We start from the raw sequence: 49,194 nt of genomic DNA, 5'->3' as shown, positions 1-49,194 counted from the left end.
CTAATATCACATTTGTCAACTGGATTGGTAGATATACAATTCTATTATCCGTCAAAATTGGCTTGACAGACCACTAGAGCCTTATCGCTGTAGTAGTTCCAAGTTTCTTGGAGATCTAGAGCGATTCGTTCTCGCAATTCCCAAGGTAGCAGGACTTCTACCTCTGCACCCAAAGCCCGTAAGCGCCGGATTACGTGATAATCGTTAACCCGGTATTGAGCTTGGTAGTAGCCATCATCGGGAGAGCGATGCTGAAGAATGTCTAGCAGAGTATTTTTGTGTTTGGGGTTGGGCGTATGTTGTTTGATTAAACGGGTGGCTTGGTGATAGTCAATCGGTGCAAAGGTGTGATGTAGAAACGTGCCTCGGATATAGTGTTGGTGAAAATTTTGGTTGAACCGCAGTACCATCAATGCCGATGGTTTATAGAAGTCAAATCCCCAGGCTTGTTTCAGCTTTGTGTGAACCGTTGTGGGTGTTGGCAGTTGGTTATTCTCATATTGCTCCTGCAACAACTGGGGGACGCGGGGATCTGTCCAGTTTAATGGCATCAGCCGCTCAGAACAAATTCGGTCAAGGCGATAATTGTGCCAGTTGATTTCGCTGTTGGGAGTGCTGCCATAGGCACATAAATATTTTGCCCGTTCCATATAATAGATGCAAACAGGATAGATAACGCATTCTTTGATTAAACCCAAATGAGCGCTGTGATAGGTCATGAGTAGGGGGGAAATTTTTCCAGATTCCCAAATTTCCTGCAATTGTCCCTGAAGTTGATCGACCTCATCTTGCTTTTGGGTAGACTTATGGACTAAGTAATCAACGTACAAAAAAACACGATGAGTATCTTTTTGGGGATAGGGATAGATTTGCTCGGTTAACAACGGGATAGCGGGGTCGAGAAAACTAATCATCTCTAAGGTTTCCACCAAATAAACCTGCTCTTGAGGCGTCAGGTTGCTGTCAGAGATTCGGTTTTCTGGTTGCTGAGAAATGGGCAAGACTGGGACACGGCGGTAGTTCTTGCTTCTCCCGGTTGAGTAAGGGACTCGTTGCAGCCAGTTGAGATCAACCAGTAAGTTTAAGTCACTCTGAAGGGATTTGCGAACTTGAGCAAATAGCCGTTCTTGGAGTAAGTTTTCCAGGTCATAATCAGAAATTGAGAGGTGTTGTTTTAAGGATTCTTGCCATTCATCAATGGCTATATTCAGTTCTTTGAGCCATTCCCTGGTGGTTTTTGTGCAGGCGCAGTTGGGTTCATGGTGCTGGAGAATATCGTTTTGTTTCTCATCCTGGTGCGTTGGGCTGAAGAAGGCTTGACGCCAATCGGCGTAGGTAAAGCCGTCGGGTAAAGCTGCGTATCCCTGATCCCCATACAGCCAGCGCAGCCAAACCCATAATCTCACCGCCCGGGTGAGATGGTGATTTTGTGGCAAAAGTCCCTTGGCTAACTGTTGCAGGAGTTGAGGTTGGGGGGGATGGCGAAAGAATAGATCAGACATTCGTTTTGGTTTTGTCGAGTGTGGCTTATAGCCTACCAAGTATCGGAAGGGGGTGCTTCCAAAGGGGTGGCATAATTTTTGGTACAGAAGCGATCGCGCCCTAGACTCTTTCCCCTCTCCATCCCATTGTTCAAGTCTAGAGATAAGTTGGATTAGAGTGTTAAGGAGAATGGCACTGAAAAGCGTGCATTTTGGGATCGCCGAAACCCTTGATATACAGTAGGGTGGGCACTGCCCACCAGCCTGCCAGTCAGTACCATTCGTGTTAAGGAAGAGCGATCGCCTATCTCACCCCAGCAGCAACTTCATACACAGGTTAACCACTATGAACACATCTGAGTTGGATAAGTACAAAGTCGATCATCTGTTTTTGCTCATTGGGGAAAATCCCTTGCCTAATTATGTAGCCGCCAGACTCTTGTTAAACAAGGGAGGTACGCCCTATTTGGTTTATTCAAAGGGTACAAAAGATCCAGCGGAGCGTTTACAAACAATATTGAGTAACGAGCCAATTGGCTTAAAGACAGCTCAACTTGTGCCACTGAATGATTACGAATCCGATGCTTTTCAGATTAAAAAGGCGATTTGTCCAAGACTAGAAGCTATCAAAGTGGGAAACATTGGATTGAATTACACGGGTGGTACGAAGGCGATGGCTGTACACGCTTACAGAGCCGTTTTCAGCAAAGAGCGTCCCGACACTGTTTTTAGCTATCTTGATCCACGCAAGCTAGAGATGTGCATAGACAGGGAAGATGGCGATCGCATCCGCCTCAAAGTTAAACCAGAATGTCTGGAAGTAAAACTTGCTAAAGTTTTTCAAATACATGGATGGATGTGGCAAGAGAAATCAGAGCCTATTTACCAGCCGGAGTTACCTGATGCTGCACGAGCCTTTGCTGAGTTTCATACAGATGAGCAGTTAATAAAACTATGGCGTACTTGGTGTAACCAAGTTTTGCGAGAATCAGCTAGAAAGCCCAAAGATAAAAATAAATGGTTAAGCGAAAGCAAGCTCCTAGAATTGCCTGATTTTAGGTTAGAAATAAAAGTAGAAAATAAAACTTTTGAACTCCAAAAACATCAGGCTATTAATCAAGCATTAGCTCAGTTAGGTGTAGCAGCTGAAAAAATATCCCTTCAGACTGTTAAAGACCAAGGCTTGAAAAGCTTGGAATCTACTTGCAAATGGCTGGATGGTGAATGGCTGGAGCATTATGTTTTACAGCAAGTGCAAAATATTCCTAAAGAGCTATCTATTGACGATAGTGCTACTTCATTTTGGATTCGGAATCCAATCTATCCGAAAAATACTAAATTCCAGTTTGATGTTGCTTTTATGCGTGGCTATCAATTATTTGCCCTTTCTTGTACAACTATAGAGCGTAAATTCGATTGTAAATCAAAACTTTTTGAAGCTTATATCAGAGCGCGACAACTCGGTGGGGATGAAGCACGAGTTGCTTTAGTCTGTTGCGCTAGCGAAAAAGATGTTAATGCCCTGGAGACAGAAATCGTAAATGTTTTAAATCCTTCTCCGGAAGGTGGAAAAAGAGACTACAAGCTAGCTGTATTCGGGCGTGATGATTTACTTAATCTTTCAGACAGAATTGCTGAATGGATTTGTAATAATGAGCGAGATGCGAGATGAGAAACTTCACTGTCACCGTACTAGACACAACAGGAATTCAACCCTACATTTTCGGCAGTAACCGCCTACGCGAAAATATTGGTGCATCTTACCTAGTTTCTCAGGCAACTGATAGCTGGGCGAGAGAGGCTTTAACTAAGCTGAAAAACCAGATAAAGCAAGAAGTTTATGCCTTCAATCCTGAACAACATCAACCAGAGGCAAAACCGCACATCGAACATGATGAACTAGCTGCTGAGTTAGTTTATGCAGGTGGTGGTAATACAGTATTGCTATTTTCAGACAAGCAGTATGCTGTGCAATTTACTCAGATTTTGAGTAAGCGAATCTTAACAGAAGCATCTGGTATCAATCTAGTAGCTGTCCATAAAGAGATTGATTGGGATAATCAATCTCTTTATCAGGTAGTTCAGGATTTGATGAAAAATGACTTGGATACCAAAAAACGAAGCAGGATACCCTCTGCACCGTTGCTAGGTTTAGGTGTAACAGCAACTTGCAGATCGACTCAGTTAGTTGCTGTAGGGATGAGCGAGAAATTTGAGGATGACGAACCTTATCTTATTTCAAGAGAAATCCAGAAAAAACTGGATGCGGTTCGTTTGGCAAATCGTAAACTTAGAGAAAAATTACTCAACACAACTTCCGAAAATTATGAATTCCCTCTAAGAACTGATTATATGGGTCGTTCAGCAGGAGATTCCAGCTATGTTGCGGTGATTCATGCTGATGGTAATGGCATGGGTAAACGATTTCAAGAGTTTGGCAAGGATAAATCCAATCGAGACTACATTATTGCGATGCGTCAACTGTCCCACAGCGTTAATCAGGCTGGTATTACAGCACTCAAAAATGCGGTAGAGATCCTGGTTAAATCTATTGAGGTAGATGAAAATGGAAAGAGAAAGGTCAAGGGTCAGTTTGAAATCAAAGATAATTACTTACCATTCCGCCCTCTTGTTTATGGCGGTGATGATGTGACCTTCGTTTGTGATGGACGCTTAGGGCTTGAACTGGCGACTATCTACCTTGAAGAACTGGAGAAACAGCCAGTTGCAGACGGTCAACCTATCAAAGCCTGTGCTGGAATTTGTGTGGTTAAAACTCACTACCCTTTTGCACGAGCTTATCAACTTAGCGAAGACTTGTGTCGTCAATCTAAATGCTTCGTTAAAGAGGAACGTAAAAAAAGTGTCAAAGACGATTTCTCTGCTTTAGATTGGCATTTAGCAGCAAGTGGCTTAAGCGGATCGATTTCGGAAATTCGCCAGCGAGAGTATCAAGTATCAGCAGGTAGTTTAGCAATGCGACCTGTAAGTTTGAGAAAAGAACAAGATAGCGATTGGCGGACTTGGAAAGGTTTCACAAAAGTTGTCAAACACTTTAACGATGATGAGGAATGGAAAGGTCGAAAAAATAAGGTAATTGCCTTACGGGAAGTGCTGCGTCAAGGTATTAAAGCAACTCAAGAGTTTCTGAGAAATTACAGGCTAGAACAACTGCCAAGTTTTCCAGAATCTACTGGTCGTGGTGGTAACTTAGCTAAAGATGGTTGGTTAGATGACTTTTGTGGTTACTTTGATGCTATTGAAGCAATGGAGTTTTATATCTCATTACGGGAAGAATCAGATGCCGATTTGCCGACTGAAATACAAACTGAAAATCAAACTGTTGAGTGATACCACTTTTGGACGAGGGGATGGTGTGGCGGGTTTAATCGACCAAGAAGTAGAGCATGATATTTATGGGTTTCCCTACTTACGAGGACGCACTCTTAAAGGATTACTGAGTGAAGAATGCGATAACTTAATCGCTGTACTTTCTCATCATAGACTGGAATGGGGTGAGGTTGCTTGTAACTTGTTCGGTACACTTGGTAGCACTCTGGGAACAATGGCAGCAGTTCATGTGGGAGATGCTTGTTTACCCGATGACTTGCGTCAAGCCGTTGCCTTCCAGATTCAGGATGAAACGTTAACAAAAATAGAGGTACTTGATTCACTGACAACTATCCGGCGTCAGACGGCAATAGACCCACAATTGGGTACATCTGATGAGGGAAGTTTACGTTCCTACCGTGTTGTGTTACGTGACCTTTGTTTCACGGCTAACTTAATTTTTGAGAAAACTCCAAATGATGAAATGCTATCACTTTTAGCTGTTGGCGCTATGGCACTTCGACGCTTGGGTAGTGGACGTAATCGAGGTCGAGGTCATGTTCAATGTAGGTTACACGATTCAGAAGGGAATGACATTACCCATCAATATTTGAACCATTTTGGAAAAGAGATTAAGGAGAAAGTTGCATGAAAGCAGTTACTTGTACATTAGAAACTCAGCAACCGATTCTTGCTACTTCATTTCAAGGTGATCCAAACAGTGATGTGTCATATCCTTATATTCCTGGCAGCATGATTCGTGGTGCAATTATTGGGCGTTACATGAAGCAGCATCACTTGTCAGAACTTGACTTAACCAATGATGAAGTGAAGCGACTTTTCTTTGATGCCAAAAGTACTCGCTACTTAAATGCGTATATTTTGAGTCAAAAAAATCAACGAACTCTTCCTATACCTTTGTCTTGGTTCAAGGATAAGGATGCAGAATTTACTGATAATTTACCTATAACTGTATATGATTTCAGTATTGAAAAAGGAGAAGACCCCGAAACTCCAAAAGCTGTTGGTGAATACTTCTGGGCAAAGGAAGGAGGAATTGTTAAGTTATACAAAGATAGGCGACGGATTAATATTCATAATTTTCGCAATCGCAAAAAAGGAAGATCGACAGATAATCAAGGTGAACTCTTCCGCTACGATGCTTTAGATGCAGGACAAACCTTTCAATCTATTATTTTGTGTGAAGATGATGATGTAGAAACAATTCAGAATTTATTAGCCGAACCAAACATCTGGTTAGGAGGTTCTCAAAGTGCTGGATACGGATATACTAAAATTATTGAAACAAAACCATCTACTGGTAATTGGAACGAAATAGAAATTTCACCAGAAGGCAGAGAAAATGATGAAAATTTAAGCGTTACCCTTCTCAGCGATACGTTGTTAAGAAATAAACAAGGTCAACCTGTAGCCAATCCAAGTTTGATTAAACAAGCGATTGAGGATGTTTTAAATATAACCTTGCCTCAACCTAAACCAGGAGGTATTTTCACTAGCAGTACTCTAATCGGTGGCTTTAACCGCAAATGGGGATTGCCTTTACCTCAAGTTCCAGCCTTAACAGCAGGCAGTGTGGTTGTTTTTGAAATTGAAGATATTGAGATTACTTCAGAACAAATTCAGCGACTTGAAGCTGGCGGAATTGGAGAAAGAAGAGAAGATGGTTTTGGGCGAATTGCTGTAAATTGGCTAAAGGATGAATATATTCAAGTAAAATTAGCAAAGCCATCTAGTACCTCCAGCTTACCGCCGTTAGGAAGCGAAGAATCGCGGCTTTTGGCTGAACAAATGGCTCAAAGACTGTTGGAACAAAAGCTAGAACAATACCTTCAAAAACAGGTTGGATATTTAAGTTTAGATGAAGGCATGAGTAACAGCCAGTTGTCAAGATTACAATCTGTTGCACGACAAGCACTTCCCCAAGGAGATTGTAATTTAGTTATCTCGCTGCTGAATAACTTACCCTCTAATGCCAGAAATCAGTTTGAGCGCATAAAATTAGGAAAAAAATCGTTCAGAGAACAGCTAGACGAGTGGTTAGAGAATCCGACAAATTGGATTAATAGTATAGAAGTTACAGTTGCTGATGTAGATCGCAAATTTGATGACGATCGCGCCCGACAAGATAAGCTAGCTGAAAAGTACACGCTACGCCTAATTATGGCAGTGGCGAAGAAGGCAACTAAGGAGAAAAACTAATGAGTCTTGAACGCCTGAACCGCCACCAACGCCCTATTGCTAAACGCATCATTGTACGAGGCAGATTAATTTTAGATACTCCGACTTGTCTAGGAAGTGGTGATGCAGATAGTCCAACTGATTTAGCATTACTCAGAGATAGTATTAGTGACCATGCTCTTTTAACAGGTTCATCTATTGCAGGTGCTTTGCGAAATTACTTGCGCGAGTATGAACAGGGTTACGGCAAAGAAGAAAAAAAGACTGATCGCGCTACTTCCCTATTTGGTGGAACCCGTCGTAATACTTCCCTATTTGGTGGAACCCGTCGTAATGATGATGGTGAACAAAGTCCATTAATTGTGAATGATGCCATCAGTAGCAAGATACCGACTGTGGAATTGAGAGATGGAGTAGAAATTGAAGGAACAACGGGTACAGCCAAAAAAGGTCAGAAATACGACTTAGAACTATTAGCCGCCGGAACTGAATTTTCTCTATGTTTTGAATTACTGATAGAGCAGAAACAAGACCCCAGAGAACAGCAAAATTATGAAGATAGGCTAGTCAAATCACTAGCATTAGCTTTACGAGGCTTAGAGCTTGGTGAAATTAGCATTGGCATGAAAAAGCGACGGGGCTTTGGTCGCTGTAAAGTGAAAACGTGGCAAGTCTGGGAATTTGACCTCACTCAAAATGAGAAAAGATCAAAATGGCTACTATTTGAGCATTGGTGTACAGAATTATCACCAGAACACGAAACTTATTCATCAATTGCTACTGCTCTTGGGCTGTCTTTGGATGAAGAGGAAGACAAACGAGATCGCTTCTTCCTCGAAGCTACGTTTAAACTCGCCAGTCCCTTACTGATTCGCTCAGGTCAAGACTCCACGGGTTGTGCGCCTGATGTGGTGCATTTGCGATCGCATCGAGACGGTGAACTCAAACCTGTGCTATCTGGAACCAGTCTAGCAGGTGTTTTGCGCCATCGTGCTGAACGTATTGTTAATACCTTGAACCAGTCTGAAAAAATGGCACAAAAAATTGTCAATGATGTATTTGGCTTTGTCGATGAAAACAGTAAACAGGCAAAAGCCAGCCGCCTGGTAGTACATGAAAGCGTTATCGAAAATACGGCTGACTTGGTGCAAAACCGCATCGCCATTGACCGTTTTACGGGTGGTGCTTACCACGGTGCATTGTTCAGTGAACAGCCGATATTTGGTAGTGATGAAACGCGCTTAACTTTGGAACTAGAGTTGCGTCAGCCAAGGAAGGCTGAAATAGGTTTACTACTCCTATTGCTCAAAGACTTGTGGACAAGTGATTTGCCTGTTGGCGGAGAAAGTAGTATCGGACGGGGACGGTTGCAGGGAATCGAAGCAACAATGAAGCGACAAATACCAGGAAAAGCCACACAAACCTGGAAAATCTCTCAAGATGGAGAACATCTACAAGTTAGTGATGCCAACACTTTAGAAGCATTTGTGAGTAATTTTGTGGGGAGGTGATAGAATGATCGAAGTGTTATGTAAAAAGCTTCCTATTGATGGGATTGTAGATGATGGAACGCTTAGATATTGGTTAAAAGAACAAGCGAGAACATGGAAACTAAATTATCTGCTAGCTCATGCTGAGGACGGTATAATTTGGGGTCGTTTTGATGCCGATCAATTAACGACGGCTGAACAGGTATTTCACCAGCCTGAGTTTAAAGTAGATTTTCCAACGCTACGGCTACTCACCCTTCAGCAATGCCGTATCTTCGGTGAACATGGGGAAGTGTTACTTTGGCGGAGTGGTGAAAAATTGCGATCGCGTCTAGTCCAAGATAATTCAGAGGTAGACAAAATCTCAGAAAGACAGATTCTCTGGGGAACTCATGGGGAAAAGCGAGATAACTTTACCTTACTTAGGCATGGTTCCCAAGGATTCAGACATGCCGTACCATTTAGTGAGATAGAATTAGGCGATCGCAATCAATTGATTAACCCAGTGCGTCTAATTGTACATCACTACATTACCTATGATGATGATGGATTAGCTCGTATCTCTTTAAGTCGTCTTGTTGATTTAACTACGGAAAAGAAATCAATCAATGCTTCCAAAACATCTCAAAGAAGTACCAGAAGATCGTAAGGCGATCGCACCGTACAATTTTGTCGAATTACCTGAAAACGTGCTAGAAGCACAACCTCTACCTGACAATGACAGATATTGGCAAAATCGGCATACTGGTCAAATTAAATGCACACTTACCACTGAATCACATCTGTATATTCGGTGTGGTTTAACTCCAACTGACTTCGCCAATTTTGGGAATAAAAATAATGAAGATTTGACTCCAGAGCAGCGCCATAAACGTGCAGGTTTCTTCACCAACCCCGCTAATCAGAGTCCTACTCTGCCTGGTAGTAGTTTAAGGGGGTTGTTGCGGACTTTAGTAGAAATTGTTAGCTTTGGTAAGCTTGAGCAGGTATCTGAGCAACAACGATTTTTTTTTCGTGCGGTTGCTGCTGACAAAAATGAACCGTTAAAAAAAGAATATGAAAATTATCTAGATAAGGGAAGAAAGGTTAAAGCTGGTTATCTTACCAAGGAAGCTAGTGGTTGGTGTATTCGTCCGGCACTTCCTATTGAGGATAAACCGTTCGTTTGGGTTCAAGAAAAAGACTTGTGCGGCAAAATTCCTGAACTCATCCCCATGAAATCTTCAAACTACCGCCCACAATATAAATACAACATCAGTTTTGGTAATCTGTATCCTAAAAATGGTCGTCGGTTTGCTAAAGATGTCAGCAGTGACTGTGAGGCTTACAAATACAGGGGTGTATTAGTCACGAGTGGCAATATGTTGGAAGCTAGTGACAATCCAGATCACCTCCAGCGCAACAATCACTGCCTAATTCGAGAACCTGAAACCAATGCCGAACTCCTCAAGATTAGCGATGATGCCATAGAGCATTACTGCCATGCCTTAACCACCTTTCAGAAAGGAAAATCACCCTATGAGAACAATCCATTTGATGAAAACTTGGGAGTTTTAGCACAGGATCGTGCTATTTTTTACTGTCAGCCACAGCAAGGAAAAATCGTAACTTTATTTGGTCAAAGTCCCAATTTTCGTATTCCCTACTCTTCTAAGGGTGATGGACGTGCGGCTTCAGCCGTTGATTTTGTTCCTGATTATTTACACAACGCTGAAATCTTAGATATGGCTGAAGCAATATTTGGCTATGTTAGAAATGAAAAACAGGATAAAAATCAAGCGTGTGCTGGACGTATCTTTATTGGTGATGCCATCTGTGAAAGAACAGCAGGTGATGATATCTGGTTAAAAAATGACCCAATTACGCCTAAGATTTTAGCCCGTCCCAAACTGACTACATTTCAGCACTATTTGGTTCAAACTGATCCTCAAGCAAGAAAGCGCGAATTAAAGCACTACGCCAATAAGCCAGAAAAGGAAACGGTTATCCGAGGACATAAGCTCTACTGGCACAAAGGACGTTCGCCTTCAATTGTTCTTAATGATTCTGAAGCTTCAGAAAGCCAAACTACTCAGATAAAGCCGATTAAAGCTGGAGTATCTTTTACATTTACTATCGATTTTGAGAATCTTAGTGATGTGGAGCTTGGTGCAATCCTTTGGGTACTGAATATTGCACAGAAGGAAGAGTATCGCCTCTCAATTGGCATGGGTAAACCACTGGGAATGGGAGCCGTCAAGATTACTCATCAGCTACATCTGAGTGATCGCAAAAAACGATACAAAAAGCTATTTCAAGATAATAACTGGCATATCGGAGAAAGATCTGATGCGGCTGATACACACGATAGATGTGTGAAAGCGTTTGAAAAGTATGTTCTCAATCATATCAGTGAGGCAGATCAGCCGAACACAGGTAAAGCCACAACTTTAGAAGAATTACCCCGTATCAAGATGCTTCTGGCAATGCTCAGTTGGTCTGGTGTTTCCAGCAATGAAGCACGATATATGGAAATTGAGCGTGATCAAGAGCCAAGGATTGGAACTGATAAAAATGAGTACAAAGAGCGTCCCGTTCTACCGACTCCTTTACAAGTAATAGGATGGGAAGATAACCGAAAGATGAGCAATCCTAATCCATCTCCCCAGCCAAAAGCAAAGGTAAGTAAGCCTGTGCTTAACAAATCTAAGCCGCCCACTCGTCGAAACAAGGAGGGTGGACGAGAGGATAAGGGAAGTGGCAATCCAGCTTTTGCCAGACCTCCGAAACCACCAAAGCGTCGGTGATAAGTAAAGGTAGCAAATGTAGCGACGATTTATACCCAGTTGCAGTCAAAGAGGTAATCTGTCATAGTTCGCTCAAGCCACTGTAGCGAAGCATCTGGCGAGATTCTGACGCTCGTTCCGACGCTCGTTCCTCGCTAACGCTATAGCTGCGCTTCACGCTTCGCTCTTCCTAGACACCTTAGAACGCAACTGGGTATCACATAAATATTTTGGCATCAACAGCAGTCTACTCTATCAACGTTCTCAGGAGGTTAAGATGGCTTTTAGTAGTTATAAAGATATCAGTGCAGTTCTTCAAGAATTTCAGATTACTTACATTGAAGCTAATTTCATGGGTGAACTTGAGTTTGCCATATCTGACTATTTCCGAGACGATTTACAAACTGTCCTCCAAGATGGCGTTCCTAATGCTTCAGAATTCTCAATTTGCGAGAATCTAATTTATCCGGTTCTGAAAGAGGTCTGGAAATGCTATCGAAGTAAGTTTGTTTTATGGGGTCATCATTCACTGATATACGATGAAAACCTATCGGGATTTCCTGAGTATATTTTGGCGAAACGTTCTCCTTTGGGAAAAATTGTGTTTGATAAGCCTTATTTTTTATTGGTTGAAGCCAAACAAGATAAGTTTACTGAAGGGTGGGGTCAGTGTCTTGCTGAAATGGTGGCGGCGCAAAAGCTGAATGATGAATTAGGCTTTACGGTTTTTGGCATTGTCTCTAATGGAAAGTACTGGGAATTTGGTAAGTTAGAAAATATGTCATTTACTCAAAATATTAATCGCTATCTACTTCAGGATTTGGATCAACTATTTGCGGCTGTTAACTATGTTTTCAAGGAATGTGAACTGCAACTAAATGCCAACGTAACTGTTTGATTTCAACCTCTATCCTGTAGGTTGGGTTGGCGCATGTTACTAGGGCGGAATCTAGGGCTGAAGCCCTTACTACAAGCCGAATCTATTCTATCAATTAAAATTGGGGGATTAATTTTACGGTTAAATCGGGCGCACGCTCCGTGCGCCCCTACAGCTGTGCTTCCCTTGTTTCTTTTGTCTCTCGTTTCTCCTATGACTCTCGCTGAATACTTTCAAATTCTCACTGGATTCCCCCCACGCCAATTCCAAGAAGATGCGATCGCACGCCTCCTCAACCGCCAAAATGTCCTCCTTCCCGCCCCCACGGGATCAGGGAAAACCGAAACCGCGATCGCACCGTTCCGATTCGCCCAAATCCTCTAGGGCGATTTCCCTAATAAGCTGATTTACGTCATCCCTACGGTGCATCATCCCACTCTGGGGTTAAACGCCGATAGTCATAATCTCTTGCTCCTGGATGACAACTGATACACCCAGCCGCCGTCAACGTCGGAGGTAAATCAACACGGGGATGAAGTGCTTTAAAATACCGCGATTCAGTTACACGATAGGGCGTTTGCTCATCTTCCCCTAAAGGACGAGAAAAGGTGCGTAAATAATTCCAGACAATAAAGATAAACGGGCGCGGAATCTGCTCTAACTTTTGCCCATAATGCTGTTCGGGTTCTAATAACAGAGTTTGCCAGGTTTGCGTTGGCAGGATTTCGGGGGGTAAGGCAACATGACAACTGCCACAGTTTTCTAGGTACAGTTTTAACCCCGTCTGATAGCGCTCTGGAATGGGGTCAATGGTGTTAATTGCCACCAGTGTTTCTGAATTCGGGGGTTTAGGTGGTTCTGCTGCCTTTAAAACCCCTGCCATACCGCCACCGATGAGGATACTCCAAACCAGTACCAGCCCAAATAAAATGACTTGCGATCGCAGATTATATTTTGTCATTCGTCATTCGTCATTTGTCATTTGTTATTGCTCACCTTCCAAAAATGTATCAGGGTCAATTCCGGATTCCCGCAGTCGCCGAAGCAATGATTCTAACTTAGATTCTGCCTCCTCAGCTCGCTGTCGCTCTTGTTCTGCCTCAGTCAGAATCCAGTTTCCTTCAGCATCATACCAACGTAACCACAACCGTTCAATGCCTTGGAACTCACCCTGCCATAATCCCAAACCTAGCCCTAACTCCTTCATCCATACTCGCGATTCGGGTAACTCTAATTCTTGGTAACACGCCCCCTCTAGTTTAAAGACGCGGAGCTGATTAGTATAACGGCTAAAAACGATATAGTAAGGAATCCGTAAAATCTGTTCATAAACCTGCCATTTTCGCGGCGGTTTGTCCTTAGATTGAGTCTGAGTAGACTGAGACTCAATCGCTTGTCCATTAACCTCCAGCGAACTTGGCTCATCTGGCAACCTGTCCGCTTCTAATTCCCCTAAATCTTCTTTTTCTGTCCCAGGAGACAGTAACTCCACCACGACAAACGGATTGACACCCTCTTGCCAAACGACGTAAGACAGGCGCATATCGACTTGATCATACAATCGGGGTACACCCACCACACCAAACCAATCAGGTCGTTTGTACCACAGAGCATGACGTACATCATAGTAAAGGTTCATGTCACTGGCACAAAACACCTCCGCCGCCGGATAATAGGGCGGACAGAACGTTAGGCTCAACAATTGTGCCTGCCAATCATGGAACTCATCAGGCAAACCAGGTTCCTCCGGATTTTCACTAGGCAAATCATACATCGTCGGCAAGGTTTCCCTCGGCGATTTGGGTGGATCACTTTGAGGAACAGGGTATTTCATCGGAAACATAGGTTTAGAAAATTACGTCATAAGCGATGGTGCAGGCTCCCTCGTGATTTATCCGAGGGATGAAACCGAGCAAGTCGTAAAGACAGCGGGATTTATCCCGCAATAACATTCTTAAGTGATATAATATAACCATAAGTAGAGATACAGTTAGGTCTTGACCTAGCCAAGGTCAGTAGGGCGTTTTTGACTGCGCCATCCAGGGTTTTTCTCTGGAACTCTAAGAAGACGAGCAAAACGAAGGGACGCGGCTTTAGTTCGTCCCGTAGTATCCTCTTAGAATCCCCCGCGTTTTAACCGGGGGAGAAGTCAATGACTATCTATTAACTTTGTAGAGACGTTCCGACAGAACGTCTCTACCCATATCCTCTTAAGGAATTGCCACCGAACGCAATAACTGTTCAACAATCGGCTTTGCCTGTCGCCCCCCTACTGCCATAAGACGATGGGACAGAACATGAGGTGCCAACATCTTCACATCATCAGGAATCGCATAATTTCGCCCCTCCAAAAATGCAAAAGCTTGTGCCGCCCGTTGTAATGCCAAAGTCCCCCGTGGACTAACTCCCAACACCACGTCTTCCGCTTCACGAGATGCCCGTACCAAGTTGAGAATGTACTGCTGTAACTCCAGTTCAACTTGCACCTGCTGACAAAGACGCTGTAACTCCAAAACGTCCTCGGTTGAAATACAGGGTTTAAGATCCGAAAGCACCATCCCCCCCTGATGCAGTTGCAGCATTTGCAGTTCTTCCTCCGGCGTCGGATAACCCAAGGATAAGGATAGGGTAAACCGATCCATTTGCGCCTCTGGCAAGGGAAACGTGCCATGATACTCAATCGGATTTTGAGTGGCAATCACAAAAAAGGGTTGGGGAACGTTGCGAGATACCCCATCCACAGTCACTTGCCGTTCTTCCATCACCTCCAGTAAGGCTGACTGCGTGCGCGGGGTTGCCCGGTTAATTTCATCTGTCAGTAGAATATTGGTAAAAACTGGACCTGCGAGAAATTCAAATTCACGGCTACTGGGATTCCAGATATTCGTCCCAGTTATATCCGCAGGTAAAAGGTCAGGGGTACATTGAATTCGCTGGAATCGCCCATCAATAGAACGTGCTAAGGATTTTGCCAGCAGAGTTTTACCGACTCCAGGCACATCCTCTAACAAAACGTGACCGCCACAGAGCAAAGCAACCAAGACTAAACGAATGGTATCAGCTTTACCCACAATTGTCCGAGCCAGATTTTCTTTAAGTTGCTCAATCCGTTCTCTCATTACCGCTCCCCCATTCCCTATTGCTGGGTTTCAAAAAAAGTTATCGTCGCCGCACAGTCAGCCTGAATTTGCTTCCTGAGGTCATCTAGGGAGGCAAACGTTTGTTCAGGTCGCAAAAACTGCTCTAGGCTCACTGTTATGGTCTGTCCGTATAAATCACCAGACCAATTTAGCAGGTGAATCTCAACTGTCAAGCAGGTTCCTTTGACGGTAGGACGTTCTCCAATATTCATCACCCCCCATTGGTCAGGGAATGAGGTACTACTGACGCGCACACAGTAAACCCCGTTGCGGGGTAAAAACTTGTCGGGGAACCATTCCAGATTGGCGGTGGGAAATCCCAGGGTTCTGCCTAGTTGCTGCCCTTTGACAACTTGACCCTTAATGCTGTAAGGACGACCCAATAAGCGATTAGCTTTGAGGATATCTCCTGCCTCAAGGGATTGGCGAATTAAGGAACTGCTGATCCGTTCACCTTGACAGGTTTGGATGGTAACAATACTAACCTGAACCCCATAAGTGGCTGCGATCGCCTGCAAGTCCTTCGCTGTTCCAGTCCGGCGATATCCGAAGCGAAAGTCTTCTCCGACGCTGACATGGGTGGCTCGCAATTGCTCAATTAAAATCTTGTCCACGAATTTTTCTGGACTTAATGCCGCCAATTCACGGTCAAATGGCAGCAGCACCAGTTGTTCAATGCCCAAGCGCTTTAACTGGTCTACTTTTTCAGGTTTTGGAGTCAATAGCTTCCACGGTTGACCGGAAAAAAATTCACGGGGATGGGGATAAAAGGTTGCCAAAGTCGGATAAATATGCTCTCCTTCCCGATCAACCCTCTCCTGGGGATTTATCGGTTCAGACTCATGGGGTAAAAGGCTAGAGTACTGCAAAATAGGCTGAATAACCTGTTGATGCCCTCGGTGAATGCCGTCAAAGTTTCCTAGGGCAACAGCAGTTGGTGTTAAAGCAGTGGCAAGAGAAGAAGTAACCCACACGCTTTACATTTTTACACATTCAATGAGTCGTGGCTAGATCTTGACTAATTCTTTAGGTTCAAGTTAGATTAAATACCCGACGTCGTATTCAAGAAGTCGGGTATCTGGTAGGAGAGATAAGGTAGGAAATGTTATTAAACAGAAGCTTTTGCCTCTTGTTGCAGGGGTACTGGCTCGGAAATAGCCGACTCCACCAGAGAAATGGATAAACCTTCACGAGCCATGACGGTATTGCGAAAGTGTTGAATGGCTTCTTCGCCAATTCGATCCAAGAAATCATCGTTGTGTAAGGGATCGTGGTGAAAAATGACCAAAGTTTTCACGTTAGCGGCTTTGGCTAACTTGATGCCTTCTTGCCAAGTCGAATGTCCCCAACCCACTTTGCTGGTTGCCGGAGAATAATATTCGGTATCCGTGTAGGTGGCGTCGTAAATCAGCACATCCGCATTCTGAATCAGTTTTAAGATATTTTGATCTAAACCACTACCTCGGTGTTCGGTATCGGTAATGTAGGCGGCTGCATGTCCCCGCCAATTCACCCGATATCCCACAGCTTCACCGGGATGGTTGAGCAGGGTATTTTCGACGGTAATCTCTCCAAGCTCAACGGTTTCGCCAACCTCCAGGTCATAGAACTGCAAATCAGCTTGCATGACTTGTAAAGGGACGGGAAAATTGGGGTGGAGCATTTGGTCAGTGAGGCGTTGCTTAATCGTGGAACCATTTGGTGCGATGGCTCCATAGATACAGAAACGATTGCTTTTGATAAACGCGGGAACAAAGAACGGAAAACCTTGAATGTGATCCCAGTGGGAGTGGGTAAAAAACAGATGAGCCTCTACTGGCAGTTGTGACAACATGGACTGTCCCAACACCCGCAAGCCCGTACCCCCATCAAAAATTAACCGTTCCCTACCCACTCGCATTTCCACACAAGGGGTATTCCCGCCATAGCGAACTGTTTCTGGACCCGGACAGGCAATACTTCCTCTAACGCCCCAAAAGTGAATTGTGAATCCGTTGTGCTGACTAGACATAATTTTTCCTTGCAGGCTTTTTCAGGCAGTCTGTATGTAACGTTTGATCAGGTTGATGAGGAGTCTTTTTCATCCAATTCCCACAGTCTTAACATCTCCACCGACCTGGAGTAATCATCAACCCATCCTTGAGCGGTAGGCAACCCCAAAAAACTCCCTTAGGGATTTAAATAGAATAGTCATGGTGGTTTAGGAGTTTTTTGTTCAAGCTGGTTTGAACCAGTTATTTTGATTGTGGATGGATGAGCTTAGGGGCGTCAAGTAACATTCAACGCCTGCGGAATTGACCGCCAGGGAATTTATTCGCACTCGCGATAAATCCTTGCCTGACGTTTTCGAGTTGCTCACACCGCTCATCATTCGAGGCTGGCAAAGCAGTAATGGTTTTTTTTGAGGTAGTTGCACAAAGCGATCCAGTTACTTCTAGGGTTAAGGGGTCTAGCTACTACATCTGATGCTAGTTCCTCACAGATTAGCATCAGCTTGGAGACGCTTTACCTCTGGTTATACCTACTGTTTTCCACAGCCTAACAAGTTTGGCTAAACTCTGTCTGGCATTTGCGGCAACACCAATATGTGATTTTGATCACTTTTTAGCTCACGTTGAGCGTTGAATGAATTATTTAAGATTGATTGGTATGGGTCGGTCATCCCCAAAGGTCTACAGGGGCAAGATAAAAATAGCTTACCTTATCCATCAATTGTAACGGGTGAATCGGTGGGGCGGGTGAGCGTGGGGTTTCCGGCGAAGAAAGCTAAAATTCAAGAAATGTTGCTGACGTTGAGAAAAGATCATGGAACCCAAGGTCGAAATCTATACTTGGAGCCGCTGCCCTTTCTGTATAAGGGCTAAAGCACTGCTCAAGGAAAAGGGTGTTAACTTTGACGAATATTGTATCGATGGCGATGAACGGGCACGAGAGCAGATGGCACAACGGGCAAATGGACGCCGTTCTCTGCCACAAATTTTTATCAATGACCAGCATATTGGTGGTTGCGACGACCTTTATGAGTTAGAAATGCAAGGTGAACTAGATACCTTACTGCAAAATGGAGCAGGGGCGAGTCATTGATTGATAGGGGAGATGGGGAAGAAGTGTTCCAGAGGTAGCATACTACGTCTGGAATACTCAGGGTAGGTTTGGAATAAAAGTGATCATCACCAGCAAGACGAAAGTGGCTAAACCCGCCCCCATAAACCATGCCATACGCGAAGCGAAGGGTCAAAACTCTCGCACTTCCCCAATCAACAAGATGTTACGATTAGCCGCAACTTAACAACTGAGGTAGGATTCCCCGCGTGAAATTTGCGTTTATCATTGACCCGCTCTCAAAGCTCAATCCCAGTCATGATACGAGTGTGGCACTCATGGAAGCTGCCCAAGCCTTGGGTCATGAAGTTTGGGTTACTCAGGCTCAAAAGCTAACGGTTGTCAATAATCAAGCTTGGGCAAATCTAGAGAAGGTGCAGCTAACCCCAGCCGAACTCGTTGAGGGGCGTTGGGTAGTCAGCGAACGCTGGTACGCGATCTCGGATACTGTCTCCTTTCCTTTGGAGGAGATGGATGCCGTGTTTATGCGGACTGACCCCCCCGTAACCATTCCCTACCTCTATGCGACGTACATTCTTGACTACATCAACCCCAAAAAGACTCAGCTCATTAATACACCGACGGGTTTGCGACGGGCAAACGAGAAAATGTACGCTCTGCAATTTAAAGAGGTGATTCCTGAAACCATTGTTAGTCAGGATAAGTTGACCATCCAGAAATTCGTCGCCAAAAAAGGAGCAGCCGTGCTTAAACCCTTAGGTGGTAAAGCAGGGGAAGGGATTCTGTTTCTAGAAGCAGGCGATCGCAACTTTAATTCCCTAGTCGAAATTAGCACCAAATGGGGGCATGAACCCGTCATGGTGCAAACCTATCTTCCGGCTGCCAAAGAGGGAGATAAGCGGATCATCCTCCTCAATGGTGACCCCCTTGGGGCAGTCAATCGCATTCCCACGGGTAGCGAATTTCGTGGCAACATGGCGGTTGGGGGTCGAGTGGCGGCGACAGAAATTACACCCCAAGAGCAAAAAATTTGCGCTTTACTCAAGCCAAAGTTACAACAAGATGGCTTGTATTTTGTAGGGATTGATGTGATTGGTGGCTATCTCACCGAGGTCAACGTTACCAGTCCCACAGGTATCCGCGAGATTGACCAACTTAATGGCACTTGCTTAGGCAAAGACGTGATTGCCTGGGTTGAACAAAGAAAACTAACTCATGAATGATGAGGTATAAGCTATGCCTCGAAATTGCCTCTCGCCTGTTCCCTGTTGCCTGTCTAATGACAAATAACGAATGACGAATGACGAATAACAAATGACAAATCAAATTGGAGTTGCTGTAATCGGGACTGGATTTGGACAGAAAATTCATATCCCAGGTTTTCAAATTTACCCCCGCACACAGGTGGTAGCGGTTTACAATCCTAACCTGGATAAAGCCAGGGCGGTGGCTGAATCTCACAACATTCCCCAAGGGTGCGATCGCGTAGAGGATATACTCGCGATGCCAGAGGTTCAAGCCGTGAGCATTTCGACCCCACCCTTTCTCCACTACCAAATGGCGCAGCAGGTGTTGCAAGCCAGAAAACATCTGTTATTGGAAAAACCGATGACCCTCTGTGCCACCGAGACGCGAGATCTCTATCACCTTGCCAATAAGCAAGGGGTTGTGGCGATGCCAGATTTTGAATTTCGCTTTGTTCCAGCATGGCAACTCTTGGCAGAATACTTAGAATCTGGCTATGTTGGTCAAAAGCGTCTGATTAAAATTGACTGGTTAGTCTCCAGTCGAGCCGACGCGCAGCGGGTTTGGAACTGGTACGCCCAAAAAGAGAAGGGCGGAGGTGCATTAGGCGCTGTGGGTTCTCACGCTTTTGATTACATTAATTGGCTTTTTGGCTCGGTGCGTCGGTTGTGCGCCTTCAGGAGTACGGCAATTCCAGAACGCCCTGATCCGAGTGAAGGGGGGAAGCTGAAACCTGTGGACGCCGATGATACTTGTCTGCTGATGCTGGAATTAGCCGATGGTACACCCTGCCAACTTTGCCTCAGTTCTGTTACCTATAATGGACGGGGGCATTTTGTCGAAGTCTATGGCGATCGCGGGACGTTGATTTTGGGCAGTTCTAATCAAAACGATTATGTCCATGGATTTCATCTTTGGGCAGCACCGGCTGGTGAATCGCTGACACAAGTGGACATTCCCAAACGACTAGCATTTCCCCAAGTTTACCCTGATGGACGTTTAGCGCCCTTCATTCGGGTTGTGGATCAGTGGGTACAAAGCATTGATACAGGTGAACCCATGATTCCTTCGCTGCGAGAAGGAGTCTATTCGCAATTATTAATGGATTTAACCCATCAATCTGATCAACATAGAAATTGGGTAGATGTACCTAGTTTATCCAGTTTTTTAGCTTAATACAAAAAGGCAAAGATCTCAGTTGCAACGGGACGCGAGCTTTTAGCCCGTTCGTGTGACGAGGCAAGCGAGCCGTAGGCTAGGAGCGTCAGCGTTCTCAAAGAATAGAGTAGACTTCTTTAATTGAGACCTTAAATAGTGTGACATTCATTTTAGGGGCGGGTACGAGCCACTCACAGAAGATTTTCACCGATAACTGCTCAACACAACCCGCCCTTGGCTATAATGGAGAATATTTTGTCGCTTTTGTTACATTATTTCAGAAATTTATGTTTTCAAAAGATAATGAGTAATATTTTTATTTCGGTATCAAATTATCCCAAATAATTTGATAGATTGAGAGAATAATTGAGGTGTTTTAATTTAATTGATTAAAAGAATAATTGGTTACAAGCAGTTGTTTAAAGTATGAGTAAAGACAACCGTGAAACTCTGTGAATATTCCATGAATACAAAACATGATAAGCCATCATAAAGCATACCCCCCATGGGTATTTCCATGAAAGCCTTATAGAATAAGTCTTTAATAGATTTAGTTGCCCGGGTATATCTATAGTCATAGAATTAAGGATTTAGGAACCCAAACAACCTTAAAGTAGTCTAATAATGCTAAGGTAAGAATGAAATGCCTTAATTTCCGTGCCTGTTGAGGTTGAAGAAAAATTCACCTATGTCACAGCCTACTATGAATGCGTGTTCCCAAATTCAATGCCCTTTTTTCGATGCTAAGTCTTCTGAGGGCGGATGCATGCGATACAGTCATCCTACTCAATGTCATTTAACCTCGATGTTTGAGTTTGACTCAGATGGTAAGTGGTTATTTACTTCCGCCGAAAGTGAATTCCAGGACATCCAAACTCTCAATAATCGTTTTATCAACAAAGACAAAGCGAGTCGAAAACAACTCCAGCAGTTAAGAAATAAGTCACCGAGAAGTTTAGAGTTACCAATTCCTCAGGCAATACCTCATCCCAGAACAGAAACACAGTTACAACTGGAAGGGTAAGTTATTTTTGAGCATTCATTGGTGGATGGTTAGAGCTGTTTTGGTCTCTCAACAGCTTAACTTTAGGCTTGCTTTGGGCGAAGAAATGAGTTTTTATTTTCAGGTTATTCTCACGTCAGGTATGGGAGATCTGCGTATTCCTCTATACACTTAAAGCAGGAACACAACAAAAGGTGCTCCTGCTTTCCCCACGGATTAGGCGCGTAAGTTAGCGCCTGAGAAATTTGGACGGAATTAGTACAGTTCTTCTTCTTGGTGAGTGGTGATGGTGCAGTCAGATTTAGGATAAGCTACACAGGTCAAAATATATCCAGCTTCAATCTGATCGTCATCTAAGAAAGACTGGTCAGACTGATCGATTTCGCCACTAACGAGTTTACCAGCACAGGTAGAACAGGCACCAGCACGGCAAGAATAGGGTAAATCAATACCCTGCTCTTCTGCCACGTCGAGAATGTACTCGTCATCGGGTACTTCTATGGTACTATTCAAGCCTTCAGTTTCGTTCTTTAAAGTGACCTTGTAAGTTGCCATTTGTGTTCCTCTCTCTTAGTTTGAAACAGCAGAATCAATTGTGCTGTAGTATACTGACCCAACTAGCACACGCCGATTGGCGACTTTTCTGCGTTACTTCTGATACTACGAAAAAAAGTTAACAAGATTAAACGGGATTAGGAATGAAAGTGTTAATTGAATATTAAATTAGTTATTCTTATAGGTACACTAACCGATTAATTTCCCGATATGTGCTGCTGATAGCCCCAGTCAATAGCCGTGTTGACAACGGTTTGCCAGGTTTCCTATGGAAGCTATTGACGGATTCAATCCTTGATTAATCAGTATTAGTTATATTTATAATTAAGTTCGATGATTTGTACTTAGACATGAACGACCCCGCCTACTGTAAGGACTTTGCTGGCGAATGTTACTGGCATAGCGTCAAAGCCAATAAAATCATGATTCGGCTCTAACGTAGTTCGGTCATCCTAGGGCAGAATGTTAAATTCGCCAGCAGTATCCTGTGAGGGCGGGGAAGGTAGAAGCCCACAGGGAATCAGAGATTCCCCTGTGGGAGGATGTCACTCCACCCAATTCTTGGCACGTTCAACGGCTTTTTGCCAACAGATAAAATTATCCTGGGCGGCTTTTTTGCCATCTCCCGGCTCAAAAGTCCGTTCGATGGGGGTTTGGGCAACTAGCTTATGGTAATCATCCCAGAAACCAACGGTTAACCCTGCACCAAATGCAGCACCTTGCGCCGTAGCATCGAGAACGGCGGGACGTTCCAGGGGAATGTTGAGGACATCGGCTTGAAACTGCATTAAGAAGTCATTCTGAGACGCACCACCGTCTACTTTCAGGAGTTTGATCGGGGTGTCGCCGTCTTTGTTCATCGCATCGACAACTTCTCTGACTTGATAGGCGATGGATTCCAATACCGCCCGAACTATATGTTCCCGCTTAACACCGCCTGTAATGCCCAGGAATGCACCTCTGGCACTCATATCCCAGTGGGGGGCACCCAAACCACTGAGAGCGGGAACAAAATAGATTCCATTTGTATCTTCGACTTGACGCGCTAGGGGTTCCGTTTCGGCAGCAGAATTAATCAGTTGTAGACCATCTCGCAGCCACTGAATACAAGCCCCTGTGGTAAACATCGCACCTTCTAGGGCATAAGCGACATCTGCGCCACTGCCATTTGCCGCGTTTGTCCAGGCGACGGTGGAGAGAAGTCGGTTGCCCGATCGCGTCAGTTCTGTGCCAGTATGGGAAATCAAGAAGCAGCCTGTACCATAAGTACATTTGAGCATACCTGGGCGATCGCAACCGTGGGCAAATAAGGCGGCTTGTTGGTCGCCAAAAATCGCCATAATCGGAATTTGTGCCCCTAACAAACTCGGTTCAGTCTTGCCAAAGAGTCCCATACTGGGCTGAATTTGGGGCAAAATCTGAGGGGGAATGCTAAATAAATCTAGGAGGCTGTGATCCCAATCCTGATTGGCGAGATTCATCAGCATGGTGCGGCTAGCATTACTGTGATCGGTAGCGTGGACTTTTCCCCCGGTGAGATTCCAGAGAATCCAGGTATCAATAGTGCCAGCTAATACGTTATCAAAATTCGTATCCGGTTTTTCTTGGCGCACCCAGTTGAGCAGCCATTCTAACTTTGTTGCCGAGAAATAGGCATCCAGGACTAATCCGGTGCGTTCTTGAATATCTACATCATGACCTTGTTGGCTTAACTCCCGACATCGGTTAGCTGTGCGCCGATCCTGCCAGACGATCGCATTATACAACGGTTCACCGGTGGTTTTATCCCAGAGTAAACAGGTTTCGCGCTGTACGGTTAAACCAATCGCCGCAATCTCTGAGGCTGACACCCCCTTATCCTTTAAAACTTGCTCTATACAGGCGCGAGTATCCCGCCAAATTTCTTGGGGGTCATGTTCTAACCAACCGGGTTTGGGATAGTGTTGGGTGAATTCCTGATAAACTTGTCCCGCGATCGCACCCTGTTTGTCAAATAGAATCGCTCGGTTCCCCGTGGTACCGAGATCAAGGGCGAGGACGTATTTAGCGTTAGTAGTCATCACAATTTTAAAAGCTTACAGCTAAACCCCTAATAGGGTTGAGTACAGATTTACCAGGTTATGCGATCGCTCGGCTACTCTCTGTAGTCTTTCTTTGCGTTAACAGAGGAAATCACAGATCAATTCAAGTCCTTGGATTGATTGACAAAATCTACAATCTGTACTAAAAGCCTGATAAGATTACCCAGCTTATAGCTCACCCATGTCACCCTAAGTCCTGAGAATGCCTAACCCCGCTTCCCGTTCAATATAATCGGCTAGATTAATAAAATCATCGCGGGGATAACAAATTCCGCCCACCAGTTTAAACGCTAACTCACTGCGAGCTTCTTCGGGATTTTCCAGTAAATGAATTCCCCAATAATACAGTTGATCACTAGAGCGAATACAAGCGTATTTTGGATCAATACAATGAAACTTATTGTCGAATGCTTTAACCTCATTATACGTATTCAAAAACGTATCTCTGAGCAACCGCAATCGCCTCTTAGACCCCGGATATTTAAAATTATTGACCAGCACAAATAAGTGAGCTTGTTGATTGAGTTCTCGGATTCCTTTTACCGTATCTTTAATCACTTGACCATGTTTGTTCAGTCCCAAGGGATTTAAGGTAGTCGGAATAATACAATAGTCAAATTGACTCACCAGCTCTTTGGGGTTACGTTCTAAGGCAGGTGAGCAATCACAAACGACTACTTTACAATCCCGTGCTGCATCTTCATGCCACTCACGCCAATCATAGACAGCAATATAGGTACTCGCCCCAACACCTCTAGGGCGGGGGACATCCACCCCATCTCCTAATAGCTTTTGCAGGTTTTGTTCCGGGTCTAAATCGACGAGTGCTACATTAAATCCTTCCAAAGCAAACGCGCCAGCTAAATGAGCAGATACTGTCGTTTTGCCAACGCCACCTTTACAGGTAAAAACCCCAACATAAATTTTACCTGGTTTCGGTGGTTCTGGCGGTGGTAATTCATCTTCATTAACCCAGAGAATTTGGTTATCCGCCGTAATTCCACATTGAATTTTAGCATCTGAACCCCAAGAGCGAATTAAAGCATTCGCGGGCGCACCATAGCCTTTGGTAGTGAGAAAAAAGCCACAGTTAAAGTTTTGACCTGCTTTCGATTCTAAAAACCCTAAAAATCTGAGGATTTGGGGTTTTTGGACATTACTAATCAACCATTTCAGATGAACCGCACCAACTTGACCCTCTTTGCTAACCACTAAATCATACTCCGGCGGCTTGGGGTCGGGAGTGGTGACTGTCCACCCCTCGTTTTGAAAAATAGTTGCTACATGTTGCTCAAACTGAGCAAAGTCTCTCATATAAGGCGGCTTTCGAGATGATGACATAACTACGATGAAGTAATAAGTAATAAGTAATACATCAAAAAGGGGATGCCAGAGAGGATAAACCGTTGTTTTTACTTACACACATTTTGCCCAATAAGTCAACCCTTGTTTTTAAGGGACTCTCTGGACTATTGTAACTTTTATCACCAATTCGCCCCACTTTTCTGGTGATTGGGGAAGAGGTGATTGCGAAGACCCAACGCGCTGGCTAGTGGAACCTGGTTTGTCGGGGTGGGTTTCACTATTAAGATTTGTTGTCACCCTGATGTTACTCGCGCCCGCCCCCATCTCCCTTGTGTCCCCCATCTGTGTGATCTGTGTGATCTCTAGTCTCTATAAAAAAGCGGTACTGTTTATAGTTTAAGCCCCTAGATGGATGCATTTGTTCTAAACGCCTCAACAGTGGATTCAATTTAATTCGCCAGAGGGATGTACGTTAATTAATTCTTCTGTAAATTGAGAAGTGGAATACATATTGATGATTTTCGAGGACTTATTATGGCTCAGACAAATCCTTCAGATCGCCAAGCCAAGACAAAAGAGCAAATTAAATCCGATAACTACGACAGAAACATCGTTCCGGCGGAAACAGCCGCCCGTAAAGAACGGGAAGGAGATAACTATAAGGCAAAAATTACGCAAGATAAGCAAAGCAATCCTGATAGTATCGACACCACTGAAGGTTATACAGTAGACAACGAAGGCTTGGTAAATAACTTTGCCATAGAACCCGAAATGTATGTCAACGAACCGGGTGACTTGCGCGAAAAAGAAGAACAAGAGACGGCTAAACGTCGCCAAGAACTTCAACAACTCGATGAAGAACGCGAAGGCGAGTTGACGATGGAAAAAGATGAGCGTGGTAGAGGACCCGGACTTATCTAAGATAGATATGCAAAACTGATTACCTTTTGATAATTGAATACCATTTGGTACAGAAGAGGGCAGTCAACCCTCTTTTTTTAGGGAATTTAGGTAAGTATTAACTTTTGTAAATCATAGGTTTCAGCCCAAATACTAAGTAGTCGGACTAAATTAAAGTTAACGGTTGGGATTGGGAAAAAGGGAAAGCAGCCTCCCATTCCATCACTTATTGTGGCTTAATCTTTTATCATAAGGATATTAAAAGACATCGTATTTATCAATGAATGTTTGGCAAGCGGATTTTTATCGGCGTCCCCTGCGAAATGAAACTGGACAAGTTTTGTGGGAATTATTGATTGGCGATACTATAGGCAACGTTATCTATCAATCATTCTGTCCTCAGCCAGAGGTAACCCCTGATTGGTTGGTGTCTCAGGTGCAAGTCGCGGCGGCTAAAACAGGGTTACCGGATGCTATTCAAGTCTTTCGCCCCCAGTCGTTCAATTTGTTTCAGGAGGTTGGAGAACGATTGGGGATTAAGGTAGAAGCGACACGACGCACTCCAGCCTTAAAGCAACGATTACAAGAAATAGCCTTGCAGTATCAACAGCACGAGAATTACACAGGGGAAGCGTACAACCCCCTTGGCTTGGACAAACCGCCACCTGTACCCTTACCCGAAAATCTCTGGGGCGATCGCTGGCGATTTGCTACTATTCCCGCAGGGGATATTGAGGAGGGGTTTGCCCAACGCCCGATTCCGATTTTACAGATGCCAAATGAACTCTTACCTTTCCATTTAGGTTTAGCCTCAACGGTAGCTATTCCTGGAGTTGTGATTGATGGGGGACGCCAGTCCATGCCATTGGCACGTTGGCTGCAAAAGGTGCTACCTGTAACACTTAATTATATCCCAGGTGCGCCGGATGGGTTAATTTTAGAGGCGGGGTTAGTAGAACGCTGGGTGATGGCAACATTTGAAGATGAAGAGGTTGCTGCGGCGGCGAGGTTGTATGAACAGCGTAAGCAACAGAGTCAGGGGTTGAATTTTTTATTGGTGCAACCGGATGATTCGGGAATGACGTATACCGGGTTTTGGTTATTGATGGCTGATTGATTTTGTCATTTGTCATTCGTTTATGTCATTGGTTATTAGGCATCTTTAATGTTGATGAAGGGCGGGTTTTGTGGAAAGGTTATCCGTAGGTATTCCAATTAAATGGCTAAACCCGCCCCTACAGTTAGTTTTCATTCTTCGACCCAACCTACTTATCCGATTCATTCTGTTTACGCTCTTTGAGAAAGTATGTGGTCATTTCTCCCTTACCTTTAACATGAATTGAACCACGTTCTTGAAAAACGTATTTATCTTTTAAGTGTTCATACGTGGCATCGGAAACCTGAATATAACCAGGAAGACCATGGGATTCCATGCGACTGGCGATATTAACTGTATCGCCCCACAAATCATAAATAAACTTTTTCAACCCAATCACCCCAGCGACTACCGGACCACTGTGAATGCCAATACGCATCCTGAAAGCTTGCCCTTGTTGAGCATTAACCGCATCAATTTCCCCTTGCATATCCAGGGCAAATTCAGCAACGGCTTCAGCATGATCTCGACGCGGTAAGGGTAATCCGCCGACAACCATATAGGAATCCCCAATCGTTTTAATTTTTTCTAAGCCATGGAGTTCCACTAAACGGTCAAATCGCGAGAAAATTTCATTGAGCAGATTGACCAGTTCGGTGGGTGAGATTTCTCCCGATAGGCGAGTAAAGTCCACAATATCAGAGAAGAGAACTGTGGCTTCTTCAAAACTATCGGCAATGGTATCTGAGTCTTTTTGCAGGCGTTTGGCAATAGATGCTGGCAAGATATTCAGGAGTAGATTTTCTGCCTTTTCTCGTTCAGTAATCAGGTTTTTGGCAGAAGACTCTAAGGCATCTAACATAGAGTTAATCCTTTGTGCTAGGTGGGTTAATTCATCATTCCCCTTGGCGCTAACTCGCAGCGAGAGGTCATTACTCGTGCCAACTTGCTGTACATTTTTACTCAGTCTAGCTAGGCGAGACAGTACCATTTTTTCCAAGAGAAAAAGAGTGCCTACGCTAAAGAGAATCCCTAAGCCTAAGAGGGATAGAATAAGATAACGTAGGCTAACGCGACCTTGTTGATAGATTTCTCGCGGGATGTCGATTTGGACGAGTAAAGCGGGCTGACCAGAGATATCGCGGAGTAGGGTATAACCTGCGATCGCTTCTGGGCTTATAATCTGGATCAAGATGGGAGTTTGATTGGGTTTGGAATCCTGCTGAGATAGGGTAGACCGCACAGTTTGTAATTGAGCAGGTAATTGAGTATTATCGAGTCGGTAGACCTTAAGATTGAGTTGGGTGAGTTTAGCTAATGCCTCAACTCGCTGGTCATTGAGGTAGCGACCCATAATCAAAGACCCACGTATTATACCTGCTTCCTCGTTGGTGAGAATCGGGTTAGAGGCAATCATTAGTGGTCCCTGGGGTAAGAGAATTAAACCTGTAATGCTACTCGTAGTATCCGGGTGCTGTAGTAGGACACTCTCGGAATTCAGTTGTTGGATTAAGGGAGTGGGAATAGGGGTTTCTTGCTGCTGGTCTAACTTAAAATGTTTACCAAAAACGAGCTTATCTTGACGGTTAAAGAATAAAACCAGGTTTAGGTTGATATTAGTCAGATTTGTATCTGATAGATTCTCCTGAATATAACTTCGATTGGTACTTTCAATAAACCCATAAGTATCATCCCACTCACCATAATCAGCCGCTAAAACAGCTAAACTGTCCAATTCCTCGAATACCGCCTCCTGTACCCGTCGCACATTACGATACGCATGTTGTTCCTCAATTTGCGCGAAACTGCGGATTAAAATCAGTGATAGACTGGCGTAGAGGACACCGATTAAACCCGCAAGGGTGAGACCGATGAGGAGTAGGGTTTTCTGGCGCAGGCTCATAATTTAAGTCGGGGAGTGGCGGACAAGGGAGATAAGCCGGACTGTCGGGAGTAGTTCTTTCTCCCTACAAATTAAAGTACTACAATTCAAGGCGATAAAGGAAGAAATTCAGTAAGGCGTAAGTTATTCTGTCTTCCTCTCTTCGGGTTCCCCCGTCTCCAGAGTCTCTCAACCCACCCTACTAATTCGAGTTGGATTGAGAATCTCTATCTCTCAAGGTATATTTTCTTAAACTTATATTTAAGATCATTTACCAATAAGTTTCTATCTTTAGTTCAAGGTGCGATTAAGAGTTATACATTATTCTGATATTTAAGCGCAGTTAGTTTTTGAATAACTGTGCAGGCAGGTTTTTCCTCTATAGCTATACTCAAAAGGAATTTATGTTTTTTCACAAGAAAGAGACCATTCAGCCAGTTAATATTGAGACAGAACATCCTCAATTTGCACAACTTCTGTTAGAACAATTCGGTGGAGCTACGGGTGAACTCACTGCGGCTTTACAGTATTGGGTGCAATCTTTTCACTGTGAAGATCCTTCCATCCGGAATATGCTTCAAGATATCGCTGTTGAAGAGTTTAGCCATTTAGAGATGATTGGCAAACTGATTGAATCCCACACCAAGAATGTTGATCAGACTGACGCTTACAAAAGTACGCTATTTGCAGTACGGGGAATGGGTCCTCATTTCTTAGATAGTCAAGGGTCGGCTTGGACAGCTGCTTATATTAATGAAGGTGGCGATATTGTCCGTGACTTACGAGCAAATATTGGCGCGGAAGCTGGCGCTCGTCAAACCTACGAAGCACTAATCAAAATAGCGCCTGATCCGGGAACAAAAGAGACGCTTGTACACCTACTCACCCGCGAAATTTCCCATACAAAGATGTTTATGAATGCATTAAATTCTATGGGTAAGCTCACTGATCCAATGTTTGGCAACATCGAACCCGATAGCACTGTTGATCTGTACTATAACTTATCAACTGAGTCAGACGGAACTCCTCAACAAGGTGATAAGCCGTGGAATTCTGCACCCGACTTTAAGTATGTGGCTAACCCCATAGTTAGTCATTCTTCAAGGAGCGAGTAACCCCCTGGGGACTCCGGCGACTGGAAGGGAGCTGTTGGTCAATTAACCAGGGATCTGACCTCTCCCTAACCCTCCCCTTGGCAAGGGGAGGGAACAATACTGAGAAAATTTTTCACTAATTGTTGGAGGTGGCTTGGTTCATGAGTTGCCATTACACAAATGCGAATCCGACTGGTGGGAACGGTGGGAGGACGAATTGCTGGGACAAAAATACCTGCTGTTTTTAGCTGTTGTGCCGTGGTGAGAACGTCTTTAGCGCTGGGAAATTGAAGGCAGAGAATAGGAGATTCAGACGGCAATAATTTGAGATGGGGTAATGTTTGGGTAATTAGAGATTGGAGCATTTCTACATTCTGCCAGAGTTTAGCGCGACGTTGGGGTTCTTTTTGGATAATTTCAATCGCGGTTAAAGCGGCGGCGGTATCAGCCGGAGATAATCCAGTGGTATAAATCCAGCTAGAGGCGCGATTTCTCAAGAAATCAATTAAAGTCGCTGAACCTGCGATATATCCCCCTAAACTTCCTAACGCTTTACTCAGGGTTCCCATTTGAATCAAGGGTTGTCCAGTACAGCTAAAATGTTCTACACAGCCTGCACCTGTAGTCCCTAAAACACCAGTAGCGTGGGCTTCATCTACCAATACCATGCAGCTAAATTGATCAGCAAGTGATACAATTTCAGGCAAAGGACACAGATCCCCATCCATACTAAAAACGCTATCAGTGGCGATGAGACAACGGCGGTAATTTTGCCGATGGTGAACCAGTTGACGCTGTAAGTCTTCTATATCAGCATGGGCGTAGTCGATAACCGTTGCACCACTTAAAATTGCCCCATTTTTTAGGCTAGAGTGATTATACTGATCTGCCAGAATCAAATCACGCTTTCCGATTAAAGCCGCGATCGCACCTAAATTTGCCAGGTAGCCAGAACTAAATACCAGTGCGTCTTCAGTTTGTTTCAGGGATGCGATCGCACATTCCAATTCTCGATGCAATTCCCGATGTCCACTGAGTAACCGAGAACCCGTACTCCCTGTACCATAGTCCTTTGTCGCCCTAATCGCCGCTTCAATTAAGCGATCATCCCCCGCCAATCCCAGATAATCATTACTCGCAAAATTAATCACCTCTCGCCCTGCCAATTTTACCACCGCACCCGGACGACTTTGCAGCGTTTGGACTGAACGATACCAGTTAGCTTTGTGGATAGTGACAAGAGAATCTTCTAACCAAACATAAGGGTTAGTTCTCATATTGTCTCCCCCTTATTTCTTCCCCAAAATTTCTTTGCCAAATCCGCCAACTCCCTCTGCGCCCTCTGCGTTAACCTCTGCGCTCCTCTGCGTTAAAAAAATATAATTTCTATGCTCACCAATTTCTTTATTTATCAACATCTCCAGTTTTATCTTTTTGTTCTTCCGCCTTAGAAATACCCTCAACCAAACCCATTTCAAAAGCGATATCAGGTAAATCTTCAGCCTTATATCTTCCAGGTTGAAATATCTCTCCTGGTGTTAAACACATTTGTTTCAGTTCAACAACCTCAGTTGGCGCAAATAATCCTTTCCATCTTCTATTTTCAATGCCCATCTCTAATACTCCTTTTTCCCGATTTTTGCCATAAGCTGAAAAATCATCTCCCCAGCTTATTCTATCTCAATTCCAAGCAAGCCAAGGGTGGGTCTATCAGATTAAGTGTACCACCGCGAGTCCTCAATCTGTCGCTGGTTCCATGATTTGGGTGAGCGTCGTGAAAAGGCGATCGCAACTCGGTGCAGCTTGACGGACTTTTGCCACATCTAACCGTTCGAGAATTTGTGCCGCATGACGAGTTTTGTGATAGTCTTTTTTTATTGTTTTACAAGTAGCTGCTTTTAGAGATGATTCAAGTTTATTTTTATCGATGTTCTCGACCTGGGAAGTTTTTGGGATAGCACTTTCTTGAAATCCCTTACCATAGTAATCCTTTAAAGCTTCAATATCAGCAACAAACCAGGATTCCATTGTCTGAACCATAAGATAGCAGTGGGTGTTATCAGTCCCCAAGGAATCCCACTGATCTTCAACCCTATTTTTCAGGTATTCCCAGGGTTTTTGTTGATCATCAACCGCTCCTTCTGCATCAACCAGCATGACAATAAAAGCATCTGGATGTTTTTTAAGCGCAATTCTAAACGCTTTGTAGGTATCTCCTCTAGACCCACACAGTTTAAGTGTTTTCATTTTAACATTTTGACGTTTTGCCACCTTATAGAGAGGCTGAAAGAAATGACGAAATCCCTGACGTAGTTGAGGATCACCTTCAATATAGATGTGGATTTCTTTTACCATCGAGTTCCCCCAATTTCACCCATACGCCAGAGATGACCTAGAGAAAATTCTTCCAGCCATTCTTTGAGATTTTCCGGATCGAGACGTTGCAGGTGAGTGCCTTTTTCATCTCGCTCACATACCAGTACAGCTTCAGGCGGAAGTGCGGAAACTAAAGCATCGGAATGAGTGGTAACAATTAATTGTGTTCGCCCAGATGCTTCAATCAGTAATTCAGCAATGGTGGGTAAAATATCCGGATGTAAACCAATTTCTGGTTCTTCAATACAGATGAGTGGTGGGGGATTTGGATCAAGGAGTATAGCTAATAAGAACAAATAACGGATTGTGCCATCGGAAAGCCGATTAACAGGCAGGGGTTGAATTATACCCTCTTCACGGATAAATAATTGAACTGTACCACCAGATATTCTGACAATAATTTCTTCAACATCTTCATAATTTTTTTTGATGTAATCAATAATCGTCCTGCTTCCTAACTGATATTGTAAATAATTAAAAACTAAACCCATATTACTTCCATCTTCTAGGAGAGGATGTTCAGGTAGAGATGTAGTTTGAGGCTTTCTTAATTTTGACGTAGAACCAATATGCCATTCATTATATATACAAATATCTTTAAACTGATTATATAAATAGGTAATTTCAGGATTTTGTTGAGGGGATCTGATTTGAGCTATAATCGACTGATTATTCACAAGGGGATTTTTTGTCGTCATGGGTTTGATCCCCTGATCTTTAAAGTTAATTAAGGGATTCCCCTGTTGATAACGATAGAAAAAATCTACATCTTCATCATCTGGGCGAGTTTTGTATTGATTCTCTATACACTCATCTACAATCTCTAGGTTTTGATGCACTTCAGTGAAATTCAATCTATAGCGCAAAGGGATAGTTGGATAATCTATAGTTGCCTCAATTTCAGCTATGGGGTTTTCCTGTTCCCCCTGCCAAAACCACTCGCGGATAGTACCACCTTGACGAATTGCCGTCATCAAATTTTTGGGTATAGCTCTGAGGAGTCCAATGGCTTCAATTAAATTAGATTTACCAGAGGTATTAGGACCAATAAGCAAATTTAGAGGCTGCAATTCAATTTCTTCACCTTCACTACCATAGGATAGTAAGTTTTTGAGTCGCAGAGTATGAATTAATCGTTTGCCTTCCATGTTGTCCGCCTCGGTCACGTCTTTATTATTTTAGAGCAATCCAGCCGTTGAACGATTTTGATCCGGATGAGTAGCCAGTCACCTCGAATCCTAAGTGAGGAACATCTACCTGAGGCAATCAGCTCTCGACTATGAATCGTATTCAACCGTATTTTATCCCCGCGATCGCAGGAATTATTATTGCTGGTTTCAGTAGCTGGGGTTGGCTAGCCGCAAATGGTAAGGGAACTCCTAGTAATCTTGTCGAAAATTCCTCTGAGTCATCATCTCTGACTACGGCAAATCCTGACTCAACCGCCTCCCTTATCGCTCAACCCGATTCCTCTGTCATCCCTGAAGTGAATCCAGCCTCGACTCCCCAACCTGCTGATGCTGTCAAAACCATAACTCTTAATATTTATCGAACTGACAGCCAATGTGAAACCCTTATCCCTGAACCCGTTGCTGTTGCAGCAGAAACCCCAGTAACGGCGTCCGTGGGAAACGTTATCGCCCAAGTTAGTTCGGGTGACTTGGATTTAACGGGTTATCGCGTTAACCTCAATAACGGTATTGCTACTATCGATTTGCGCTTATCTCCGGATTCCCAACGTCAATTTATCTCCCTCTCGATGTGCGAACAATTGGCATTATTTGGTAGTATCCGCAAAACATTGTTAGAAAACCCCAGACTCAATATTAAAGACGTTCGTTTTACAGACCAAGGACGAGATATTGTACTTTAATCGTCATTCGTTATTAGTCATTTGTTTGCTCCCCCTGCTCCCCCTGCTCCCCCAGCTCCCTCTGCTCCCTCTGCTCCCCCAGCTCCCTCTGCTCCCCCATCCCTCATCCCTCATCCTGAGCCAACTCGCTACAATCTAGAAGAATATCAGCTTAAGATTAGCGTAATTTGCATGATTCCTACAGTTATCGAACAATCGGGTCGCGGTGAACGCGCCTTTGACATCTACTCTCGTCTGCTGCGGGAACGTATCGTTTTTCTCGGACAACAGGTTGATTCAGATTTAGCTAACTTAATTGTGGCTCAACTGTTGTTCTTAGAAGCCGATGACCCCGAAAAAGACATTTACCTCTATATCAACTCCCCTGGTGGTTCTGTAACCGCAGGAATGGGGATTTACGATACCATGAATCAAATCCGTCCCGATGTCTGCACCATCTGTGTGGGTTTGGCGGCGAGTATGGGTGCGTTTCTCCTGAGTGCTGGGGCGCAGGGTAAGCGGATGAGCTTACCCCATTCCAGAATTATGATTCACCAGCCCTTAGGCGGCGCTCAAGGACAGGCGAGTGATATTGAAATTCAGGCAAAAGAAATCCTGTATCACAAACAACGGCTCAACCACCTTTTGGCTGAACATACGGGTCAACCCCTTGACCGAATTTCTGAAGATACAGAACGGGACTTCTTTATGTCAGCCGAGGAAGCCAAGGAGTACCGCTTAATCGATCAAGTGATTGATCGGCGTCCTTCTGCAACCAAGACTCCAGCTAAGGTGGGCTAGCCAATTTGAATTGGCAAGAGTTTTGAGTTCTAAGTTCACTCAAAACTTAGTCGGGGCGGGCGCGAGTTACATCCCTTTTGAAATAAGAAAGGATAGTAGTGAAACCCGCCCCTACACAACATTCAAAACTCATACCCGATTATTCGGGTGTCGGTTCTAATTCGAGATGATGCAAGAAGTCGAGTAACTCTTCATCGGTTAACAACTGACGCGATCGCTTACCATAAGTTTCGATGAGGTAATCCCGTCCCTGTTGATTTGTCCAACCCAGCCGTTTGAGTTCTACATTGGTTCGGGCAATAATTTCGGAAAAGTCAATGGGTGTTTCGGATTTGGGTTGATTGTGACTATCGGGTTCAGCTTCCTTTTGTGCAGGTGCATCAGATGGGGGTGGTGTTAATTCTGGCTCAAACAAAGACTGAGTGACTCCCACTGGGGTGGGTGTTTCTTCCTTAAACATGGGTGTCTGTGGTGCTGATACTTCCTCCGTTAAGGAAAGCGGCTCAACTGTCTCAGGAAGCGTTACTGTCGGTTCAGGGGTTGGGCTGGATTTTGTCTCAGTCAAAGGGGGTGGCTCAACCGTCTCTGGGAGGGTTTCCTTCGGTTCAGGGGTTTGAGTGGATTTTTCCGATATGGGGTGGGTATCTATTGGACTAGGGCTTGGAGTGTCTTCAACCTCAGGTGTTGATTCCAGACTTTCTGAGGAAAAAGCGGGAGGCGAGTTGGGAATTGACTCAGGGGATGAGGGAACTTCAGCCGCCGCTACTGACGTTTGGGGATGGCTAAGGGGTGGGGACGTTTCGGCGTCTGTAGTACTCTCGTGATCAATCGCTAAAACGGTTATTGCTCGAAGTCTTGCTTGGTCTTCTGCTAATTCTACCGTTTTAGCAGCAGCTAGACCGGTTGACCGGGTTACGCCATCGATTTCCACGCTGACACGCACGATATACTGACCGTGATCGATGGCTAAAAGCTCACTAATCAGGTTCCCTTGAGGATAACAAACTCGGAATTTATTCAACATATACTCCATTAAACTTTACTCAACGCGGTACATTGACACGATATATTTCGGACTGTCCGGATAGACAACGACAGTATTGTTGGTACGGTGAGGGCGTGTCGATCCAAACATGTAACATAAAGTTACATAAATGACTCAGGACAGTCCTGTGGCTTTTGAAACGACCCGGAACAAGAATGGGCAAGTATAAGCCACCCTTTGGTGAACGGGCATTTAGTACAAATTTACCAATTATTTTCCACCTGTTGAACTTCGGCATAACAACCGACGTTTAAAGGCATAACTTTTGATGCTTGACTTCCAAGGTAGGGGTACGAGAATCTACAATAATGACATACTGTCCCAAGTGAGCTGTAACTCACGGACTCTTGCCGCAACGCGACGCCAGCGAGCGAACAGCGGCAATTATCCGAAACAGGTCGTGGGTTAACGTGTGTCCGTAAACCTGAACTGGATAGCTCAAGCCCTATCCGCTCGCGATCGCGTCCCTGAAGAGACGGTTGTATTCTGACAGATCCTATTCTATTTCTATGACTGCTCCGTCAGATGAGGCGCGATCGTTCTCGAAAAGGAAAATAGCTCTTCTGGCAAGAGATGCCATTACCGTTGCCATAGCGATCTTGATCGGTAAGCATTCTGGCATCAAATCCACGGGATTCTCTCAGCCCTTCTTTTATGAGTGATTTGAGCGTCAGTTTCAGTCAGAGAACACGGATATAGGTCAATGGGAGCAACTGGAAAGCACCGTTACCCATTGACCCTCCACGTTTGGAGTAAACTCCCCCACACTAACGCTACGGGTAGCGTATTGCCATTAGGCAAATTCAAGTAAACGCCGAATCAAAGAAAAAAAAGGATTGTTGGATGGAATTTTCAATCGCTACATTACTCTCCAATTTTACCGATGACAAGTCAGTCGCCCCAAAAGTTTTGGAAAAGAAACTGGGGTGTCAGGACGACGAAAATATGCAAAAACTCCAGATTGCTCTGGATGTGCTGGAGAAAGTTGGCATTTTGGAAAAAGAACGGGGTCGGTATCGACGAGTCTATGAAGAGGATGTGGTCGAAGCCAAACTGCGCTGTTCGAGTAAAGGATTTTGCTTTGCCATTCAAGATGTTGAAGGCGCCGATGATATTTACATTCAAAAGAATCATCTGAGTAGCGCTTGGAATGGCGATCGCGTTTTGGTCAAAGTTACCAAAGAAGGAAGTCGTCGCCGTTCTCCAGAAGGACAGGTACGGTTGATTCTTGAGCGAGTGAATCCCTCGGTACTTGCACGAGTCAGACAGGCTGAAGATGGCACTTATCACGCTGTCCCCCTGGATGATCGCCTACTATTTGAACTAGATCTGCGACCCAACATCGCCCCTCTGGAGGAGGCGGTTGATCATCTAGTTCATGTGCAAGTTCTGCGCTATCCCCTGGGACAAAACCCACCCCTGGGCAAAGTGGCTCGCGTTTTGGGAAGTGATGCCGAAGACGCCGCCGATACGGATATAGTTTGTTGTAAACACGATCTGCGCCGCCAATTTCCCAATTCAGTGTTAAAGGCTGTCGAAGGGTTACCCGACTCACTCCGCAAGACCGATTTGAAAAATCGCCTGGATTTGCGGAATCGGCTGACGATGACGATAGAAGACAAATCAGACTCCCTAGATAGCGCCATTGTCGAAAATGCCTTTACTCTAGAAAAAACCAAGACCGGAAATTGGCAGGTAGGCATCCATATTGCAGATGTAGCCCATTGGATACCCCTAGACTCACCCCTCGATAGAGAGGCGCGAAAGCGAGGAACTGCTGTGTATTTGGGAGATACGGTTCTACCCATACTCCCGGAAAAACTCCTGTCTCAGGTGTCCCTCGTACCCGGTGAAGATCGCTTAACCCTTTCAATGCTGTTAACTTTAACTGAATCCGGACAACTCGTAGAATTTGAAATTCAACCCAGTGTTATCCACGTAGATCACCAGCTCAGTTATGAACAAGCACAGGCTTTATTAGGAGGACATGAACAAAGCAAACCCGAACTCGCACCGATTGTAGAAAAGCTCAAGGAACTCTTCTTTAGCTTGTCTCCAGCACTCAGAGCCGTGCGACAGCAACGAGGCGCCTTTGAATTGAATGGAACATTGCCAAAAGAAGCCATTGCTCGACCCCTTCCCCACAGCAAAGATGAAGGACGACACGGTGCGATAATGGTTTCGGCGTCTATGCCGTTGCGATCGCTCCTGACAGAACTGATGGTACTGGCAAATAAAGTGGTAGCATCCCATTTGCACGCCTTATCCTTGCCAGGAATTTACTGTGTCCATCCGACTCCCGATTTAGAACGGCTGGAAGATTTGCTCAAGTTAGGGAGTAATCTAGGACTCGATGTCGAGCAATCCTTGGAGGAAGATGTGACGTCCCAAGATTATCAGCGCTTGACCCAAATGTTGGCGAAATCAACGGCGGCTAAAGTCCTGAATCACTTACTTCAGGGAACCTTAAAACCGATTGGTTATAGTTCTAAACCTGGATTGCACTTTGGTTTAGCTGATGATACCAGCTATTGCCACGCTGTCTCTCCCGTATGGCGCTATGGGGATTTATTTGTCCAACGGGTCTTAGAGTACACCTTCTTAGAAGGACGCGATCGCCGTACCACTCGGTCTAAAGATCGGGTCAATCTTCACCACAGTAGCGCCCATGGCAATATTAACTGGAATGTTTTACCCCCTGATATTCAACAAGAGTTGGAAAGTCAATTAAGCACCTTGGTTCCCCATCTCAATGACCGGGAAAAGCTAACCGAAGATGCGGAAATTGATTTAGAGGGCTTGAAAAAAGCCGAGCAGATGAAAGAACGCACCGGTCATGTATTCAGTGGTTTAATTACAGGAGTGCAATCCTATGGATTCTTTGTCGAAATTGAAGATTTGTTGGTGGAAGGATTGGTTCATGTCAGTTCCCTGAAAGATGACTGGTATGAATATCGCTCTCGTCATGCTTGTTTAGTCGGTCGGAAAAACCGCACAGCTTATCGATTGGGCGATCATGTAGAAGTTCAAGTCAAGAGCGTGGATTACTACCGTCAACAAATTGACTTGGTAACCGTTAGTGGCGGTAGCGTGGCGAGTAATGAAGATTTAGAAGATTAATCGTTTTGGCTTATGGCTTATGGCTTATGTCTTCGGTCTTATGCCATTGCCTTGAGCCATAAACCATCAACAATCAACCATCACCAATGACCAATGACTACCTGGTATACTCTCAATCTTGTCGATGTTCTCAAACAGCTTAATACCGATGCCACCATCGGGTTAAGTCACAAAGAGGCTCGTCAACGTCAGGACATCTACGGACTCAATGAGTTAAACGATCGCCCCCTGGAAAGCCCCTGGAAAATCTTGTGGGAGCAGTTTAGTGCAACGGTGGTGGTGGTGCTGATTGTGGCGGCTGTGATTTCGGCTCTGTTGGGTGAATATAAGGATGCGATCGCGATCTTCGCAATTGTGGTATTTAATGCCATCCTCGGCTTTCGCCAAGAATACCAAGCCGAACGCGCGATCGCAGCACTGAAAAAGCTGGCGGTTCCGACGGTGAAAGTGCGTCGCGATGGCATCCTCGAACAACTGTCCGCCCGTGAACTGGTGCCGGGGGATATCGTTATCCTAGAATCTGGAAACTTAGTCCCGGCTGACTGTCGGTTGCTCGAAAGCAGCAATCTCCGCACCTCAGAAGCTTCACTCACCGGGGAATCTGAACCCATTGATAAAATTGCCCAGAAGATTACCACAGCTAATCTGCCTTTGGCAGAGCGACAGAACATGGCGTACATGGGTACAGTGATTAGCTATGGGCGGGCATTAGCCGTGGTGACAGAAACAGGCATGAAGACAGAACTCGGTCAGATTGCCAAAGCGATTCAGGGGATAGAACGGGAAGCAACCCCCCTCCAGCAACGGTTAGACCAATTAGGATGGATATTAGCGATCGCGATTTTAATCTTAGTCCTGGTTATTTTTGGTTTGGGGCTACTCCAGGGCGAATCGGTTCGCTTGATGTTCCTCATGGCAGTCAGTTTAGCCGTTGCCGCGATTCCCGAAGGATTACCCGCCGTCGTCACCATCGCCTTAGCATTGGGCGCTCAACGGATGCTGACACAGCGAGCCTTGATTCGTAAATTACCCGCCGTGGAAACCTTGGGTTCGGTAACAACGATTTGTTCGGACAAAACCGGTACCCTCACCCAGAATCGGATGACGGTTACTCATCTGGACGTGATTGGGCATCAAATTGAGTTGGCGATGCCAGAACTTGATGAGTTAATGATGCCCTCACAGAAGGATGAACAGTCTAAGCTGTTAAAAGAGGAACCCACCACCGCCTTACTACTCACGGCGGCGACTCTGTGTAATGATGCGATCGTGGAGTTCCATCTGGAGCGAGCCAACCCAATTCAGGTGCTTGGAGATCCCACAGAAAGCGCTCTGATTGTCGCCGCCACCCGTTTTGGTTTATGGAAAACGGATATAGACTATGCTTTTGAACGGATAACCGAGGTTCCCTTTGACGCTGAACGCAAACGCATGACCACGGTTCACGAACTCCCAACTGCCACAGACAAACGTCCCGATGAGCTAAGTTGGCTTAAGCCTTGGGAATTACTCTTTAATCAGGCGTCCTATATTGCCTTTACCAAAGGTGCCGTTGATAGTCTCTTAGATATTTCCACTCAGGTTTGGTTTGATGATCAGATTACCCCATTAAACGATAGTTGGTATGAAAAAATTTCTCATGCCAATAACCAACTGGCGGAAAATGGAATCCGTGTTCTCGGTATCGCGGTTCGTCCCATAGAATCTCACCTCCTCGCCACACTTCCCCTAGAACGACACGAAGATGTTTTAGAGAAAGACCTGATTTTTATCGGCATGATTGGTATGATCGATCCGCCGCGCCCGGAAGTCAAACAGGCGGTTCTGACTTGTCAGAAAGCCGGAATTCGCCCCATGATGATTACCGGAGATCACCCCCTAACCGCTCGCTATATTGCCTCAGAAGTGGGTATTTCTAGCAACGGTTTAATGTTAACGGGTCAGGATATGGCAAAACTGTCACTCTCAGACTTAAGCGAAAGGGTTGATGAGGTGTCTGTTTATGCCAGAGTTTCGCCCCAGAACAAATTAGATATTGTTCAGGCGCTGCAAAACCGGGGACATATTGTGGCAATGACAGGGGATGGCATCAACGATGCACCCGCTTTAAAAAAAGCCGAGATTGGCGTAGCAATGGGGTTAACGGGTACAGATGTGGCGAAAGAAGCGGCAGATATGGTGCTGCTCGATGATAACTTTGCCACGATTGTGGCAGCGACTCAAGAAGGACGAGTGATTTACGATAACGTCCGTAAGTTTATTAAATATACATTAACCGGGAATTGTGGTGAACTGTGGGTGATTATATTAGCACCATTTTTAGGGATGCCTTTACCATTGCTTCCTTTACAAATTCTCTGGATTAATTTATTGGCTGATGGATTGTTAGCCTTGGCATTAGGCGTCGAACCGGCGGAGCCGAATATCATGTCCCGTCCGCCTCATAATCCGAAAGAGAGTGTCTTTAGTCGGGGAGTGGGTCGAGATATTGTTTGGATTGGGTTACTTCTGGGACTTGTCTTATTGGTTGTCGATTATCACTATTGGTTTACGGGTCAAGCGGCTTGGCAGACGATGGTATTTAGTATATTGGCGTTTTCCCGCATCGGTTTAGCTCAAAGCATGAGATCTGAGCGAGAATCCATATTTACTTTGAATTTACTCTCGAATAAGCCATTATTAGGCGCGGTTGTTTTAACCTTTCTATTACAACTTGCGGTGGTGTATGTCCCATTCTTACAGGATATTTTTAATACGACAGGGTTATCACTTTCTGATTTAGGCATTAGTCTCGCCATGAGTACAATTGTGATTTGGGCGATGGAATTGGATAAAGGGTTGCGTCGATTCACTATTTAATTCGCTCCCACCCGCCCCGATCGCATCCCAGACGAGAACAGATTTATGATGTTGGTAGGATGCCCTGAGTAGGCATGATTGTTTGGCACGATTGGGGTGGAGAGGGGGCGGGTTTAGATACGTTAACACCATAAAGGCTTGAGAATGGTACTCTTCAGATAGATGACAATTCCGGCGGCGAAAGGCTAAGTCTTAAATCAGTACTATACTGCTCATTGGCAAAGGAGAATAAAGTGGCATGAAATCAAAATCCTGCGATCGCAACCCCAATCGTTTTGCTGATGGAACTCAGCAACCGGGAAAGCGAACAGCCAGTTTTTACGGGGTGCTATCCATGATTGGCACAGGGATTACCATTTTGGGTGTCGCAGGCTGCTCTAACCCATCCACAGTCTCTTCTGAGCAACAAACCACGGCTCAAGTCATTGAAGATGACAATGATATCCGCGATCGCGCCCTAGAGCCAACCCCTAAAGATACCAACTTTGTGGTGAGAGTGGTGAACAAAGTTGAACCAGCAGTGGTGCGAATTCATACAGAAAAAACCATAGAAACCCAGATTCCCGATGCCTTTAATGACCCCTTCTTCCGGCGTTTTTTTGGGAGTTCAGTTCCTCAGCCTCAAGAACGTATTGTGCGCGGTATTGGTTCGGGTTTCGTGATTAGTGATAATGGAGAAATTATCACTAATGCTCACGTTGTTAATAAAGCCGACACCGTAACAGTATCCTTTCCCGATGGTCGCACATTTGAAGGTGAAGTCTTGGGCGAAGATCCTGTGACCGATATTGCCGTAGTCAAAGTATCCGCCGACGACTTGCCAACGGTGGAACTAGGTAATTCTCAAGGGTTGCAAACCGGACAATGGGCGATCGCGATCGGAAATCCTTTGGGGTTACAAGAAACAGTAACCGTCGGCGTAATTAGTGGGATTGACCGTTCCAGTAGCGAGGTTGGTGTTCCCGATAAGCGGATTGGCTTTATTCAAACCGACGCCGCCATCAACCCCGGTAACTCTGGCGGACCATTACTCAATGCGCGGGGTGAAGTAATTGGGGTTAATACTGCTATTATCCAAGGAGCCCAAAAAACATCATTTCGCCAGTGACTGGATCAATTTTGGGATGCGCCGTAAATGGAGACGCTAACTTGTCCTCGTAGGTATAAGCGCCAATCGTCTCTAACTCCGGAAGCTTAATCGCGTAGGGTTCCCCCCCTTCCCACAGCGCCAGAAAATGACCAGCGTGCCAGATAACAGAGGTATTCGCAACATTTTTAACCGAGGGAGGGGAGTCCTCGTCCTTAGGCGGTTCCATTAACCCTGTCCAGATAGCATGACCCGCTTCTCGCTCTTTCTCAAACCCTGGAGTCCGGACATAGCGATCGCGGTAAGATGCTTTACCATTACTAATGTGTACCCCATGTAACATCCCATCGCCATCAAACCAATGATATTGACCGATAGGGGGAAACTGAGGATTCGGACCATTACGAACAAACATCCCGGATAAATCCGCAGGAAGTTCACCAATGACGGTTAGTTCATCCGCCGTGATTTCGTCCTGCACTGGGGCAAAATTCCCCGCTAAAAAAGGATTGACGGCTGTTGTATTCATCTTGTTCACTGAAGTTGTTACCTACAATTTGGGGAAAAAATTCCCACTATCCTCCATTGTGTCTTGCCGAGAGAGAGTCAAGACGGCTGCTGAAGCACGCTAATCCTCAACCTTTTGCTTCAGTACGACTAAGGTAATATCATCAAATGCAGTTCGGCAAAAAACAATTCCACATCCACAGAATCGCAAACCTGATCAGATACAAATATGATGAACCTGGAAAGTCAAGCCTTTAGCGCCAACGAGATGATTCCTTCCCAGTACACCTGTGATGGAGAGGAGATTTCTCCCGAACTCCACTGGGATGCACCCCCCATAGGAACCCAGAGCCTTGCTTTAATTGTCGATGACCCGGATGCTCCTGGGCAAACCTTTGTGCATTGGGTTGTCTATGATATCCCCCCGGAAACTCGCCAGTTGTCTCCAGGAATTCCGGCGCAAGAGCCACTAGCTAAAGGCGGTACTCAAGGTAAAAATGATTTTGGTAATTTAGGGTATGGGGGTCCATGTCCTCCCAGTGGTATCCATCGCTACTTTTTTAAACTCTACGCCCTCAATCGCACATTGGGATTAGACGCAGGTGCAACCAAAGCGCAGCTTCAAGCCGCGATGAGTGGTCATATTCTGGCAAATGGGGAACTGATTGGACGTTACTCGCGAGCTTAATTGGGTTAAAGTGAGGGGTTTTCTCTGTTACAATCCTCTTTGTTCAAAACTTCTGCTCTTAAAACTGGCACTGCAACCCTTACCTATGCCCCTTGAGGATGTCCTGATGTCTAGCTCTGGTTGGCGTAAACCAAAACCATTACACTCAATAGCGACGAGAAGATTAGCTGTGTCCAAGCCGACTCTATTTCTGGTGAGTAGCCTATTCCTCACCGGCGTGACGATAACCATAACGCCTGTAGCTCAAGCGAGTCAACCCCAGCTAGTGAGCCAGCTACAGCCGGAACAACAGCAGCTGCGTGAATTACTCCGCCAAGCGCGAGACTTGGTGGATGCAGGAAATTATCCTCAGGCGATCGCAGCCTATCAACAAGCGGCTAATCTAGATCAAGACAATGCCAGGATTTTCTCCGGAATCGGTTATCTCCAGGCGCGTCAGGGAAACTTCCGAGAAGCGGCGAGAGCCTATCAACAGGCAATTGCCCTTGAACCCAATAATGCAGAATTTCAGTATGCTCTTGGCTACAGCTTAGCCAATGCCGGAGAGAATGCGGGAGCCGCTGAGGCGTATCGTCAAGCACTGAGACTTGAAAGCAACCATATTAATTCCTATTGGGGATTGGGGGTTGTCCTCCTGCGTCAAAAAGATTATGACGGAGCCATTCAAGTTTACCGCCAACTCATCAGCCTTCAACCCAAGAATGCTCAAGCTCACCAGTTGCTGGGTAGCGTTTTTCTCCAGCAGGGGCGTCCCCAAGAGGCGATTCAGGCACTCCAACAAGCCGAAACCTTATCACCTCTGGATAGTAATATTCAGCTTACATTGGGAATGGCTTGGTTAAATCAGGGCGATATCGACACCGCACTGAAGGTTTTTGACCGAGCGGCAAAATTAGAACCCAATAGTAGTCAAGTTTATCTGCAAATTGGCAAAATTCTCCAAGCTCAAGAAAATTTCGCCGGTGCATTGAAAGCCTTTCAACGAGCCGTGGCGGTGCAATCGGATTTAGTTGAAGCTCAAGCCGCTATTGGTGAGATTTTACTCACTGAGGAAAATTACTTAGAAGCTATTGTTGCCTATCGGCGCTTAATTGAAATTGCCCCCCAAGACGCCCAAGCCCATTACAAGTTAGGATTAGCTTTAAAAGGACGGGAGCGCATTGCTGAAGCGATTACTTTTGTGGAAAAAGCGCGTGATCTCTTCCGTCGTCAGGACAATCGCGATGGCGTCAAGCAAGCTGAATCTTTGCTACAGGATTTAAAGAAAGCGCAGCGTTAAACTGGGTTCGTAGTCGGGGATGCGAGCCTTTCATTCTGTTAAGCTTCCTGCGTCAACCCAACCGACTCGTTCACTAGAATGTCACTCACATCTTGCACCATTCAAGGGCAAAGCAAATTTTAGTAGCGTGGCACACCTAAGCAAGATGAATGACGCTTACGCCCGGAAACCGTAGGGGCGCAAAGCCTTCATTGGTGTCAACTTAAGCGCTAAAAGGTTTGTAGAGACGTGCCATGGCACGTCTGGGAGCAGGGGAATGCTCTTGCTGATTGCTCTTTCTCCTGTAAGACGAAAGAATTTCGTCGCATTAATCTTAACCCCCAAGAGTAAATTATTAGATTACCTGCGGTAGTATCTGAAGACTCCAATTACTGCACCACATCCCGCATATACCGATTCCATAATTGTGCGGCTTGGGCGCTACTTCCTCGCGTGGGTGAGTTATCGTCATTGCCTAACCAAATCCCGGTGACTAACTCCCGACTGGGTATAAAGCCAATAAACCATAAATCTACATACCGATCCGTGGTTCCGGTTTTCCCCGCTTCTCCTAAACCTATTGCGGCTGAACCGCCTGTGCCATTTTGCACGACCCCCCGCAACATCGTGGTCATCGTCTGGGCAACCGCAGGGGCTACAGCTTTAACCCCCCCTTCCCCATTTTCCTCAAATTCATAGATTACCCGACAGGTGTTCGGATCATTCTCATCGGCACAATCCCCACTATCGAGAATCCGTTTAATCCCATGGGGACGATTCCACACCCCATTATTCGCGATCGCGCTATACGATCCAGTAATCTCTAACACATTCACTTCACTTTGTCCAATTGCCAACCGGGGAACCGGCTCAAGCTTCGAGCGAATTCCTAATCGTCGCGCCGTTTCGATCACATTACCTAATCCAGCATCCATTGCCACCCGCACCGCAATCACATTCTCTGATTGCGCTAAACCGGTGTACATATTCACCGCACCCCCGGAACGTTCGCACCCACGCAAACCATAAGCTGGGGCGCAGGAGTAGGTTTTTCCTGGTGGAATCCCTTGGGCTAAGGCGGCGGTGTACTCAAACAGTTTAAATGTCGAACCGGGTTGTCGTTGGGCTTGAGTTGCCCGATTAAACTGACTTTGTTGGTAATCAACCCCTCCTACCATCGCCCGAATCGAGCTATCTGTGGTATTCAGAGTCACCATCGCCCCTTGAGAAAAGCGTAATTGCGAACCCGTGGTACTGACAAAACTACGCAGCGATGATTCTGCCTTTGCCTGAGTCTGCAAGTCTAGAGTGGTTTCCACAATAAAGTTCCCTTCTTGCGCCAACTCCGTACCCAGTAAATCCCGCAGTTCCTCAAACACGTAATTATAGAAATAGGGAGCTTTGGTGCTATTTAGGAATTCACGGGCTTGAGGGCTTACCTCAATTCGCGATCGCCTTGCCCGTTGTGCTTCCTCATCACTAATCATTCCCATTCCCCGCATCCGGCTAATTACCCGATTTCGCAAGCCCAACGCCGTATCATAATCCTGAACCGGATTATAACTATTCGGTGCTGGCAAAATCGCCACCAGAGTGGCGGCTTCGGAAAGGGTTAAATCTTTTGCCGATTTATCGAAATAAAATTGGGCAGCATCTTCAAACCCATAAGCTTCTACCCCTAGATAGATGCGGTTTAAATACGTCCTTAAAATCTCATCCTTGCTGTAAAATGTCTCCAGCTTCAGTGCCACAATGGCTTCCCGGAGTTTGCGGGCAGCACTATTATCTCGTCCGACATATTCGGTAAACAAACTGCGAGCCACCTGTTGACTAATCGTACTCGCCCCTTCTTTGATTCCACCCCCGCGAATATTTCGGACTAACGCCCGCAAAATTCCATAAGGATCTACACCAAAATGCCAATAATAACGGCTATCTTCTGAAGCAACTAAAGCTTTTGGTAGATAGGGTGAAAAATCCGATAACCGTTTTAGTTCTCGGTGAACCTCAGTACGCGGTTGACGCAAGGGAACCTGATCACGAGAATAGACGACAACGGGTCCTTGAACGCCGCTGGGTAGGGGTCGCACGGGGACTTTTAACCATTCAATCCCAATAATTAAGGCAATTAACGCGGTTAATCCACCCACCCCATAGAGGCTGTAACGAATACCGAGAATATACCAAGGCGGCGGATCAACATATTGTAGTTTAACCGAGGCGGCTAATTCCGGTGGACCAATGGTGAGAATATCCCCATGGCGCAAGGCTAAACACGGTAGGCGGCGTCTACCGCGATAAATACCATTCGTGGAATTTTCATCTTTGAGAATAAACGTTCTACCCGATCGCCCATAGCGTTCCAGGGACAAATGAATCTGACTCACCACTGGGTTTCGCACCACAATATCGCAGGATTTAGAACTGCGTCCCAGCAAATAGCGATCGCCTAATAGGGGGTATACTTCCGCCTTATCCGCACCTGCATCTTGCACCCACAGTTCTGGAACTTTGGCATTCGGCTTTAGCGCCAGTGCTTCAAAGTTAACTTTGGCTTGAATCGTCTGAACAGCCTGAGTCAACTGACCTAGAATGGTTTTCGGCGGTTGGGGAGGTTTGGGAGAATTCATTTCCTCGTGGATGGTATTAAATCGGGTGTCTTGTTCCTGGTTTAGCGTTCATGGTTCATTGTTCATGGTTCATAGGGTTGTTCGGGAGAATGACGTTGCCTGAGAACTTCTACATTACAATTTAGCGTGTTTGAGAGAGGACGGAGTGAGGGAGCAGGGGGAGCAGAGGGAGCTGGGGGAGCAGAGGGAGCAGGGGGAGCTGGGGGAGCTGGGGGAGCAGGGGGAGCTGGGGGAGCTGGGGGAGCTGGGGGAGCAGAGGGAGCTGGGGGAGCAGGGGAAGATGAGATTCACGATGATCCCTTGGGTT

At 45.2% G+C, this 49,194-nt stretch carries 41 protein-coding genes and 1 pseudogene; 25 read left to right on the top strand and 17 right to left on the bottom strand.

What is annotated here, in order from left to right:
• Positions 1-44: 44 nt before the first annotated feature.
• A complete protein-coding gene (locus ACLGGO_RS22265; protein ID WP_446420947.1) occupies positions 45-1,502 on the bottom strand; it encodes a TIGR03985 family CRISPR-associated protein in 1,458 nt (485 codons plus the stop codon).
• A 325-nt stretch (positions 1,503-1,827) separates the two neighbouring features.
• Here ACLGGO_RS22265 and ACLGGO_RS22260 point away from each other — a divergent pair, with 325 nt between their 5' ends.
• The 9 genes from ACLGGO_RS22260 (at position 1,828) to ACLGGO_RS22220 (ending at position 12,526) form a co-directional block, all read left to right on the top strand.
• A complete protein-coding gene (locus ACLGGO_RS22260) occupies positions 1,828-3,153 on the top strand; it encodes a Card1-like endonuclease domain-containing protein (RefSeq protein ID WP_446420946.1) in 1,326 nt (441 codons plus the stop codon).
• Positions 3,150-4,832 (top strand): Cas10/Cmr2 second palm domain-containing protein, encoded by a 1,683-nt coding sequence (locus ACLGGO_RS22255; protein WP_446420945.1) that lies wholly within the window; start codon positions 3,150-3,152, stop codon positions 4,830-4,832. Before ACLGGO_RS22260 ends, ACLGGO_RS22255 begins: the two co-directional genes overlap by 4 nt.
• Positions 4,783-5,463, top strand: a complete 681-nt coding sequence (locus ACLGGO_RS22250) for an RAMP superfamily CRISPR-associated protein (protein ID WP_446420944.1) — start codon at positions 4,783-4,785, stop codon at positions 5,461-5,463. The genes ACLGGO_RS22255 and ACLGGO_RS22250 overlap by 50 nt, the downstream gene beginning before the upstream one ends.
• Complete coding sequence (locus ACLGGO_RS22245; RefSeq protein ID WP_446420943.1) at positions 5,460-7,031, top strand: RAMP superfamily CRISPR-associated protein; 1,572 nt, start codon at positions 5,460-5,462, stop codon at positions 7,029-7,031. Before ACLGGO_RS22250 ends, ACLGGO_RS22245 begins: the two co-directional genes overlap by 4 nt.
• Positions 7,031-8,521, top strand: a complete 1,491-nt coding sequence (locus tag ACLGGO_RS22240; protein WP_446420942.1) for an RAMP superfamily CRISPR-associated protein — start codon at positions 7,031-7,033, stop codon at positions 8,519-8,521. Before ACLGGO_RS22245 ends, ACLGGO_RS22240 begins: the two co-directional genes overlap by 1 nt.
• Positions 8,522-8,525: 4 nt before the next feature.
• Positions 8,526-9,149, top strand: a complete 624-nt coding sequence (gene csx19 / locus ACLGGO_RS22235) for a type III-D CRISPR-associated protein Csx19 (protein ID WP_446420941.1) — start codon at positions 8,526-8,528, stop codon at positions 9,147-9,149.
• A complete protein-coding gene (locus ACLGGO_RS22230; RefSeq protein ID WP_446420940.1) occupies positions 9,109-11,286 on the top strand; it encodes a TIGR03986 family type III CRISPR-associated RAMP protein in 2,178 nt (725 codons plus the stop codon). The genes csx19 and ACLGGO_RS22230 overlap by 41 nt, the downstream gene beginning before the upstream one ends.
• 256 nt (positions 11,287-11,542) lie before the next feature.
• Complete coding sequence (locus tag ACLGGO_RS22225; RefSeq protein ID WP_446420939.1) at positions 11,543-12,163, top strand: hypothetical protein; 621 nt, start codon at positions 11,543-11,545, stop codon at positions 12,161-12,163.
• 192 nt (positions 12,164-12,355) lie between these two features.
• Positions 12,356-12,526, top strand: a complete 171-nt coding sequence (locus tag ACLGGO_RS22220) for a DEAD/DEAH box helicase (RefSeq protein WP_446420938.1) — start codon at positions 12,356-12,358, stop codon at positions 12,524-12,526.
• A gap of 34 nt (positions 12,527-12,560) precedes the next feature.
• Here ACLGGO_RS22220 and ACLGGO_RS22215 read toward each other — a convergent pair whose 3' ends face one another.
• The 5 genes from ACLGGO_RS22215 to ACLGGO_RS22195 form a co-directional block, all read right to left on the bottom strand.
• Positions 12,561-13,103: a cytochrome C gene (locus tag ACLGGO_RS22215; RefSeq protein ID WP_446420937.1), complete on the bottom strand. Its 543-nt coding sequence runs from the start codon at positions 13,101-13,103 to the stop codon at positions 12,561-12,563.
• A gap of 24 nt (positions 13,104-13,127) precedes the next feature.
• Positions 13,128-13,985 carry a Uma2 family endonuclease gene (locus tag ACLGGO_RS22210; protein WP_446420936.1) on the bottom strand — a complete coding sequence of 286 codons (858 nt, stop codon included), beginning with the start codon at positions 13,983-13,985 and terminating at the stop codon, positions 13,128-13,130.
• Between the two features lie 367 nt (positions 13,986-14,352).
• Entirely contained in the window at positions 14,353-15,261 is a 909-nt protein-coding gene (locus ACLGGO_RS22205) for an AAA family ATPase (RefSeq protein WP_446420935.1), read from the bottom strand.
• A gap of 17 nt (positions 15,262-15,278) precedes the next feature.
• On the bottom strand, positions 15,279-16,256 hold the full coding sequence (locus ACLGGO_RS22200; RefSeq protein ID WP_446337231.1) for a bifunctional riboflavin kinase/FAD synthetase: 978 nt from the start codon (positions 16,254-16,256) through the stop codon (positions 15,279-15,281).
• 134 nt (positions 16,257-16,390) lie between these two features.
• On the bottom strand, positions 16,391-17,293 hold the full coding sequence (locus ACLGGO_RS22195; RefSeq protein WP_446337230.1) for an MBL fold metallo-hydrolase: 903 nt from the start codon (positions 17,291-17,293) through the stop codon (positions 16,391-16,393).
• A 794-nt stretch (positions 17,294-18,087) separates the two neighbouring features.
• Between ACLGGO_RS22195 and grxC the strand changes: the two genes are divergently transcribed.
• From grxC to ACLGGO_RS22175, 4 genes are all read left to right on the top strand, one after another.
• Positions 18,088-18,366: a glutaredoxin 3 gene (gene grxC, locus ACLGGO_RS22190; protein ID WP_446337229.1), complete on the top strand. Its 279-nt coding sequence runs from the start codon at positions 18,088-18,090 to the stop codon at positions 18,364-18,366.
• Between the two features lie 227 nt (positions 18,367-18,593).
• Positions 18,594-19,568, top strand: coding sequence for a glutathione synthase (gshB, locus tag ACLGGO_RS22185; RefSeq protein WP_446420934.1), 975 nt, complete (start codon positions 18,594-18,596; stop codon positions 19,566-19,568).
• Positions 19,569-19,659: 91 nt separating this feature from the next.
• Positions 19,660-20,766: a Gfo/Idh/MocA family protein gene (locus ACLGGO_RS22180; RefSeq protein ID WP_446420933.1), complete on the top strand. Its 1,107-nt coding sequence runs from the start codon at positions 19,660-19,662 to the stop codon at positions 20,764-20,766.
• A 748-nt stretch (positions 20,767-21,514) separates the two neighbouring features.
• A complete protein-coding gene (locus ACLGGO_RS22175; RefSeq protein WP_446420932.1) occupies positions 21,515-21,772 on the top strand; it encodes a hypothetical protein in 258 nt (85 codons plus the stop codon).
• 234 nt (positions 21,773-22,006) lie between these two features.
• On the opposite strand, the gene ACLGGO_RS22170 is transcribed toward ACLGGO_RS22175, so the two are convergent.
• The 3 genes from ACLGGO_RS22170 to ACLGGO_RS22160 all read right to left on the bottom strand — a co-directional run bounded on the left by ACLGGO_RS22170 (position 22,007) and on the right by ACLGGO_RS22160 (position 25,728).
• Positions 22,007-22,306, bottom strand: coding sequence for a ferredoxin (locus ACLGGO_RS22170; RefSeq protein WP_446337225.1), 300 nt, complete (start codon positions 22,304-22,306; stop codon positions 22,007-22,009).
• Between the two features lie 545 nt (positions 22,307-22,851).
• Positions 22,852-24,366 (bottom strand): glycerol kinase GlpK, encoded by a 1,515-nt coding sequence (glpK, locus tag ACLGGO_RS22165; RefSeq protein ID WP_446420931.1) that lies wholly within the window; start codon positions 24,364-24,366, stop codon positions 22,852-22,854.
• A gap of 210 nt (positions 24,367-24,576) precedes the next feature.
• Complete coding sequence (locus ACLGGO_RS22160; RefSeq protein ID WP_446420930.1) at positions 24,577-25,728, bottom strand: nucleotide-binding protein; 1,152 nt, start codon at positions 25,726-25,728, stop codon at positions 24,577-24,579.
• Positions 25,729-26,226: 498 nt separating this feature from the next.
• Between ACLGGO_RS22160 and ACLGGO_RS22155 the strand changes: the two genes are divergently transcribed.
• Positions 26,227-26,613, top strand: coding sequence for a hypothetical protein (locus ACLGGO_RS22155; RefSeq protein ID WP_446337222.1), 387 nt, complete (start codon positions 26,227-26,229; stop codon positions 26,611-26,613).
• Between the two features lie 259 nt (positions 26,614-26,872).
• The gene (locus tag ACLGGO_RS22150; RefSeq protein WP_446420929.1) at positions 26,873-27,709 is read left to right on the top strand and encodes a Tab2 family RNA-binding protein; all 837 of its coding nucleotides are present in this window, start codon (positions 26,873-26,875) and stop codon (positions 27,707-27,709) included.
• 148 nt (positions 27,710-27,857) lie between these two features.
• On the opposite strand, the gene ACLGGO_RS22145 is transcribed toward ACLGGO_RS22150, so the two are convergent.
• Positions 27,858-29,591, bottom strand: a complete 1,734-nt coding sequence (locus tag ACLGGO_RS22145) for an adenylate/guanylate cyclase domain-containing protein (RefSeq protein WP_446420928.1) — start codon at positions 29,589-29,591, stop codon at positions 27,858-27,860.
• Positions 29,592-29,974: 383 nt separating this feature from the next.
• On the opposite strand from ACLGGO_RS22145, the gene ACLGGO_RS22140 reads away from it, so the two are divergent.
• A complete protein-coding gene (locus ACLGGO_RS22140) occupies positions 29,975-30,685 on the top strand; it encodes a manganese catalase family protein (RefSeq protein WP_446337219.1) in 711 nt (236 codons plus the stop codon).
• 65 nt (positions 30,686-30,750) lie between these two features.
• Here ACLGGO_RS22140 and bioF read toward each other — a convergent pair whose 3' ends face one another.
• The 4 genes from bioF to ACLGGO_RS22120 form a co-directional block, all read right to left on the bottom strand.
• Entirely contained in the window at positions 30,751-31,941 is a 1,191-nt protein-coding gene (bioF, locus tag ACLGGO_RS22135; RefSeq protein WP_446420927.1) for an 8-amino-7-oxononanoate synthase, read from the bottom strand.
• 127 nt (positions 31,942-32,068) lie between these two features.
• Positions 32,069-32,278 (bottom strand): hypothetical protein, encoded by a 210-nt coding sequence (locus tag ACLGGO_RS22130; protein WP_446420926.1) that lies wholly within the window; start codon positions 32,276-32,278, stop codon positions 32,069-32,071.
• A 123-nt stretch (positions 32,279-32,401) separates the two neighbouring features.
• On the bottom strand, positions 32,402-33,019 hold the full coding sequence (locus ACLGGO_RS22125) for a DUF4276 family protein (RefSeq protein ID WP_446420925.1): 618 nt from the start codon (positions 33,017-33,019) through the stop codon (positions 32,402-32,404).
• Complete coding sequence (locus ACLGGO_RS22120; RefSeq protein WP_446420924.1) at positions 33,013-34,188, bottom strand: AAA family ATPase; 1,176 nt, start codon at positions 34,186-34,188, stop codon at positions 33,013-33,015. Before ACLGGO_RS22120 ends, ACLGGO_RS22125 begins: the two co-directional genes overlap by 7 nt.
• A 131-nt stretch (positions 34,189-34,319) precedes the next feature.
• Here ACLGGO_RS22120 and ACLGGO_RS22115 point away from each other — a divergent pair, with 131 nt between their 5' ends.
• Together ACLGGO_RS22115 and clpP are read left to right on the top strand one after the other, a co-directional pair.
• On the top strand, positions 34,320-34,913 hold the full coding sequence (locus ACLGGO_RS22115; protein WP_446337214.1) for a sporulation/spore germination protein: 594 nt from the start codon (positions 34,320-34,322) through the stop codon (positions 34,911-34,913).
• Positions 34,914-35,084: 171 nt separating this feature from the next.
• Positions 35,085-35,693, top strand: a complete 609-nt coding sequence (gene clpP / locus ACLGGO_RS22110) for an ATP-dependent Clp endopeptidase proteolytic subunit ClpP (protein ID WP_446337213.1) — start codon at positions 35,085-35,087, stop codon at positions 35,691-35,693.
• A gap of 139 nt (positions 35,694-35,832) precedes the next feature.
• On the opposite strand, the gene ACLGGO_RS22105 is transcribed toward clpP, so the two are convergent.
• The gene (locus ACLGGO_RS22105) at positions 35,833-36,717 is read right to left on the bottom strand and encodes a hypothetical protein (protein WP_446420923.1); all 885 of its coding nucleotides are present in this window, start codon (positions 36,715-36,717) and stop codon (positions 35,833-35,835) included.
• Positions 36,718-37,247: 530 nt separating this feature from the next.
• On the opposite strand from ACLGGO_RS22105, the gene ACLGGO_RS22100 reads away from it, so the two are divergent.
• The 4 genes from ACLGGO_RS22100 (at position 37,248) to ACLGGO_RS22085 (ending at position 43,825) form a co-directional block, all read left to right on the top strand.
• Positions 37,248-37,400, top strand: coding sequence for a hypothetical protein (locus ACLGGO_RS22100; protein WP_446355714.1), 153 nt, complete (start codon positions 37,248-37,250; stop codon positions 37,398-37,400).
• Positions 37,401-37,581: 181 nt separating this feature from the next.
• The gene (locus ACLGGO_RS22095; RefSeq protein WP_446420922.1) at positions 37,582-39,858 is read left to right on the top strand and encodes a ribonuclease R family protein; all 2,277 of its coding nucleotides are present in this window, start codon (positions 37,582-37,584) and stop codon (positions 39,856-39,858) included.
• A 93-nt stretch (positions 39,859-39,951) separates the two neighbouring features.
• A complete protein-coding gene (locus ACLGGO_RS22090) occupies positions 39,952-42,717 on the top strand; it encodes a cation-translocating P-type ATPase (protein ID WP_446420921.1) in 2,766 nt (921 codons plus the stop codon).
• A gap of 238 nt (positions 42,718-42,955) precedes the next feature.
• Positions 42,956-43,825 (top strand): trypsin-like peptidase domain-containing protein, encoded by an 870-nt coding sequence (locus ACLGGO_RS22085; protein WP_446420920.1) that lies wholly within the window; start codon positions 42,956-42,958, stop codon positions 43,823-43,825.
• Here ACLGGO_RS22085 and ACLGGO_RS22080 read toward each other — a convergent pair.
• A pseudogene (locus ACLGGO_RS22080) lies at positions 43,800-44,333 on the bottom strand (carotenoid oxygenase family protein); the annotation flags it as partial. The gene ACLGGO_RS22085 and the pseudogene ACLGGO_RS22080 overlap by 26 nt on opposite strands.
• 207 nt (positions 44,334-44,540) lie before the next feature.
• On the opposite strand from ACLGGO_RS22080, the gene ACLGGO_RS22075 reads away from it, so the two are divergent.
• Together ACLGGO_RS22075 and ACLGGO_RS22070 are read left to right on the top strand one after the other, a co-directional pair.
• The gene (locus tag ACLGGO_RS22075; RefSeq protein WP_446420919.1) at positions 44,541-44,999 is read left to right on the top strand and encodes a YbhB/YbcL family Raf kinase inhibitor-like protein; all 459 of its coding nucleotides are present in this window, start codon (positions 44,541-44,543) and stop codon (positions 44,997-44,999) included.
• 169 nt (positions 45,000-45,168) lie between these two features.
• Entirely contained in the window at positions 45,169-46,278 is a 1,110-nt protein-coding gene (locus ACLGGO_RS22070) for a tetratricopeptide repeat protein (protein WP_446420918.1), read from the top strand.
• Positions 46,279-46,646: 368 nt separating this feature from the next.
• On the opposite strand, the gene ACLGGO_RS22065 is transcribed toward ACLGGO_RS22070, so the two are convergent.
• Positions 46,647-48,887: a transglycosylase domain-containing protein gene (locus ACLGGO_RS22065; RefSeq protein ID WP_446420917.1), complete on the bottom strand. Its 2,241-nt coding sequence runs from the start codon at positions 48,885-48,887 to the stop codon at positions 46,647-46,649.
• 126 nt (positions 48,888-49,013) lie between these two features.
• Between ACLGGO_RS22065 and ACLGGO_RS22060 the strand changes: the two genes are divergently transcribed.
• On the top strand, positions 49,014-49,194 hold a 181-nt coding region (locus ACLGGO_RS22060), incomplete at its 3' end, for a hypothetical protein (protein WP_446420916.1).

This window comes from Coleofasciculus sp., assembly GCF_046565525.1.
GTDB lineage: Bacteria > Cyanobacteriota > Cyanobacteriia > Cyanobacteriales > Coleofasciculaceae > Coleofasciculus.
Note: the sequence above shows the minus strand (reverse complement) of the source record. Positions and strands in the feature narration are given on the sequence as shown.

Coding starts and splice junctions, on each gene's coding strand:
- ACLGGO_RS22255 (WP_446420945.1), top strand. CDS start 3,150: ATGAGAAACTTCACTGTCACCGTACTAGACACAACAGGAATTCAACCC.
- ACLGGO_RS22090 (WP_446420921.1), top strand. CDS start 39,952: ATGACTACCTGGTATACTCTCAATCTTGTCGATGTTCTCAAACAGCTT.
- ACLGGO_RS22145 (WP_446420928.1), bottom strand. CDS start 29,591: ATGAGCCTGCGCCAGAAAACCCTACTCCTCATCGGTCTCACCCTTGCG.
- ACLGGO_RS22175 (WP_446420932.1), top strand. CDS start 21,515: ATGCGATACAGTCATCCTACTCAATGTCATTTAACCTCGATGTTTGAG.
- csx19 (WP_446420941.1), top strand. CDS start 8,526: ATGATCGAAGTGTTATGTAAAAAGCTTCCTATTGATGGGATTGTAGAT.
- ACLGGO_RS22260 (WP_446420946.1), top strand. CDS start 1,828: ATGAACACATCTGAGTTGGATAAGTACAAAGTCGATCATCTGTTTTTG.
- ACLGGO_RS22115 (WP_446337214.1), top strand. CDS start 34,320: ATGAATCGTATTCAACCGTATTTTATCCCCGCGATCGCAGGAATTATT.
- ACLGGO_RS22210 (WP_446420936.1), bottom strand. CDS start 13,985: ATGTTTCCGATGAAATACCCTGTTCCTCAAAGTGATCCACCCAAATCG.
- ACLGGO_RS22160 (WP_446420930.1), bottom strand. CDS start 25,728: ATGTCATCATCTCGAAAGCCGCCTTATATGAGAGACTTTGCTCAGTTT.
- ACLGGO_RS22075 (WP_446420919.1), top strand. CDS start 44,541: ATGATGAACCTGGAAAGTCAAGCCTTTAGCGCCAACGAGATGATTCCT.
- glpK (WP_446420931.1), bottom strand. CDS start 24,366: ATGACTACTAACGCTAAATACGTCCTCGCCCTTGATCTCGGTACCACG.
- ACLGGO_RS22170 (WP_446337225.1), bottom strand. CDS start 22,306: ATGGCAACTTACAAGGTCACTTTAAAGAACGAAACTGAAGGCTTGAAT.
- ACLGGO_RS22250 (WP_446420944.1), top strand. CDS start 4,783: ATGCCGATTTGCCGACTGAAATACAAACTGAAAATCAAACTGTTGAGT.
- ACLGGO_RS22245 (WP_446420943.1), top strand. CDS start 5,460: ATGAAAGCAGTTACTTGTACATTAGAAACTCAGCAACCGATTCTTGCT.
- bioF (WP_446420927.1), bottom strand. CDS start 31,941: ATGAGAACTAACCCTTATGTTTGGTTAGAAGATTCTCTTGTCACTATC.
- ACLGGO_RS22100 (WP_446355714.1), top strand. CDS start 37,248: ATGACTGCTCCGTCAGATGAGGCGCGATCGTTCTCGAAAAGGAAAATA.
- ACLGGO_RS22215 (WP_446420937.1), bottom strand. CDS start 13,103: ATGACAAAATATAATCTGCGATCGCAAGTCATTTTATTTGGGCTGGTA.
- ACLGGO_RS22220 (WP_446420938.1), top strand. CDS start 12,356: ATGACTCTCGCTGAATACTTTCAAATTCTCACTGGATTCCCCCCACGC.
- ACLGGO_RS22225 (WP_446420939.1), top strand. CDS start 11,543: ATGGCTTTTAGTAGTTATAAAGATATCAGTGCAGTTCTTCAAGAATTT.
- ACLGGO_RS22085 (WP_446420920.1), top strand. CDS start 42,956: ATGAAATCAAAATCCTGCGATCGCAACCCCAATCGTTTTGCTGATGGA.
- ACLGGO_RS22240 (WP_446420942.1), top strand. CDS start 7,031: ATGAGTCTTGAACGCCTGAACCGCCACCAACGCCCTATTGCTAAACGC.
- ACLGGO_RS22265 (WP_446420947.1), bottom strand. CDS start 1,502: ATGTCTGATCTATTCTTTCGCCATCCCCCCCAACCTCAACTCCTGCAA.
- ACLGGO_RS22105 (WP_446420923.1), bottom strand. CDS start 36,717: ATGTTGAATAAATTCCGAGTTTGTTATCCTCAAGGGAACCTGATTAGT.
- ACLGGO_RS22125 (WP_446420925.1), bottom strand. CDS start 33,019: ATGGTAAAAGAAATCCACATCTATATTGAAGGTGATCCTCAACTACGT.
- ACLGGO_RS22195 (WP_446337230.1), bottom strand. CDS start 17,293: ATGTCTAGTCAGCACAACGGATTCACAATTCACTTTTGGGGCGTTAGA.
- grxC (WP_446337229.1), top strand. CDS start 18,088: ATGGAACCCAAGGTCGAAATCTATACTTGGAGCCGCTGCCCTTTCTGT.
- ACLGGO_RS22140 (WP_446337219.1), top strand. CDS start 29,975: ATGTTTTTTCACAAGAAAGAGACCATTCAGCCAGTTAATATTGAGACA.
- ACLGGO_RS22095 (WP_446420922.1), top strand. CDS start 37,582: ATGGAATTTTCAATCGCTACATTACTCTCCAATTTTACCGATGACAAG.
- ACLGGO_RS22120 (WP_446420924.1), bottom strand. CDS start 34,188: ATGGAAGGCAAACGATTAATTCATACTCTGCGACTCAAAAACTTACTA.
- ACLGGO_RS22130 (WP_446420926.1), bottom strand. CDS start 32,278: ATGGGCATTGAAAATAGAAGATGGAAAGGATTATTTGCGCCAACTGAG.
- ACLGGO_RS22180 (WP_446420933.1), top strand. CDS start 19,660: ATGACAAATCAAATTGGAGTTGCTGTAATCGGGACTGGATTTGGACAG.
- ACLGGO_RS22155 (WP_446337222.1), top strand. CDS start 26,227: ATGGCTCAGACAAATCCTTCAGATCGCCAAGCCAAGACAAAAGAGCAA.
- ACLGGO_RS22150 (WP_446420929.1), top strand. CDS start 26,873: ATGAATGTTTGGCAAGCGGATTTTTATCGGCGTCCCCTGCGAAATGAA.
- clpP (WP_446337213.1), top strand. CDS start 35,085: ATGATTCCTACAGTTATCGAACAATCGGGTCGCGGTGAACGCGCCTTT.
- ACLGGO_RS22205 (WP_446420935.1), bottom strand. CDS start 15,261: ATGAGAGAACGGATTGAGCAACTTAAAGAAAATCTGGCTCGGACAATT.
- ACLGGO_RS22230 (WP_446420940.1), top strand. CDS start 9,109: ATGCTTCCAAAACATCTCAAAGAAGTACCAGAAGATCGTAAGGCGATC.
- ACLGGO_RS22065 (WP_446420917.1), bottom strand. CDS start 48,887: ATGAATTCTCCCAAACCTCCCCAACCGCCGAAAACCATTCTAGGTCAG.